The organism is Pseudomonas sp. BN607 (assembly GCF_029871175.1).
Classification (GTDB): Bacteria; Pseudomonadota; Gammaproteobacteria; order Pseudomonadales; family Pseudomonadaceae; genus Aquipseudomonas.
Map to the genome: position 1 here is coordinate 56,549 of NZ_SSOE01000056.1, position 57,349 is coordinate 113,897.

Below are 57,349 nucleotides of genomic sequence, written 5' to 3' on the forward strand. Positions count from 1 at the left end.
GCTCAGCCAAAGGCATTGCGCGGCTGATGCAACGGGCGGGGCGCTCGGGGCACGCGCCTGGGCGGCGCTCGCGAGTCACGCTGGTGCCTACCCACAGCCTGGAACTGGTCGAGGCGGCGGCGGCCCGGCAGGCACTGGCCGCCGGGCACATCGAAGCCCGCTTCTCACCGCGCCTGTGCATGGACGTGCTGGTGCAGCACGTGGTCAGCATGGCCCTGGGCAGTGGCTTTCACCCCGAGCAACTATTGGCCGAAGTGCGCAGCACGTGGGCTTTTGCCGGGTTGCGCGACAGCCAGTGGCAGTGGGCACTGGATTTTGTCTGCCACGGCGGCAGTTCACTTACCGCCTACCCCGACTACCAGCGCGTTGAGCGCCAGGCCGACGGGGTGTATCGAGTGGCCAGCGAACGCCTCGCTCGTCGCCACCGCATGGGCATCGGTACCATCGTCAGCGATGCCAACCTGCAACTGAAATTCTGGAGCAAGGGCGGTGGCGGCAAGACCTTGGGCAGTGTCGAAGAAGCGTTCATCGCCCGCCTGCGGCCCGGCGATACGCTGGTGTTTGCCGGGCGGGTACTGGAACTGGTGCGCGTTGAGAACATGACCGCCTATGTGCGTCGCAGCACCGCGCGCAAGGCTGCGGTAGCCCGTTGGAACGGTGGGCGCATGCCGCTCTCGAGCGAACTGGCCGATGCGCTGGTCGAACAGCTCGACGCGGCTGCCCATGAACGCTTCGACGGCCCGGAGATGCGCGCAGTGCGCCCATTGCTGGCACTGCAGGCGCAATGCTCAGCCTTGCCCACAACCGGGACGCTGTTGGCCGAAACCTTCAAGTCCCGCCAGGGCTGGCACTTGTTCCTGTACCCGTTCGCCGGGCGCATGGCCAACCTGGGCCTGGCCAACCTGATTGCCTGGCGGGTCAGCCGCACCCAGCCACTTTCGGTTTCGATCGCGGTCAATGACTATGGGTTCGAACTGCTCAGCCCGGGGAATGTGGACTGGGCTACGCATCTGCCCCAGGCACTGAGCACCGAGCAGCTGCTGGAGGATGTGCTGGCCAGCCTGAATGCGGGGGAGATGGCGCTACGGCGCTTTCGCGAAATTGCCCAGATTGCTGGGCTGGTGTTTGGCGGATACCCGGCCGCGCAAAAAAGCACCCGGCAGATCCAGGCGTCCAGCGGGCTGTTCTACGAAGTGTTCCGCAAGCATGATGCGGGTAACCTGCTGCTTGGCCAGGCGCGGGATGAGGTATTGAGTGAAGAACTGGAGATTGAACGGTTGCACCGGCAGCTGCTGAAAATGAATGGGTTGCGGTTGGACCTGCAGGCACTGAAGCGGCCAGGGCCGCTGGCGTTCGCCTTGTTGGTGGAGGGAATGCGCGAAACTTTGAGTACCGAAAAACTGGCGGACCGGATTGCGCGGATGGTTGCGGAGCTGGAGCACGCGGCAGGCGCGGGACAATGAACCATCAGGCCATCGAGCACTGCGGCCAGCTTCTATGGCTGCTCCCGGACAAGTCCATTTACTGGCCAGCACAGCGCGCCCTGCTGGTTGCCGATGTGCATATCGGCAAGGCCGCCAGCTATCGCGCGTTGCACCAACCTGTGCCGCGCGGCACTACCGAGGCGAATTTCGCCCGCCTGGACGCCTTGCTGGAGGCCTATGACTGCGAACGACTGATCGTGCTAGGCGACTTTCTGCATGCGCGCACAGCCCGGGCACCCGCAACGCTAGCGCGCCTGTATGCCTGGCGAGAACGGCATCAGGACCTGAAAATCGTGCTAATTCGCGGCAATCATGATCGCAACGCCGGCGATCCGCCTGCTTCGTTGAATATCGAAGTGCAGGACGAACCGTGGATTCTGGGCCCCTTTGCGCTGCAACATGAACCCAAGGCCCACCCGACACACCCGGTACTGGCAGGCCACGTGCACCCGGTCTTCGTCTTGCGCGGCAAGGCCCGTCAACGCCTGCGCCTGCCGTGCTTCCTGATCGATGCGCAGGTCAGCCTGCTACCGGCATTCGGTGAATTCACAGGTGGCTGGGAGGTCACTCCTGCCAGCACCAGCCAGGTTTACCTGGCCGGCGCCGGCCGCGTCTGGCCACTGTAGCGGCGCTCAGGCCACCGGTGCTGGAGGTGGCTCGTCTGGCAAGGTCGGTTCGCCGGGCTCCATGGGGGGAGATTCACCAGGCTCCGCAGGTTGCGGGGTATCGGGATCAGGCTGGTGGGGCACGCCCCCCGCCTGCATCGGCAGCGGGTGCGCCAGTAGTGACCAGGGCAACAACCCGACGTGATTGGGCTGCAGGCCTGCCAGCTTGGCACTGATTGCGGGGTGGAGTTTCATTGGCTGCTCCTGACGTGAGCCGCTACACATCATGCGCAGCAGCATTATCAGGTTGGAGTGCCAAAGGCGCGGGTAATTCCCCGCGCTTGTCGGCTCAGGTACGCGGCAGGGTGACGCCGCGCTGGCCCTGGTATTTGCCACCACGGTCCTTGTACGACACTTCGCATTCTTCGTCGGACTGCAGGAACAGCATCTGTGCCACACCTTCGTTGGCGTAGATCTTCGCCGGCAGCGTGGTGGTGTTGGAGAACTCCAGCGTCACGTGGCCTTCCCACTCGGGCTCGAGCGGGGTGACGTTGACGATGATGCCGCAGCGGGCGTAGGTGCTCTTGCCCAAGCAGATGGTCAGCACGTCACGCGGGATGCGGAAGTACTCGACGGTGCGGGCCAGGGCGAACGAGTTTGGCGGAATGATGCACACGTCACTCTTGATGTCGACAAAGCTGCCGGCATCGAAGTTTTTCGGGTCGACGGTGGCGGAATTGATGTTGGTGAACACCTTGAATTCGTCTGCGCAGCGCACGTCGTAGCCGTAGCTGGAAACGCCGAAGGAGATGACCCGGCTGTCCTGCTCGCCGCGCACCTGGCGCTCGACGAACGGCTCGATCATGCCGTGTTCCTGCGCCATGCGGCGAATCCACTTGTCCGATTTGATGCTCATGGCGGGGGTGTCCTGAAGAGTTGCGTGGTGAAAATCGTGACGCGCATCTTACCGGTCCCGGCGCCCAGGTTAAAGTTCCCTGCCGCATCCCGCGCCGGGCGGGGGTTGTAGCCGCCGTCGATCCGAATTTGCGTAAAGCGCCTTCAGACCATTGGCAGGTTGCGGAAAGTGGGGTAAGGTGACGCCACTGTGCTGCACGTGACACCGAGAATCTCTAGTTTGATGCACGATCCTGATCGGCCCATCGCTGAATTTTCTGCTCTCTTTGCGCTCAGTCCCGGGCAGGGTTTTTCCTGACCGTTATCAAATTGTCCAAGGAGACAGAAAAATGTCCAACCGTCAATCCGGTGTTGTTAAGTGGTTCAACGATGAGAAAGGCTACGGCTTCATCACCCCTCAGTCGGGCGACGACCTGTTCGTGCACTTCAAAGCCATCCAAGCTGACGGCTTCAAAACCCTGAAAGAAGGCCAGGCTGTTACTTTCGTCGCTACCCGCGGCCAGAAAGGCATGCAGGCTGAAGAAGTTCAGATCGCCTAAGTCGATCTCGCTTCCTAGCTTTCAAAAAAACCCGCCTTCTGGCGGGTTTTTTTATGCCTGTGAAAGGCCCTGCATGCAAAGCCGCTCCCATAGCACAAAACATGACTGACTCATTTTGCCGGGCCCCTGTGGGAGCGGGCCCGCGAACACCGGCAAAGCCGGTGCCCAAGCGGCTGGCCAATCTCCCACAGGAAATGCGTCAGTCTTCGGTGATGGTAATGCTCGGCATCGCCGGCGCCGCAGCTTCCTGCAGCACGATCCGCGCCCCCACCTGGCGGGCCAGCTCCTGGTAAACCATGGCGATCTGGCTTTCCGGTTCGGCAACCGCCGTCGGCTTGCCGCTGTCAGCCTGCTCGCGAATCAGCATCGACAATGGCAGCGACGCCAGCAGGTCGACACCATACTGGCTGGCCAGCTTCTCGCCACCACCTTCGCCGAAGAGGTGCTCGGCATGGCCGCAGTTCGAACAAATGTGCACGGCCATGTTTTCGACCACGCCCAGCACCGGGATGTTGACCTTGCGGAACATTTCCACGCCCTTCTTGGCATCCAGCAAGGCCAGGTCCTGCGGCGTGGTCACGATCACCGAACCGGCGACCGGTACCTTCTGCGCCAGGGTCAGCTGGATGTCACCGGTACCTGGCGGCATGTCGATCACCAGGTAATCCAGGTCGTCCCAGGCAGTCTGGGTGACCAACTGCAGCAGCGCGCCCGAAACCATGGGCCCACGCCAGACCATCGGCGTATTGTCGTCAGTGAGGAATGCCATGGACATGACTTCTACACCATGGGCCTTGATCGGCACGAACCACTTTTGCTCACGGATCTGTGGCCGGGTGCCTTCAGCGATACCGAACATCACGCCCTGACTTGGGCCGTAGATGTCGGCATCGAGAATACCCACCCGTGCACCTTCGCGGGCGAGGGCCAAGGCCAGGTTGGCCGCGGTGGTCGACTTGCCCACCCCGCCCTTGCCCGAGGCCACGGCGATAATGTTCTTGACGTTGGCCATGGCCGGCACCTGGGCCTGGGCCTTGTGCGCAGCCACTACGCAGTCGATCGACACCTCGGCGCCGCTGACGCCCTCCAGGTTGCCGATGGCAGTCTGCAGTACCTGCGCCCAGCCGTTCTTGAACAGCCCTGCGGCATACCCCAACTGCAACTGCACGCGGACCTGCCCGCCCTGGATATCGATGGCGCGCACGCAACCGGCGCTGACCGGGTCCTGGTTCAGGTAGGGGTCGGTGTACTGGCGAAGCACGCCTTCGACGGCGGCACGGGTGACGGCACTCATGGAGACTCCCATTGGCAAACTGAATGTAAAACAGGCGCCTATCCTAACCCGTCAATCGTCAGCAGATGCGCTTGCGGGGTGAAATATCTTCGCCAGCCCTTTATAGTGGCCGATCACCCTCATTTTTACCCCGAGCCAGATAAGTAGCCGAGCCACCATGTCCGAGCCACGTCAGATTCTCGTTACCAGCGCCCTGCCCTATGCCAATGGATCGATCCATCTCGGCCATATGCTGGAGTACATCCAGACGGACATGTGGGTGCGCTTCCAGAAACTGCGCGGCAACCAGTGCATCTATGTCTGCGCCGACGACGCCCACGGCTCGGCCATCATGCTGCGCGCCGAAAAGGAAGGCATCACCCCGGAGCAACTGATTGCCAATGTCCAGGCCGAGCATAGCAGCGACTTCGCCGACTTCCTGGTGGACTTCGACAACTTCCACTCCACCCACAGTGAAGAAAACCGCGAGCTGTCCAGCCTGATCTACTCGCGCCTGCGTGATGCCGGCCACATCGCTACCCGTTCGGTGACGCAGTATTTCGACCCGGAAAAGGGCATGTTCCTCGCTGACCGCTTCATCAAGGGCACTTGCCCCAAGTGTGCGGCCGAAGACCAGTACGGCGACAACTGCGAAAAGTGCGGCGCCACCTACGCGCCAACCGAGCTGAAGAACCCCAAGTCGGCGATCTCCGGTGCCACCCCGGTACTGCGCGACTCCCAGCACTTCTTCTTCAAGTTGCCAGACTTCCAGGCCATGCTGCAGCAATGGACCCGTAGCGGCACCCTGCAGGACGCGGTCGCCAACAAGCTGGCCGAATGGCTGGACTCCGGCCTGCAGGAATGGGACATTTCCCGCGATGCACCGTACTTCGGCTTTGAAATCCCGGGCGAGCCAGGCAAGTACTTCTACGTGTGGCTGGATGCACCGATCGGCTACATGGCCAGCTTCAAGAACCTTTGCGCCCGCCGCCCGGAACTGGACTTCGACGCGTTCTGGAATCAAGACTCGAAGGCCGAGCTGTATCACTTCATCGGCAAGGACATCGTCAACTTCCACGCCCTGTTCTGGCCAGCCATGCTCGAAGGCGCCGGCTTCCGCAAGCCGACCGCAGTCAACGTGCACGGCTACCTGACCGTCAACGGCGCCAAGATGTCCAAGTCGCGCGGCACCTTCATCAAGGCCCGCACCTACCTCGATCACCTGCAGCCGGAATACCTGCGCTACTACTACGCAGCCAAGCTGGGTCGCGGCGTCGATGACCTCGACCTGAACCTTGAAGACTTCGTGCAGAAGGTCAACTCCGACCTGGTTGGCAAGGTGGTCAACATCGCCAGCCGCTGCGCCGGCTTCATCCACAAGGGCAACGACGGTGTCATGGTCAGCGGTGATGCTGCCCCTGAGCTGACCGAGGCCTTCCTGGCAGCGGCCCCCTCCATCGCTGAAGCTTACGAAGGCCGCGACTTCGGCCGTGCCATGCGCGAGATCATGGCGCTGGCCGACCGTGCCAACGCGTGGATCGCCGACAAAGCGCCCTGGTCGTTGGCCAAGCAGGAAGGCAAGCAGGATGAAGTGCAGGCCATCTGCGCCCAGGGCATCAACCTGTTCCGCCAGCTGGTGATCTTCCTCAAGCCAGTGTTGCCCCTGCTGGCGGCCGACGCCGAAGCTTTCCTCAACGTGGCCCCGCTGACCTGGAACGACCACTTGTCGCGCCTGGAAAACCACCCGTTGAACCCGTTCAAGGCGCTGATGAGCCGCATCGAGCCGGCCAAGGTGGAAGCCATGGTCGCGGCCAGCAAGGAAGACCTGCTGGCAGCCGAAGCCAAAGCCCCGGCAGGCAACGGCGAGCTGACCAAGGACCCGCTGTCCGCAGAAATCGAGTTCGACACCTTCGCCGCGGTCGACCTGCGCGTAGCGCTGATCGTCAAGGCCGAGGCTGTACCGGGTGCCGACAAACTGCTGCAACTGACCCTGGACATTGGTGACGAGCGCCGCAACGTATTCTCCGGTATCAAGTCGGCTTACCCCGACCCGTCCAAGCTGGAAGGTCGCCTGACCATGATGGTGGCCAACCTCAAACCACGCAAAATGCGCTTTGGCGTATCCGAAGGCATGGTCATGGCGGCGGGCCCTGGCGGCGAAGAAATCTACCTGCTGAGCCCGGACAGCGGCGCCAAGCCAGGGCAGCGCATCAAGTAAGCAACCTTGCCGAGGGCTGCTTCGCAGCCCATCGCAACGCCGGTCCTGCCGGGTGCAAGCGCACACCTGTGGGGGCGGCCTTGTGTTGAGACAGGGCCGCAAAGCGGCCCCAAGGCTTCGGCGCCAATCACCGGACCATCCCCCCCGATTCCCGGCTATCGTTTTCTCATGAGCGATTTCCTCCTGGTCCTGATCAGCGCTGCGCTGGTCAATCACCTGTGCCAACCACCACAGCCCGTTTCCCGGCTGCATCTGCATGTGCACGGCCTGGCCTGCGCCCTGTGCATTGCCCTGGGCGTGATCGGTGCGCAAGTGCTGGTGCGCGGGATACTGGCTCCGCTGCACGCCCTCGACCTTGCACTGTTCCTGCTTCTGCCATGGCTAGCGCTGCTCGCCTGGGGCCTGCCACGGCTGCTGGCCAAGTTGCGCCCGGCCTGGCCCGTTGCGGCGTTGCCAGCGCTGCTGTCGAGCAATGCCGTAGTCCTGGGGCTTGCCCTGCAACAGACCGGCGACAGCAGCCCCTGCCTTGCCGCACTGTTGCAAGGCGTGCTGGCGGGCGCAGGTTTCTGGCTGGCCCTGGCCCTGTTCGCCGACCTGCGCCAACGCACCGAGCACGCCGATATCCCCGGCGTACTGCGCGGCCTGCCCCTTGAATTGATCGGCGCTGGCGTAATGGCCATGGCCTTTTCCGGCTTCAACGGCATGTTCGCTCAATGACTAGCCCACCCGACCCACGACTGCGCGCGACCATGGGCCTGGTTTTGCTGGCCTGTTTGCCCGGCCTGCTGGCGCTGCTGTGGCTGCACGGCTGGGGTATGCTGCTGAACCTGTTGCTGTGTGCCTGCGCCGCACTCTTGAGTGAAGCCGCGCTGCTGAAGCTCCGTGGCCAGCCGTGCACTGCAGCGCTGAATGACGGCAGCGCACTGGTGACTGCCGTATTGCTGGCGGCCGCGCTGCCGACCCTGGCGCCATGGTGGTTGCCGGTAGTAGCCACATGCGTTGCCATCGGCATCGGCAAGCAGGCCTTCGGTGGCGTGGGGCGTAACCTGTACAACCCGGCCATGGTTGGTTATGCCTTCGTGTTGCTGAGCTTCCCGCTGCAGATGAACCACTGGCCTGGGCCAGCACCTGGCCTGGTCGACAGCCTGCAGCAATTGCATGCCGGTGGCGAACAGATCGACGCGTGGGCCCGGCCGACCATTCTCGACGGGCTGCGCCACAATCGCAGCCTCACCATCGAAGAGCTGTTTGCCACCCATCCGGGGTTCGGCGCTATTGGCGGCAGAGGCAGTGAATGGGTGAACCTGGCCTTCCTGCTCGGCGGCCTGTTCCTGCTGCAGCGCAAAGTGATCAGCTGGCATGCGCCACTCGGTCTGCTGGCAGGGCTGTTGGTGTTCAGCCTGCTGGGCTGGAACGGTTCCGGTTCGGACTCCAACGGCTCGCCGTTGCTGCACCTGTTCTCGGGCTCGACCATGCTGGCGGCGTTCTTCATTGCGACCGAGCCGGTGTCCGGCCCCAAGAACGCGTGGGCCAGGCTTGGCTTCGGCCTGGGTGCAGGGCTGCTGATCTACCTGATTCGCACATGGGGCAGCTACCCGGATGGCACGGCGTTCGCCATTTTGCTGATGAACCTGATGTCACCGACGCTCGACCGCCTGGCCATGCGGCATCAGCAGGCCGGCCGATGAAACGCCTGGCACGAGACGCAGGCTTGCTGTTACTGACGTGCGCATTGGCGGTGTCTGCCACCCTGGCCTGGCGGCAGTGGACCAGCCCGGCCATCGCCAATGCCGAGAAGCAGCTGCAAAACCGCCAGCGGCTGGCCGTACTGCCAGCAGGTATTCATGACAACCAGCCTTTGGACAATCCACTGCCCACGCCCGCCGCCCAGCGGCCCAACAGCCGAATCCTGGCGGCTTACCGAGCGACACAGGCGGGTAAGCCAACTGCCATTATCCTGATCACCCAGACCCAGGGCTATGCCGGGCCGATCGTGCTGAGCGTGGCCATTGCCATAAACGGCCGGTTGATCAGCAGCCAGGTGGTTGAACAGCAGGAAACCCCTGGCCTGGGTGCGCGCCTGGGCGACCCGAAGCTGCACTGGCTGGAGCAGTTTGCCAACCGCGATCTGGGCGATCATTGGGCGCTGAAACGGGACCAAGGCGACTTTGACCAGTTGGCGGGCGCAACCGTGACCTCACGCGCAGTCATCACTGCACTGCAGGAGGCGCTTGGCTATTTCGATGAGCAGCGCAGCGTTCTACTGAAGGAAAACGGGCATGAATAGGCTGTATCTACTGGGGGTAAGCCTGGTGCCCCTGCTGGGCGCCACCCGGACCCTGCGCGAAGGCGCCGCCATTGGCTTGTGCGCAATCGTGATGGGCGGCCTGCACCAACTGTTGCTGGCCCCCCTGCGCCAGCGCCTGGCGAATTGCGCCTATGTCGTGGCCAGCCTGCTGCTGCTGGCAGCCTTGGCCAGTTGCCTGCAGATGGCCCTGCGTGCCTGGTCGCTGCCAATGGCACTTGCTCTTGGCTACTATCCACAATTGCTGTGCCTGCTATGCCTGGCCAGCGACCACCTGCTTCCCGAAGAGGGGCGCTGGCGACTGCTTGCCAGCAACCTCGGCGCTGTATTCGCCGTTTGCCTGCTGCTCGGCGCCATTCGCCAATGGCTGGCCGAATTTGCCAACCTGCACCTGGCCACCCTGGCCCCAGGTGCGCTGCTACTGCTCGGACTGCTGCTGGCCTTGTACAATCGTCTGCGTCCGGGCTCCGCCCATTCCCGCCGTCAAGGAAAGCTCTGATTTCATGAATGCCGCCAAACGCCTGGAGATTTTTCGCAGGCTGCACGAAGACAACCCCGACCCAAAGACAGAACTGGCCTACACCACCCCGTTCGAACTGCTGGTAGCGGTGACATTGTCCGCGCAATCCACCGACGTCGGCGTCAACAAGGCCACTGCCCGCCTGTTCCCCGTCGCCAATACCCCCGAGGCCATCTATGCCCTCGGGGTTGAAGGCCTTAGCGAATACATCAAGACCATCGGGCTGTACAACAGCAAGGCCAAGAACGTCATCGAGGCCTGCCGGCTGCTGATCGAGCGCCACGCCAGCCAGGTACCTGAAACCCGCGAAGCCCTGGAGGCGCTGCCCGGTGTTGGCCGCAAGACCGCCAACGTGGTGCTGAACACAGCATTCCGCCAACCGACCATGGCGGTGGACACCCACATATTCCGCGTCAGTAACCGCACAGGTATCGCGCCAGGCAAGACGGTGCTGGAAGTGGAAAAGAAGCTGGTCAAATTCGTACCCAAGGATTACCTGCTCGACGCCCACCACTGGCTCATTCTGCACGGGCGCTATGTATGCCAGGCGCGCAAGCCAAGATGCGGCAGCTGCAGGATCGAAGACCTGTGCGAGTACAAGCACAAAACCTCTGACGATTGAGGCGATAGCTGAAAACCCATCACCACGATTGAAAAAATCTTTTTTACCAGCGTCTGCTTTCTGGTTATAAGGACGGCCAATGGCCCCTTGGCTTGGAGCGACTCATGAGTGCCGATAAAGACGACCTGTCGATCGAAGATGATTTTGTTGCCGCAGACGATGACGCGGAACCGCAGGTGGAAACCGCAAAGACCAACCTGAGCAAGCGCCGTACCATTGACAACATGCTGGAAGAGCGGCGCCTGCAAAAGCAGCTGGCCGATTTCGACTACGATCTGTAGCCCACCGGTGCCCCTGGCAAAGCCTCCTGGCTGGAGGCTTCAAGGCCAGGCGGTCAGTTCAGACCCTGACGTTGTGCCAGCTCGATCAGGTCGACCAGCGAGCGCGCATTGAGCTTCAGCAACAAGCGCGACTTGTAGGTGCTGACCGTCTTGTTGCTGAGGTACATGCTGTCGGCAATTTCCTTGTTCGAACGCCCTCGCGCAAGCTGCTGCAGCACCGTCATTTCACGCGCCGAAAGGCGGTTGACCATGTCGGTCTCGCTGGCCGCCGCCCTGCCACGTGAAGCGTGCATGGCCTGGTTGGGGAAGTAGCTGTAACCCGACAACACCGCCTTGATGGCACTTAGCAGCTCGGTGAGCTCCTGCTGCTTGCACACGTAACCTGCCGCCCCCGCCTGCATGCAGCGCATTGAAAAGTTGCCCGGCGCCTGCGATGTCAAAACCAATACCTTGCTGCCCGGGCTCGATGTCGCCATGCGGGCGATCACCTCCAGGCCATCGAGTTTCGGGATACCGATATCCAGCACCACAATATCCGGCCGGTGTTGCCGTGTCAGCTGCAGCGCAGCCACTCCATTGTCGGTCTCTGCCACGACTTCATACCCATGCCGTTCCATCAGCATGCGTACGGCAAGGCGTATGACCGGATGATCATCCACGATAAGCACTTTATTCATGCGACATCCATTCATTCATTGTTGTTGCTCTGGCATGTCACCATAACCGACGGGACGCCTGCTGGCGCGGCGATTTGCCGAGGAAACACAAGGGCAGAATAAACTCACAACACTTACAGAAATTTCCTACACATCACGACTATGGTTGTAACAAGCAAAGTCCTTATTACCGAAATTCACCGTATTAACCCACGGTTAATAGGCGTCAGCCGAAAACGCGCTGCAGCTTGAAGAAACATTCAATTCGAGCACGGTGAATAACCAACAAAGCATTGCGTGTGGCCATTTACGCCTCACCCGGAAAGCACTCCAGTCTTTAGTTGATCGCGGCCGTCAGGTAAAGATGGACAAAATCGCTGAAGATGCCCCCCATGCCCCAAGCACAACCTGTCGCCCCGCTGACGATCATTGCCATCTTCTCGGGGATCATCGAAGCTTCCGCCCTCGCCACGCTGCCGTTTCTCAGCGAGTCCAGCCAAAATCTCTACACCTGGTTTTTAGTGGGCTTTCCGTTCTTTCTGACGGCACTGTTTTTCCTGACACTGAACTTCAATTCCAAGTCGTTCTACAACTCGCCCGCTGCACGAACGACACACGACAGTACGCCATCACCGAACAGCGAGGCTACAGCCGCAGTGGCCAATGATGCCCCAGAGGTATTGGCGGACGAACCGCTCACCTTCATGTTCTCCGGGCCCGAGGCCCAGCGCATGATGGAGCGGCAACTCCTCCATGCCCTTGCCCAACCGCCTGGACCAACGCGCACCTGGCGCTTTTGCAACCTGGATAAACGTCAATGTGCACAGCTGTCGATCAGTGCACTTGATCGCGATATCGCTCAACACCACTGTTGAACGCACTGGTTTTCCGCAGGCAAAAAAAACCCTGGCATGAGCCAGGGCTTTCGTTGCACAAGCCAGCTATCAGAGCAGCGAACGGCCCTTGTTGGCAGCAATGCGCATGCGCAGGGCGTTGAGCTTGATGAAGCCGGCAGCGTCAGCCTGGTTGTAGGCGCCGCCATCTTCTTCGAAGGTCGCGATGTTGGCATCGAACAGCGAATCGTCCGACTTGCGGCCAACCACGGTCACGTTGCCCTTGTACAGCTTCAGGCGTACCACGCCGTTCACGTTGACCTGCGAAGCGTCGATCATCTGCTGCAGCATCACACGCTCCGGGCTCCACCAGTAGCCGGTGTAGATCAGGCTGGCGTACTTCGGCATCAGCTCGTCTTTCAGGTGAGCGACTTCGCGGTCCAGGGTGATCGACTCGATGGCACGGTGGGCCTTGAGCATGATGGTGCCGCCAGGGGTTTCGTAGCAGCCGCGCGACTTCATGCCGACGTAGCGGTTTTCCACGATGTCCAGGCGGCCGATGCCGTTGGCACCGCCGATGCGGTTCAGGTCGGCCAGGACGGTGGCCGGGGACTTCTCGACGCCGTCGATGGCAACGATGTCACCGTTGCGGTAGGTCAGCTCGAGGTAAGTGGCCTGGTCCGGTGCGTTCTCAGGCGAGACACTCCAGCGCCACATGTCTTCTTCGTGCTCGGTCCAGGTATCTTCCAGGACACCGCCCTCGTAGGAGATGTGCAGCAGGTTGGCGTCCATCGAGTACGGCGACTTCTTCTTGCCGTGACGCTCGATCGGGATGCCGTGCTTCTCGGCGTAGTCCATCAGCTTCTCGCGGGACAGCAGGTCCCACTCGCGCCATGGAGCAATGACCTTCACGCCTGGCTTCAGCGCATACGCGCCCAGCTCGAAACGTACCTGGTCGTTGCCTTTGCCGGTGGCGCCATGGGAAATGGCGTCAGCGCCGGTTTCGTTGGCGATTTCGATCAGGCGCTTGGCGATCAGCGGACGGGCGATGGAAGTACCCAGCAGGTACTCGCCTTCGTAGACGGTGTTGGCGCGGAACATCGGGAACACGAAATCACGCACGAACTCTTCGCGCAGGTCGTCGATGTAGATCTCTTTTACACCCATTGCCTGAGCCTTGGCACGGGCCGGTTCGACCTCTTCGCCCTGACCCAGGTCAGCGGTGAAGGTCACCACTTCGCAGTTGTAGGTATCCTGCAGCCACTTGAGAATCACCGAAGTATCAAGGCCGCCGGAATACGCCAGTACGACCTTTTTTACGTCCGCCATGCCATCACTCCACGGGGTTGTACGGAAAGGGGTCGATTCTAACGGCGTTGCGGATAAATTTACAGTGGGGCGACAGCTTCTGACGACAAAGCGACAAGAACTTTCGCAGGCGCGACGGATATCTTTTGCGGTAGGACCTGGCCGCAGACTGATGGCTTCACGGCACCTTCGCACCGGGCACGGCGGTAGCCGGGTTCGCCGCCGCCGGTGCTGGCGCAGCGACCGGCGCCACTTGCCCTGCCGGCTTTTCCACCGGTTTCTCAACCACCGCCACCCGATCCAGCTCGATATTCACCCGCCGATTCCGCGCTCGATTCGCCGCACTGTTGTTCTTCGCCAGCGGATAACGCTCGCCATGGAAGCGCACGGTAATCTGCTCTTCCGCCACCCCATGGGCCTTCAGGTAGTCGGCCACTGCCAATGCCCGGCGGCGCGACAGGTCGCGGTTGGTCAGGCGGTTACCGCTATTGTCGGAGTGGCCGTTGAGCTCGACATGATTTACCGTCGGGTCGGCTTTCATGTAGTCGAGGATCACGTCCAGCCGAGCCTTGGCCGCCTCATCCAGCTCGATACCGCCCCCCGGGAAACCGACTTGGGTCTGGCGCACCTGATCGTAATTCATCGGCAGCAGCTTGCCGGCACATACCTGGTAGTCGTTGTAAGCCTTGGCGAAGCTGACCGGCAGCACCCGCACTTCCATCGGCCTGCCCGCCTCTGCAGTGTAATTGCGCACCACCGTGCTGCGCCCATCAAGCAAGCCATTGATCAGGCGGCTGGCCTGGCCCTGGGACGAGCTGAACAGCACACCCGTGCGGGCCAGGCGCACATTACCCAGGTTGATATCGCCCCGCCCCGGTTGCCAGGGCGCCGCTGCCGCCAGCAAACTGGCGTTGCCGGCCCCCAGCACGTTGCTGTCCGAGCGCAGCTGGAACACGGGCTGCTCGCCCGCTCGGCGCACGAATTCACCACTGCCAAAACCGTCGATCGGCTGGATCAGGCGACACTCGAACTGGTCACCCTCGACCTTCCAGGCAATGTTCTCCATGCGCGTCTGGAAAGTCAGTGCGCCGGCCGGCAGGCTGGCGAACAGGGTCAAGAGGGCTAGGTAACGCTGGCGCACGGGCGGCTCCACAAATTCTGACGGCTTACCTGCAGGCTATCGGACGCTGTCCGGAAAACTTGATAGCCGTGCTCGCCCCGGGGTTTTCCGGTAGGATTGGGGCTTGAGTTCGACCCGCCTGGAATCCCCAATGTCCGATCGCCTGACCCTCCTGCGCCCCGACGACTGGCACATCCATCTGCGCGATGGTGCCGTCCTGCCCCACACCGTTGGCGATGTGGCGCGTACCTTCGCCCGTGCCATCATCATGCCCAACCTGGTTCCTCCGGTGCGTAATGCCCAGCAGGCCGATGAGTACCGTCAGCGCATTCTGGCTGCCCGCCCGGCTGGCAGCCGCTTCGAGCCGCTGATGGTGCTGTACCTCACCGACCTCACCAGCCCCGAGGACATCCGCGCGGCCAAGGCCAGCGGTTTCGTGTACGCCGCCAAGTTGTACCCGGCCGGCGCCACCACCAACTCCGATTCCGGCGTGACCAGCATCGACAATATCTTCCCGGCCATAGAGGCACTGGCGGAAGTGGGCATGCCGCTGCTGGTGCATGGCGAAGTCACCCGCAGCGAGATCGACGTGTTCGACCGCGAAAAGCGCTTCATCGACGAGCACATGCGCCGTCTGGTCGAGCGCTTCCCGACGCTGAAGGTGGTGTTCGAACACATCACCACCAGCGACGCCGCGCAGTTCGTCACCGAGGCCCCGGCCAACGTCGGCGCGACCATCACCGCCCAGCACCTGCTGTACAACCGCAACCACATGCTGGTTGGCGGCATTCGCCCGCATTTCTACTGCCTGCCGATCCTCAAGCGCAACACCCACCAGGTGGCGCTGCTGGATGCGGCCACCAGCGGTAACCCGAAGTTCTTCCTGGGCACCGACTCGGCTCCACACGCTCGTCACGCCAAGGAGGCCGCCTGCGGCTGTGCCGGTTGCTACACCGCCTACGCGGCCATCGAGATGTACGCCGAAGCGTTCGAGCAGCGTAACGCGCTGGACAAGCTGGAAGGCTTTGCCAGCCTGCACGGCCCGGCCTTCTATGGCCTGCCAGCAAACACCGACACCATTACCCTGGTCCGCGAAGAATGGACTGCCCCGGACAACCTGCCATTTGGCGAGCAGACCATAGTGCCACTGCGCGCCGGTGAAAAACTGCGCTGGCGCCTGCTGGAGGAAAACGCGTGAGCGAAGACCTCTACGAAGACGACCTGGACACCCAGGGCAGCAGCGGTTCGCGCCACCCCATGGCCGAGCGCTTCCGCGGCTACCTGCCGGTAGTGGTGGATGTGGAAACCGGTGGTTTCAACAGCGCTACCGATGCATTGCTGGAAATTGCCGCCGTTACCATCGGCATGGACGAGAAAGGCTTCCTGTTCCCCGAACACACCTACTTCCACCGCGTGGAGCCGTTCGAGGGCGCCAACATCGAGCAAGCGGCGCTGGAGTTCACCGGGATCAAGCTGGACCACCCGCTGCGCATGGCCGTCAGCGAGGAAAGCGCGCTGACCGATATCTTCCGCGGTGTGCGCAAGGCGCTCAAGGCCAATGGCTGCAAGCGGGCGATCCTGGTCGGTCATAACAGCAGCTTCGACCTGGGCTTCCTCAATGCGGCAGTGGCGCGCAATGACCTGAAGCGCAACCCGTTCCACCCGTTCTCCAGCTTCGACACCGCTACCCTCGCCGGCCTGGCATACGGCCAGACCGTGCTGGCGCGGGCCTGCCAGAGCGCCGACATCGACTTCGACGGGCGTGAGGCGCACTCAGCGCGTTACGATACCGAGAAGACGGCCGAGCTGTTCTGCGGCATCGTCAACCGCTGGAAAGAAATGGGCGGCTGGCGCGACTTCAACGACTGAGTCAGGGTTCTGGGGCCGCTTCGTACGCCCCAAAGCCAGGCACAAAAAAACCGGCCACCAGGGCCGGTTTTTTCATGCACGCAGCAATTACAGCTTGCCGGCGTTCTCGCTCAGGTAGGCAGCAACGCCTTCTGGCGAAGCGTTCATGCCTTTGTCGCCTTTTTTCCAGTTGGCAGGGCAGACTTCGCCGTGCTCTTCGTGGAATTGCAGGGCGTCGACCAAGCGCAGCAGCTCGTCCATGTTACGGCCCAGTGGCAGGTCGTTGATGATCTGCGAACGGACAACACCGTTGGTGTCGATCAGGAAGGCGCCACGGAAGGCCACGCCGCCTTCGGACTCTACGTCGTACGCCTTGCAGATTTCGTGGGTCATGTCGGCAGCCAGGGTGTACTTCACCTGGCCGATGCCGCCGTTGTTGACCGGGGTGTTACGCCAGGCGTTGTGGGTGAAGTGCGAGTCGATCGACACGCCGATCACTTCCACGTTGCGCGCCTGGAAGTCAGGGATGCGGTTGTCCAGGGCGATCAGCTCGGACGGGCAGACGAAGGTGAAGTCCAGCGGGTAGAAGAACACCAGGCCGTACTTGCCCTTGATGGCCGAAGCCAGGTTGAAGCTGTCAACGATCTCGCCATTGCCCAGCACGGCCGGAACGGTGAAATCGGGGGCTTTCTTACCAACGAGTACGCTCATTGTAATCTCCTGATGAGGGTGAAAAACCGTTTGCCGGGCCAGACGGGCTTGCCCGACATCCAACAAAGGCCGACCATCATACACGGCTTCTGGTGACAGGCCGAATCCAACGATCAGGCAACCGCCGGTCGCTCAAGCACGGCCCTTTCAGAAAGCCCTTTGACAAGCATTCTCATTAACATTAAGCTCCAACCCATCGACTCAACCAGCGATGGTCAGCCCTTATGTATGTGTGTCTTTGTGTCGGCGTTACCGACGGACAGATCCGCGATGCGATCTATGAAGGATGCTGCAGTTACAAGGAAGTGCGAGCCGCGACCAATGTCGCCAGCCAGTGTGGCAAATGCGCCTGCCTGGCCAAGGAAGTAGTCCGTGAGACCCTGACCGAGCTTCAGGTCAGCCAGGCAGCCCTGCCCTACCCGGTAGAATTTACCGCCGCCTGAAAAGCCAGATTTCAAAGAACCGGACCAAGCGTCCGGTTTTTTTATGCCAAAATTCAATAAGTTAGCGTTCCAACGCGGTTCACAAACATTCTTATTCCTATTAATTTTCACTTATTATTCAACAACTTAGGTTTGACACACCTTAGTATCGGGCTCAGACTTCTCTGTATTGGCACACTTCAACAGGGCAGGAACCCACATGAAAGGCGACGTAAGCGTCATCCAGCATCTCAACAAGATCCTCGGAAACGAGCTGGTCGCGATCAACCAGTACTTCCTGCACGCCCGCATGTATGAAGATTGGGGCCTGAACAAGCTCGGCAAGCACGAGTACAAGGAATCGATCGACGAGATGAAGCACGCTGACAAATTGATCAAGCGTATTCTCTTCCTCGAAGGCATTCCCAACGTACAGGACCTGGGCAAGCTGCTGATCGGTGAGCACACCAAGGAAATGCTCGAGTGCGACCTGAAACTCGAGAAGAAAGGCCTGGCCGATCTCAAGGCAGCGATCGCCCACTGCGAGACTGCTGGCGACTTTGGCTCGCGTGACATGCTCGAAGACATCCTCGAAGCCGAGGAAGAACATATCGACTGGCTGGAAACCCAACTGGGGCTGATCGACAAGATCGGTATCGAGAACTACCTGCAGTCGCAGATGGGCGAAGAGTAAATATCCGCCTCATAAAAAAACCCGCATCACGCGGGTTTTTTTATGCTTGCCGAAAATCAGGCTTCGGAGGCCTTGGCCTTGGCAGCAGCGTCCTTGATCAGGGTCTGCAGCTCGCCGGTCTCGAACATTTCCAGCATGATGTCGCTGCCGCCGACCAGCTCACCGGCTACCCACAGCTGCGGGAAGGTCGGCCAGTTGGCGTACTTTGGCAGGTTGGCGCGGATCTCCGGGTTCTGCAGGATGTCGACGTAGGCGAACTTTTCGCCACAGCCCATCACAGCCTGGGATGCCTTGGCCGAGAACCCGCACTGCGGGGCATTCGGCGAGCCTTTCATGTAAAGCAGAATGGTGTTGTTGGCAATCTGCTCTTTGATCGTATCGATGATATCCATCTAGCACCTCAGCTGAACTTTCCGACGCGGTCGTCGGCACGGTGAGGCATTGTATCGGAAAGCCGACCCGTGTGCTCGGCCTTGCCGTCCCTCAAGCGGCCTCCACCTGCACGGGTACGCCATTGAGTGCAGCGTTACCGGAAACCGGGTCGCGCAGGCGCTCGTCGGTCAGGTCATTGGCACTTACCCCAGGTTGCGCCCGGGCAATCTGCATGTGCACGCCCTGGCGACCATGACCGAAGCCATGGGGCAGGCTGACCACGCCCGGCATCATGTCCTCGCTGGCCTGCACTTCGACTTCCAGGCTGCCGGTGCGTGAGCGGATGCGTACCCGCTGGCCATCCTGAAGGCGCCGCAGCTGCAAGTCTTGAGGGTGCATCAACAACTGATGGCGAGGCTTGCCTTTCACCAGGCGATGGAAGTTGTGCATCCACGAGTTGTTGCTGCGGACGTGGCGCCGACCGATCAGCAGCAGTTCGCCCGGCGCCGGTGGCGCCTGTTGGGCCAGGCGCTGCAAGTCATCCAACAGCACCTGAGGCGCAGCTTCGACAGCCTTGCTGGCGGTTGCCAGACGCCCCGCGAGGCTGGCGCGCAATGGCCCGAGGTCGATGCCATGGGGGTGCTCATCCAGCGTGGCCAACGATAGCTGCCAAGGCGTTGCTTCACCGTAGCGCCCTTTGCGCAGCGCCAGGTCGATCATCTGCGCCGGCGCCCAGGTCGGCTTCAGCTCCAGCCCGGCACGCCTGGCAAACGCCTGAGCCAGGCCGACAAAGATCTCCCAGTCGTGCAGGGCGCCGTCCGGCTTGGCCAGAACCGCCCGGTTGAAGCGGGTGACGTTGCGCACGGCCAGCAAGTTGAACGTGCTGTCGTAGTGGTCGTTTTCTAGCGCCGAGGTAGAGGGCAGGATGAGGTCGGCATGGCGAGTAGTTTCGTTGATGTAGAGGTCGATGCTGAGCATGAACTCAAGCCCCTCTAGCGCCGTATCCAGCTGACGGCCATTGGGCGTTGACAGCACCGGGTTGCCAGCCACCGTCACCAGGGCGCGCACCTGCCCTTCACCTGCAGTGAGCATTTCTTCGGCCAGCGCCGCCACGGGCAGCTCGCCGCCGTATTCGGGCAAACCTGACACGCGGCTCTGCCAAGCGTTGAAATGGCCACCCGAGGTGCTTGCCACCAGGTCGACGGCGGGCTCGGTGCATAGCACTCCGCCCTCACGGTCGAGGTTGCCGGTGACCAGGTTTATCAGTTGCACCAGCCAATGGCACAGCGTGCCGAAGGCCTGGGTCGAGACGCCCATGCGGCCGTAGCACACCGCCCGGTCGGCAGCGGCGAAGTCCCGCGCCAGCTGGCGTATGTCCGCAGCAGCAACGCCGCAGTGTGCGCTCATGGCCTCGGCGCCGAAGGGCGCAATGGCCTCGCGCACTTGCTGCAGGCCGCTGACCGGCAAGTGGGAACCGCGTGCCAGGCCCTCTTCGAACAGGGTGTTGAGCACGCCGCACAGCAAGGCCGCATCACCACCGGGGCGGATAAACAGGTGGCTGTCAGCCATGGCCGCCGTTTCGCTGCGCCGCGGGTCAACCACCACCAGCCGCCCACCCCGTGCACGCAGGGCCTTCAGGCGCTTTTCCACATCGGGCACAGTCATGATGCTGCCATTGGAGGCCAGCGGGTTGCCTCCCAGTATCAACATGAAGTCGGTATGGTCGATGTCCGGGATCGGCAGTAACAGGCCATGGCCATACATCAGGTGGCTGACCAGGTGTTGTGGCAGCTGGTCCACCGAGGTGGCCGAGAAGCGGTTGCGGGTTTTCAGCAGCCCAAGGAAGTAGTTGCTATGGGTCATCAAGCCATAGTTGTGCACGCTAGGGTTACCCTGATACACCGCCACGGCATTGCGCCCGTGGGCTTGCTGGACCGCCCACAACTTGTCGGCGGCCAGGGCGAACGCCTCGTCCCAGCCGATGGCCTGCCAATGCTCGCCAACGCGCTTGTGTGGCTGGCGCAACCGGTCAGGGTCGTACTGGATGTCCTGCAAGGCCACGGCCTTGGGGCAGATGTGGCCACGGCTGAACGGGTCCTGGGGGTCGCCCTTGATCGAGCTGATCAGCGCCCGCCCGTCGCTTTGGTGACTGACTTCGATGTTCAGCCCGCAGATTGCTTCGCACAGGTGACAGGCACGGTGATGCAGGGTCTTGGTCATGGCCGCCTCTGCCTTGTTGTGGTGGAATGTTGCGTGACTGTGACTATGCGCCCAGCCCTTCCCCCCCGCCAGCGTGCTTCGCCGCGTGAATCCACCGACATCAGGCCCACGATTCGCGACAGTGATTTGCCAAATTGCCAGCAAGCCGTGTACAACCTTCTGTAGCAAATAAAGAACAGCACGGGCCAACGGGTGATGACACCCTTTGCAACACCCTTTGAAATCAGGCTGCTGTTTCCCCCCTTGGCTTCAGGCGACATTTACTTATAGTATTGCGCCTTTCCCTATTTCGTCCGCCCCGTGCGGCTTACGCCGCAGGTCACTCCCGTTGTCAAAAAAAACCATACGGTCGACCTGCATACAGTTGCAGATAAGGTAGTCAATCATGAGCGCTAGGCACTTTCTCTCCCTGCTGGACTTCACCACCGACGAATTGCTCGGGGTGATCCGCCGCGGCATCGAGCTGAAGGACCTGCGCAAGCGAGGCGTGCTGTTCGAACCCCTGAAAAACCGCGTGCTGGGCATGATTTTCGAAAAGTCCTCGACCCGTACCCGTGTGTCGTTCGAGGCCGGGATGATCCAGCTCGGCGGCCAGGCCATCTTCCTGTCCCCGCGCGACACCCAACTGGGCCGAGGCGAGCCAATCGGTGACAGCGCCATCGTGCTGTCGAGCATGCTCGATGTGGTGATGATTCGGACCCACGCCCACAGCACCCTGACCGAGTTCGCCGCCAAATCGCGCGTGCCGGTCATCAACGGCCTGTCCGACGAGTCGCACCCGTGCCAGTTGCTGGCCGACATGCAGACCTTCCTCGAGCACCGCGGCTCGATCCAGGGCAAGACCGTGACCTGGATCGGCGATGGCTTCAACATGTGCAACTCCTATATCGAGGCCGCCAGGCAGTTCGATTTCCAGCTGCGCATCGCCTGCCCCGAAGGCTACGAGCCGGATCAGCGCTTCATGGCGCTGGGCGGTGACCGCGTGCAGATCATCCGAGATGCCAAGGCAGCCGTGCGTGACGCACACCTTGTCGTCACCGATGTCTGGACTTCCATGGGGCAGGAGGAGGAAACTGCACGGCGCCTGGCGCACTTCGCGCCTTACCAGGTCACCCGCGAACTGCTCGACCTGGCGGCACCCGATGTCCTCTTCATGCACTGCCTGCCCGCCCACCGTGGCGAGGAAATCAGCCAGGACCTGCTCGACGACCCACGTTCGGTCGCCTGGGACGAGGCTGAAAACCGCCTGCATGCACAGAAGGCGCTTCTCGAATTCCTTGTAGAACCGGCTTACCACCACGCATGAGTCAACCCCTACTGCTCAACCTGCGCAACCTGGCCTGCGGCTACGGCGACCAGCGCATCGTCCAGAACCTCAACCTGCACCTGAATGCAGGCGACATCGGTTGCCTGCTGGGCTCATCCGGTTGTGGCAAGACCACCACCCTGCGTGCGATCGCCGGCTTCGAGCCGGTGCACGACGGCGAGATCCAGCTAGCCGGCGAAGTGATTTCCCGCGCAGGCTTCACCCTGGCCCCGGAAAAGCGCCGCATCGGCATGGTGTTCCAGGACTACGCGCTGTTCCCGCACCTGACCGTGGCGCAGAACATTGCTTTCGGCATTGCCAAGCACCCACGCCAGGCCGCAGTCATCGAAGAAATGCTCGAACTGGTAAAACTGGGTGGCCTCGGCGGGCGTTACCCGCACGAGCTGTCTGGTGGCCAGCAGCAGCGCGTCGCCCTGGCCCGGGCGCTGGCACCAGAGCCGCAGCTGCTGCTGCTCGACGAGCCGTTCTCGAACCTCGACGTGGAACTGCGCCGACGCTTGAGCCATGAAGTGCGTGACATCCTCAAAAGCCGTGGCACCAGCGCCATTCTGGTCACCCATGACCAGGAAGAAGCGTTCGCCGTCAGCGATCAGGTCGGGGTGTTCAAGGAAGGCCGCCTGGAGCAATGGGATACCCCCTACAACCTCTACCATGAGCCGCAAACGCCGTTCGTGGCCAGCTTCATTGGCCAGGGGTACTTCATCCGTGGCCAGATGAGTAGCCATGAAGCGGTCAACACCGAACTGGGTGAGCTGCGCGGCAACCGGGCCTACATCATGGCGCCAGGCAGCTCGGTGGATGTGCTGCTGCGCCCTGACGACATCGTGCATGCAGCAGACAGCCCGTTACGGGCGAGCGTTGTGGGCAAGAGTTTCCTGGGGGCTTCGACCCTGTACCGCCTGCAGCTGCCGACCGGCAGCCAGCTGGAAGCCATTTTCCCCAGCCATAACGACCATCAGCTCGGCGACGATGTAGGGATTGCGGTAAAGGCCGACCACCTGGTGCTGTTCCCGGTGCCAGGTAGCGTTGCAGCGCAGCTGACGCGACAGGAGAACGGGGTTCGTCGGTACAGTTCGGCGACCTGATTCTGCATCACTGGGGCCGCTTTGCGGCCCCAACACGCTCAGCCCCTGCCAATTCCGGCAAACTTGCCTTGGGTATGCTCGGCCAGCACAACGGCCGCCAACTCCACTTCCAGCCCACGCCGTCCAGCACTGACATGGATGGTTGCGAACTGCTGCGCCGAGTCATCGATGAAAGTACGCAGGCGCTTCTTCTGCCCCAGCGGGCTGATTCCACCTACCAGGTAGCCGGTAGCGCGCTGTGCCGCCGCCGGGTCGGCCATCTCGCACTTCTTCACCCCAGCCGCCTGAGCCAAGGCCTTGAGGTCCAGGGTACCTACCACCGGCACCACGGCCACGAGCAACTCACCCTTCTCACTGCTCGCAAGCAAGGTCTTGAATACCTGCTGCGGGTCGAGCCCGAGCTTCTCCGCCGCCTCCAGACCATAGGACGCCGACTTCGGGTCATGTTCATAACTGTGCACACGGTGCTCGGCGCGATGCTTCTTCAGCAGGTCTAGGGCGGGGGTCATGCAGGGGCTCCGGTCTGGGACGGCTCGGCGGCTACTTTAGGACAATTCCCACATCCCAGCCAGCGCACCGCAATCGCGCGCCTCTAGGACGAGGGTTCGTGGCGGATTTTAGCGACCAGTTCGTGACTGGTCGTTCACTTTCGACCTTTGACATCAGCGTTTCTTGTCTATATTTTTTCGTTTCTGAATAAATGGTGCCCTTTTAAGGTGCATTTCCAACATCCGCCCGGGGGTCAATGGGGATCGACCCCGGGCTTTGCTGTCGAGCGCCACGCGCCTCACAACAAAAACAACGAGGTCATACATGACGACTGCACAACGCCAACCCACCCTGTCCAGCCAATGCCTGGCCGAGTTCCTCGGCACCGCCTTGCTGATCTTTTTCGGTACCGGCTGCGTCGCCGCGCTCAAGGTCGCAGGCGCCAGCTTCGGTCTTTGGGAAATCAGTATCATCTGGGGCGTGGGCGTCAGCATGGCCATCTACCTCAGCGCCGGCATCTCTGGCGCGCACCTGAACCCTGCCGTGAGCATCGCCCTCACCCTGTTCGGCGGTTTCGACAAGCGCAAGCTGCCCTTCTACATGCTGGCCCAGGTCTGCGGCGCATTCTGTGGCGCGGCACTGGTCTACACCCTGTACAGCAACTTGTTCTTCGATTTCGAACAAGCCCACGCCATGTTGCGCGGTAGCGAAGCCAGCCTGGAACTGGCCTCGGTGTTCTCCACCTACCCGCACCCGTCGCTGTCCACTGGCCAGGCATTCCTGGTCGAAGTGGTCATCACTGCCATCCTGATGGCAGTGATCATGGCCCTGACCGACGACAACAACGGCCTGCCACGCGGCGCGATGGCGCCCCTGCTGATCGGCCTGCTGATCGCCGTGATCGGCAGTGCCATGGGCCCTCTGACCGGCTTCGCGATGAACCCCGCCCGCGACTTCGGGCCAAAACTCATGACCTTCCTGGCCGGCTGGGGCGAAATCGCCTTCACTGGCGGACGGGACATTCCTTATTTCCTGGTTCCGGTGTTCGCACCGATCCTTGGCGCTTGCCTGGGTGCCGCGACCTATCGCGGCCTGATTGCCCGCAATCTGCCTGTGGTGCCCGCCGCGAACCCTGAGACAAATGACAATCGCCAGGGCGATACTCAAGTCAATTGATGCCGGCAACACGCCCAGCCCTGACCCCAAATTCTTGCAAGGCCTACGACCATGACAGACACCCAGGATAAGAACTACATCATCGCCCTGGACCAGGGCACCACCAGTTCGCGGGCGATCATCTTCGATCGCGACGCCAATGTGGTGGGTACCTCCCAGCGCGAGTTCGCCCAGCACTACCCGCAGGCGGGTTGGGTCGAGCATGACCCGATGGAGATCTTCGCCACGCAAAGCGCGACCATGGTCGAGGCCTTGGCCCAGGCGGGCATCAGCCACGCCCAGGTGGCCGCGCTGGGCATCACCAACCAGCGTGAGACCACCGTGGTGTGGGACAGGGAAACCGGGCGCCCGGTGTACAACGCCATCGTCTGGCAATGCCGCCGCAGCACCGAGATCTGTGCCCAGCTCAAGCGTGACGGCCATGAAGACTACATTCGCGAAACCACCGGCCTGGTCACCGACCCCTACTTCTCCGGCACCAAGCTGAAGTGGATCCTCGACAATGTCGAGGGCGCCCGTGAGCGCGCCGAGCGCGGCGAGCTGCTGTTCGGCACCATCGATACCTGGCTGATCTGGAAGTTCTCCGGTGGCAAGGTGCACGTTACCGACTACACCAACGCCTCCCGCACCTTGATGTTCAACATTCACAGCCTGCAGTGGGATGACAAGTTGCTGGAAATCCTTGGTATCCCGCGCCAGATGCTGCCCGAGGTGCGCCCTTCCTCGGAAGTGTACGGCCACACCAAGAGCGGCATTGCCATCGCCGGTATCGCCGGCGACCAGCAGTCGGCGCTGTTCGGGCAGATGTGCGTGGAACCGGGCCAGGCCAAGAATACCTATGGCACGGGTTGCTTCCTGTTGATGAACACCGGCAGCCAGGCGGTGACATCGTCCCATGGTCTGCTCACCACCATCGCCTGTGGTCCCCGTGGGGAAGTCGCCTATGCACTGGAAGGCGCGGTGTTCAACGGTGGCTCCACCGTGCAATGGCTGCGCGACGAACTGAAGATCGTCAACGACGCCCTCGACACCGAGTACTTCGCCAGCAAGGTCAAGGACAGCAACGGGGTGTACCTGGTGCCAGCCTTCACCGGCTTGGGTGCGCCGTACTGGGACCCGTATGCCCGTGGCGCGTTGTTCGGCCTGACCCGTGGGGTAAAGGTGGACCACATCATTCGCGCAGCGCTGGAGTCGATCGCCTACCAGACCCGCGATGTACTTGACGCCATGCAGCAGGACTGCGGCCAGCGCCTGTCCGAGCTACGCGTGGATGGCGGTGCGGTGGCCAACAACTTCCTCATGCAGTTCCAGGCGGACATCCTCGGCACCTGCGTTGAGCGGCCAAAAATGCGCGAAACCACAGCGCTGGGCGCCGCTTACCTCGCGGGCCTGGCCTGTGGCTTCTGGAGCGGCCTGGATGAGTTGCGCGACAAGGCGATCATCGAGCGCGAGTTCAGTCCGCAGCTTGATGAGCCGCAGAAAGAGAAACTGTATGCCGGCTGGCGGAAAGCCGTGGAACGTACCCGTGACTGGGAAGATCACGAGGTTTGATCGCACTGCGGTCACTGTGGGTGCGGCCTTGTGTGGCGATCCTACAGTGACCGCGCAAGGCCATGGCGTTCGTCCACTGGCCGTAGTCCCCTTCCTACGGCATCATTGCAGAATTTGTCCGGCAGCCCCAAAGGACCGCCCATGAATCTGCCCCCACGCCAACAACAAATCCTCGAACTGGTGCGCGAGCGCGGTTACGTCAGTATCGAAGAAATGGCGCAGCTGTTCGTCGTGACGCCGCAAACCATCCGCCGTGACATCAATCAGCTGGCCGAGCTCAATCTGCTGCGCCGCTACCACGGTGGCGCAGCTTACGATTCAAGTATCGAGAACACCGCCTACGCCATGCGCGCCGACCAGATGCGCGACGAAAAACAACGTATCGCCGAAGCCGTGGCCCGGCAGATTCCCGACCATGCATCGGTGTTCATCAACATCGGCACGACCACCGAATCGATTGCCCGGGCATTGCTCAACCATAGCCACCTGAAGGTCATCACCAACAACTTGCATGTGGCTTCGATCCTTGCCGCCAAGGATGATTTCGAAGTGCTGGTAGCCGGTGGCACGGTGCGTCGAGATGGCGGCGTGGTGGGCCAGGCCAGTGTCGATTTCATCAACCAGTTCAAGGTCGACTTCGCCCTGGTTGGCATCAGCGGTATCGACGAAGATGGCAGCCTGCTTGATTTCGATTACCAGGAAGTTCGCGTGTCGCAGGCGATCATCGCCAATGCCCGACAGGTGATTCTGGCCGCCGACTCCAGCAAGTTCGGGCGCAACGCCATGGTTCGGCTGGGGTCCATCAACCTTGTCGATTGCCTGGTGACCGACCAGGCGCCCACGACGGCACTTACCCAACTGCTCAACGACAACAAGATTCGCCTCGAAGTGGTGTGAACCGCTAGCGGGCCGGCTGGCGGCCCGCCGTTTTCGTAAATGTTCATTTCATTGCCATCCGATCAGTATTTTCTATGAAGACTGACTGGCGACAGGCTTTCTCTTGCGCTAATATTTTCGGAAACGAACATCAATGTTCATATTCGATGTGAACAGCCTCAGGAGGCCTTGCCCGTGTCCCAGCCCGTTTCGTCCCAGCCACCACTCGCCAACTGCTATGACCTCGCCGTGATCGGCGGAGGCATCAATGGCGTGGGCATCGCTGCCGACGCTGCGGGTCGCGGCCTTAAGGTATTCCTCTGCGAAAAGGACGATTTGGCCCAGCACACCTCGTCGGCCAGCAGCAAGCTGATCCACGGTGGCCTGCGCTACCTTGAACACTATGAGTTCCGCTTGGTACGTGAGGCACTGGCCGAGCGTGAAGTGCTGCTGGCCAAGGCTCCGCACATCGTCAAGCCCATGCGCTTTGTGCTGCCCCATCGCCCGCACCTGCGCCCGGCCTGGATGATCCGCGCCGGTCTGTTCCTGTATGACCACCTGGGCAAGCGCAAGCGCCTGGGCGCTTCGCGCAGCCTGCGTTTCGGCCCGGGCTATCCGCTCAAGCCGGCGATCACCCGTGGCTTCGAATATGCCGACTGTGCGGTCGACGACGCCCGCCTGGTAGTACTCAACGCCATGGCAGCCCGTGAGCTAGGCGCCCAGATTCACACCCGCACCCGCTGCTTGCGCGCCGAACGGGTTGATGGCTTGTGGCAGGTTGAACTGCAGCACGCCGATGGAAGCCTTCAGACGATCCAGGCCCGTGCGCTGGTGAACGCAGCAGGCCCCTGGGTGGCCAGCTTCATCAAGGACGACCTCAAGCTCGATGCCCCTTATGGTATCCGTCTGATCCAGGGCAGCCACATCATCGTGCCGCGCCTGTATGAAGGCGAACATGCCTACATTCTGCAGAATGAAGACCAGCGCATCGTCTTCTGCATCCCGTACCTGGACCGCTTCACCCTGATCGGCACCACTGACCGGGAATACAGCGGCGACCCGGCAGCAGTCGCCATTACCGGGCAGGAAACAGATTACCTGTTGAAAGTGGTCAACGAGCACTTCAACCATCAACTGAGCCATGGCGACATCCTGCATACCTACTCCGGCGTTCGTCCGTTGTGCAACGATGAGTCAGACAACCCTTCGGCGGTCACTCGGGACTACACACTCGCCCTTTCCGCAGAGACAGGCCAGGCACCGCTACTGTCAGTATTCGGCGGCAAGCTCACCACCTACCGCAAGCTGGCCGAATCGGCGATGGCTGAGCTCAAGCCCTTCTTTACCCAGATGCGCGGCGCCTGGACTGCCACTGCGCCACTGCCCGGTGCAGAGGGCATGACAACGGTACAGGCGCTGGTCGATGCCGTGCTGGCACGTTTCGGCTGGTTGCCCGTTGACATAGCCAGGCGCTGGGTACTCACCTACGGCAGCCGTGTGTGGCGGCTGCTTGATGGCGTTCACGGGCCCGAGGACCTCGGACAACCGCTCGGGGCTGGGTTGTTCACCCGCGAGGTGGACTATCTGCTGGAGGAGGAATGGGCTGAGCAAGCCGCTGACATCCTCTGGCGTCGCACCAAGCTGGGCCTGTCGCTGAACGCACAAGAGCAGATGGCCCTGGAAGCGTACCTGCAACAAGTCCACAAGCTGCGCGCCGATAGCCGCGCAGCCTGACGGTGAGGGTGAAGCCCTCTTGGTTCATCAAGGGGGCGTACTCGCCCAGCGGTCATAGGCTTCACGCGCCAAACGCGCCAACAAGGCGCGTTCGCTGCGATCGTAATCAGTCCTCAGTGCTTCACAGCGCTGTAGAAACTCGCTTTCGTTGATCACTTGCTCATCGACCTGAGCCTGGACGGCTTCCATGCGCTGATGCAGTGGTTGCACCAGTTCTTCAAATCGCTGAGCATGAAACTCCCGCGCGTATCGCTCCCAGAAAGGCCGCTGTGCCAACGAAGCAATCAGGGCCTCCGCTGACTCGTTCTGCAATACCGTGTCCTGGGCACGCAGCAGATCAGTGGTGGTGACGTTGGCAAAACCCGGAAAATGCATTTCGTCGATCTCGAGAGGCAAGCCCAGCGGATGCGCAAGGCGCTGCCGGTAGAAAAGCCTGACCTCGATCTCATCGATATGGGGCGCCTGCTCCACATGCATGCGTTGTACGTGCAGCGTAGCCAGGCGGTCGACCTCGTCCAATCGATACAAGCCACGGCCCAGGCTTACCAAGCGTGTTTCCATCCTGCTGCCGTGGGCATCCTCGACAGCCCGCAGCACCAGCACACCAAGCTCCATCTGCTCCAGCAGTATCAGCAGACGGTCTTCACAGCTGCGTGGGCCAGATGCCTCGAGAAACAGTTGTTGACGTAACTGCTCGTGCTGTTCGCACGTTTCCAGAATCCGCCAGATACGGCTGCGGTAATGCCCGGGATGCTGTTCAAAATCCTCGCCGTGGACGAAGTCTGCCAGGAAGCGAAACAATCCATCTGATCGAGGTTCTTCAAGCAGCGCTGTCCATACGGCTTGCTGGTGATCACGCTCAGCACCAGCTGTACTGTTGGCCCAGGTATTGAACAGGTCACTGTCGATTGCCCTATGGCGCGCGGACGCCGACCCCCACTGCCCCGGGGTCACCCCTCGGGCCTCATCAAGCAGCACCCCGTCAGCTTCACCAAGAGGATTGTCGTGCAAGGACAACTGCTGCATCTGCAAGCGCAGCTGCTGCAACTCCCGACGCAGTGTGCGGATGTTGTTGTTACGCACGTCCACATGAGCACGAAAGGAAATCCGCTCAGGCAACGCTTGGAGGCCGGCAGAGCGCAAGTTGACCTCACGCAAGTTGCCGAGGCGGGTCAGCACCGGCGCCCTTCCCAGCGGGTTGTGGCTGAGGTCCAGGTACCGCAGGGAGCTCATCCCGGCAAGACGCAGTTCACCGCCCTCGTCCATGATCACCCCGTTACCCCGCAGGTTCAGCTGCCGCAGGCGCGGCATCTGCTCAATGCCGTAAGGGATCGCCGTCAGCCGATTGCCGGACAGGTCGAGCTCAACCAGGTTGGGAAAGCGCCGAAGGAAGTCGCCATCGATTTCACCAAGGCCGAGGTCACTGAGGATCAGCCGTCTTACATGATCAAAGCTCACCCCCTCCGGCAAAGCCGGCAGGCTACCGACCCGTTCGCCGGTGATAATCAGCGCGTAGTCCCCAGCCTCGTCAGTTATCTTGCGCCGCCAGCTTCGCCGTACGGCCGTTGCGACCCGACGGCGGCGTAGCGCGTCGAGCGGGTTACTGGCATCCCTGCGCCATTGGCGCAGGCTCTGCCGCAGGCGCGCCAACTGCCCCGTCAGCTGGCTGTAGTGCTCCCACAGCCCTACTCTTCGCTCCATCAGATCGAGCAGATAGGCCTGCAGCTGCCCGTCCGTCATGGTCGGGAACACTTGGTGAATACCACGCCCCAAGGCACGCCGACTGCCCTCACCTCGCCCACTCAAGGCATAACCGATACGCCCATCCCCGAAACGGGTCGGCGGTCGCAGGCCAACGCCCAGTCGGCGCATGCCACACAGCTCAGCCGCTTGGGTGCGATCACCGGCCGCGGCCTCGATCAGCAACGAGCCCAAGGTGCCTGGACTGGCAGCAGCATTGCCGAGATCGGCTGTCTGCGCCTCGTCCAGGGCAGCCAACAGTGCCGCCAGATAAGGGCCGGATGTGCCTTGACCGGCAGCGCGGTAGCCGTCGCTGTGGCGCACGATGTACCGTACATCGTGCGCAGTCTCGGCGCCGACGCCAGCCAGATATCTTCCACTCGGGCTCCCTTCGCGCAGTTCGATGCGCATGGCGTCCGGCCAGTTCAGCTGACGCTTCAGCAAGCCCAAAGCCAGGCGTTCGGTGTCGGGGTTGACGCAACGCGGCAGATACAAACCCGCACAGGCCCTGTCCAGGCGGCTTTCGCGCAGTGACCAGCGTGCGCGCTCGGCCAATGCCAAAGGGATCCGCTGGGCGCTACTGAGCGTGTCGAGCTGCGCACCGCTGCATTGCTGAAGCAGCTCACGCGTACAACGAACCGACAGGCCCGGGAAAGCGCGCTGCACCATCCGCTCGATGCCATTGGGCTGCACTTGCCTGGCAGCAACGTACTGCGCCAGCTGCGGCGCGCTGAAGTCTTGATGTAATTCATGCGCCTGATAGAGCTCCAGGGCATCGAGCAACCGTGCCGGTGCGCCCATGTGTTCGACGTGCAACCGGCGAATTTGCGCTTCACTCAGCCCTGTAACCTGGAGCAGGTAGTCGCATGCCTCTTCCGGTATTTCTGCCAGAGGGGTACTCAGCCGGCGTACCAGGTTGGCCCGCCCCTCCCAGTATTGGGGCGCTTCGAGTTCATGGCGCCAGCCGCCGGCGCCATTCTGCTCGATCACCGGCCGGTAGGCACCGGGACGACCAGGGTGCTGGATCCTGGAGCGACCATCCTGCGGATCCTCCTTCACCCGATAGCATCCCTCATCGAGGTGCCATAACCATTCCTGAGCGCCGACGCCCCGCACAGGCTGCGCGTCGTAACCCGGCAGATCCGTGGCCATGAGCTTGACCTTGCCGGCGGAGTTGCACACGGGTGCCAAGTCATCCACGAAGGCCAGACGCTCAAGGGCGCGCACGGCAATCTTGCTGCCAGCAGCGATCATCCCACCGACCACGACGTTTTCGGCAACATTGAAAAGGTGGTTCATCGCCCCTTCGCGATCACCGATGCGCCAATCTTCGTACCCTTCGTAAACTTCGTCAGCAATCTGAACCGCGTTTGCCACCAACAGCACTTCGCCAAGCACCGGCACGAAGGCCCCCGCCACGTTCAGCAAATTCATACCCAGCTCTCTGTAGCCCTGCATGCGCGCTTCGCGGTCTTCGTCATCTTCGACATCGGTGGGCACGGCGAGCACTTTGGCGTCATCCCTGATCTTGGCGAGGTATTGCCGGCGCAGCAGTACAAACGGCGTGTCAGTGACCGGTGCGGAACGGGCGTCAAGTTCCACGTCGGCGGCCTGTGCTTGTGCGACCCGTTCGTTCAACACCCGATAGAAATTGATCCGCTCACGCTCGCTAATGAAGCGTGCGAAAAAGCGACGATATGCCGGCTCCCGGAAGCGCTTTCCAAGGTACTTGTCGAGTGCATCCCAGCTGGCATGACGGGAGACGGGCTGACGAGGGTCATCGGGGATCCAGAGCACCACCGACTCCACTGGGCCATCAGCTGAAGAGCCCAATTCCAGCGCCAGCACGCCTTGAACTGGGCGGCCCAAGAGGTACAACTGTCGGGGAACTACACTGCCGACCAGCGCGGGCACCACTGGCTTTTCGGCGACCTGTGGCAACAGGAAAAAATACGTGCGCTCGTCAATTTCCTGTTTGAACGCAGCGATCCGCATCGCCACCTCGAAATTGGCCTTGAAACTCGCCTCCAACAGCCGGTGCAGGCGGGAAACAGCCTCACCTGGCGCATCCTGCGGGCCATCTTCGGGCTGTAAATGATGCTTGAGCAACGCCTGGTACTTGCCGCCGGCGTCGACCTCGCGACACGCAGAGGCGAATGCTTGAAAGCTCATCGACAGCCGCTTGCCGTTGCCATCGACCAGTTCACCTTTGAGCATCAGACCGGGGCGTGTTTCCTTGCGATGGTAGTTATGCAGCGCCGCCTCCAGCAATGAGCGCCTGGAGCGGCGAACATAGGTGGGCCGCAGCAGGGCAGGCGAAGCGCTGGGCAGCAACAGCCGCTGCGACACCCGCACCTTCCAGCCAGTCACGTCCGGCTTGCTGAAGCCGCTCTTGCGCAGCTTCGTCTTGAGCAGCTGTGCGGCGTAGGCCTGCAAGGAAGGGATGGCCTGGAGGATCGGGCCAAGCCGAGCATTGCAGTTCGCCTGGCGGCGCAGGGCGTTACGCAGCGCATCGAGCCGTTCCGGCTGGGCGTGGTCGACTAACCATCCAGGCAGGTTTTGGGCGATCAGGCTATCGATGGAATCGCTCGGGGACGGGGGCGGTGGCATCTGTGAAATTCTCCAGGCAAAGAGAAGAGCACACTACGTCTGGGCCCTTGCCACGCACTGCATAGTTACCGCAGCCGGTGCCTGAAGGTGTGTCTGCGTACGTTCGGATAACCGAACGCGCAGACGTTATTTATTCGGTATAGCGAACCCCAGAGAGCGCTCGAGACTGTCAAGTGCGAGCAATACAGGGGGTTTGAGGTCGACAGCAGGGCTTGGCACGAGTCATGCTCTACACTTGGTAGCCGAATGCACCCGCTTCTTGTTGTATTCGTTGAACGAAAGAGTCCGCCAACGGCTCCATAAAAAAAACAAACACGTCGAGGAAAATTTGATGCGTATCGTTCGTCAATTGCTGGGCGCCGCCATCGCGGCCGCTGTGATCGCTTCGCCGGCCATGGCCGAAGAACTGACCGGCACCCTGAAGAAGATCAAGGATTCGGGCACAATCACTCTGGGCCACCGCGACTCCTCCATCCCGTTTTCCTACCTGGCCGGCAAGCCCGAGCCCGTGGGTTATTCGCATGACATCCAGCTGGCTGTCGTCGATGCCCTGAAGAAGCAACTGGGCACCGACATCAAGGTCAAGTACAACCTCGTCACCTCCCAGACCCGCATCCCGCTGGTGCAGAACGGCACCGTCGACCTGGAGTGCGGCTCCACCACCAACAACGTCGAGCGCCAGCAGCAAGTTGGCTTCTCGGTCGGTATCTTTGAAGTCGGTACCCGCCTGCTGACCAAGGTCAAGGACGGTCAGCCTGCTTACAAGGACTTCCCGGACCTGGCCGGCAAGAACGTGGTGACCACCGCTGGTACCACCTCCGAGCGCCTGCTCAAGGCGATGAACGCCGACAAGCAGATGAAGATGAACGTGATTTCCGCCAAGGACCACGGTGAAGCGTTCAACATGCTCGAAAGCGGCCGCGCCGTGGCCTTCATGATGGACGACGCCCTGCTCGCCGGCGAAATGGCCAAGGCCCGCAAGCCGGCGGACTGGGTCATCACCGGTACCCCTCAGTCGTACGAAATCTATGGCTGCATGGTGCGCAAGGATGACGCGGCCTTCAAGAAAGCGGTCGATGACGCCATCGTCGGTTACTTCAAGTCGGGCGAAGTCAACAAGAGCTACGACAAGTGGTTCCAGCAGCCGATTCCACCAAAGGGCCTGAACCTCCAGTTCCCGATGAGCGACGAGCTGAAGAAACTGATCGCCGAGCCGACCGACAAGGCGGCGGACGAGAAGAAGTCCTGATCCCCGGTTAATAGTGGCCTGGTGCGCATCCGCACACGATTCAACCGACAGGCCACGCATTAGTGTCTACCCTTTCATCCGAGGGCGCCCAGCGCCCCCGGATGCTCGAAGGTGCCCGTGAAACAACCGTCTGAGGGGAAATCCCGATGAATTACAACTGGGACTGGGGCGTGTTCTTCAAGTCCACCGGCGTCGGCAGCGAGACCTATCTGGACTGGTACGTCACCGGTCTGGGCTGGACGATCGCCATCGCCATTTCCGCCTGGATCATTGCCTTGCTGCTGGGGTCGGTGCTGGGCGTCATGCGTACCGTGCCCAACCGTCTGGTATCGGGTATCGCCACCGCCTACGTGGAGCTGTTCCGCAACGTGCCGCTGCTGGTGCAGCTGTTCATCTGGTACTTCCTGGTGCCGGACCTGCTGCCCGAAGGGCTGCAGGAATGGTTCAAGCAGGACCTCAACCCGACCACCTCGGCACTGATCAGCGTGGTCATCTGCCTGGGCCTGTTCACCGCCGCCCGCGTGTGCGAGCAGGTGCGCACCGGCATCCAGGCCCTGCCACGCGGCCAGGAAGCCGCCGCCCGGGCCATGGGCTTCAGCCTGCCGCAGATCTACACCAACGTGCTGTTGCCGCAAGCCTACCGGATCATCATTCCGCCGCTCACTTCGGAATTCCTGAACGTGTTCAAGAACTCTTCGGTAGCGTCGCTGATCGGCTTGATGGAACTGCTCGCCCAGACCAAGCAGACCGCCGAGTTCTCCGCGAACCTGTTCGAGGCCTTCACCCTGGCCACGCTGATCTACTTCACCCTGAACATGGGCCTGATGCTGCTGATGCGCATGGTCGAGAAGAAAGTCGCCGTGCCTGGCCTGATCTCCGTGGGGGGCAAGTAAATGGAAATGGACTTCAGCGAAATCATCCCTGCCCTGCCGGCGCTGTGGGAAGGCATGCTCATGACCCTGCAACTGATGGTCATGGGCGTGGTAGGCGGTATCGTGCTGGGCACCCTCCTGGCCCTGATGCGCCTGTCATCGAACAAGCTGCTGTCGCGCGTGGCCGGTGCCTACGTCAACTACTTCCGCTCGATCCCGCTGCTGCTGGTCATCACCTGGTTCTACCTGGCGGTGCCGTTCGTGCTGCGCTGGATCACCGGCGAGGACACCCCGGTGGGTGCCTTCACCTCGTGCGTGGTGGCGTTCATGATGTTCGAGGCCGCGTACTTCTGCGAAATCGTCCGCGCGGGCGTGCAGTCGATCTCCAAGGGCCAGATGGGCGCCGCACAAGCCCTGGGCATGACCTACGGCCAGACCATGCGCCTGATCATCCTGCCCCAGGCCTTCCGCAAGATGACCCCGCTGCTGCTGCTGCAGAGCATCATCCTGTTCCAGGACACCTCGCTGGTGTACACAGTGGGCCTGGTGGACTTCCTCAACTCGGCACGCTCCAACGGCGACATCATCGGGCGCTCCCATGAGTTCCTGATCTTCGCCGGTGTCGTGTACTTCATCATCAGCTTCTCCGCTTCGTGGCTGGTCAAGCGCCTGCAAAAAAGGATCACCGTATGATTTCCATCAAGAACGTCAACAAGTGGTACGGCGACTTCCAGGTGCTCACCGACTGCACCACCGAAGTGAAGAAGGGTGAGGTGGTAGTGGTCTGCGGTCCGTCGGGCTCGGGCAAATCCACCTTGATCAAATGCGTCAACGCGCTGGAGCCGTTCCAGAAGGGTGACATTGTGGTTGATGGCACCTCGATCGCCGACCCGAAGACCAACCTGCCCAAGCTGCGCTCGCGGGTCGGCATGGTGTTTCAGCACTTCGAGCTGTTTCCACACCTGACGATCACCGAAAACCTGACCATCGCCCAGCGCAAGGTGCTGGGCCGCAGCGAGGCGGAAGCGACCAAGAAGGGCCTGGCCCTGCTCGACCGCGTCGGCCTAAGCGCCCACGCCAAGAAGCATCCTGGTCAGTTGTCAGGCGGCCAGCAGCAGCGCGTGGCTATCGCCCGGGCCCTGTCGATGGACCCAATCGTCATGCTGTTCGACGAACCAACCTCGGCGCTGGACCCGGAAATGGTCAACGAAGTACTCGACGTGATGGTCGAACTGGCCCATGAAGGCATGACCATGATGTGCGTGACCCACGAAATGGGCTTCGCCCGCAAAGTGGCCAACCGCGTGATCTTCATGGACAAGGGCAATATCATCGAGGACTGCCAGAAGGAAGCGTTCTTCGGCGACCCGAGCGCCCGCCACGAACGTACCCAGCACTTCCTTAGCAAGATCCTGCAACACTGATTTTGCATCACTGGATCGGTCGGCGCCGCTGCCCTTCGGGCAGCAGGCGCTGGTCGTGACAAGGCCACTGTGATGAAATGCGACCCTTCGCTTCTTCTCCCTGCCAAGCCTGCCGTGAAATCCCGCCTGCTCCGCCAATTGCTATTGCCACCACTGGTCATCCTGCTGATGGTCGGTCTTGGGGTGGCTGGCTACCTGATCAGCGAAAACAACGGCATCCGCACCCTCAGCGAAAACGGCGAACGCCAGCTGGAGCTGCACGCGCGCACGGTGGAAAGCGAGATCAGCAAGTACACCTACCTGCCGAGCCTGCTGGAGCTGGAAGACAGCGTCTCGCACCTGCTTACCGACCCGGACGGCGGCTCGCGCCAGACGGTCAACGAATACCTTGAGGGCCTGAACCGGCGCAGCCGCAGCCGGGCCATCTTCGTCCTCGATACCAATGGCCGGGTCCAGGCCACCAGCAACTGGCGCGATGCCGATTCGTTCCTGGGTGAGGACCTGTCGTTCCGCGCGTACTTCCAGACGGCCGTGCGCGGTGAACCCGGGCGTTTCTACGGCATTGGCAGCACCACTGGCGAAGCCGGCTACTACCTTGCCCATGGCCTGGAAGAACACGGCAAGATCATTGGCGTGGCAGTGATCAAGGTGCGCCTGGACACGCTTGAAGAGCGCTGGCAGCGTGCGCGCCTGGAGGCGTTCGTCAGTGACGAGAATGGCATCATCATTCTTTCCAGCGACCCGGCCCGGCGCCTGAAGTCGGTGCGCCCGTTGACCCCGCAAATCAAGGAGCGCCTGGCGCGCAGCCTGCAATACTACTGGTGGCCACTGAACGAGCTGCAGCCTCTGGGCCGGGAAACCCTGGCCGATGGCGTGGAAAAACTGACCTTCCCGGCCAACAGCGAAACGGCCCAGGGCAAACCCCATGAAGTTGCCTACCTGGCACAGACGCGGCGGCTGGCCGATACACCGTGGCACTTCACCCTGCTGACCCCGCTGCAGGATTTGCGCCGCGAGTCCATGGTGCAAGGCATTCTGGTGGGGGTGGCTTTCGCCCTGCTGGCTATCCTCGGCATCGCCTGGAACGAGCGGCGCAAGGTCATCGCCACCCGGCTGGCGGCACGCGAGGCGCTGGAAGAAGCCAACAGCCAGCTGGAGCGGCGGATTACCGAACGCACCGCTGACCTGCGCGCCAGCAACGAACGCCTGAAAGGCCAGATTCGCGAGCGCCGGCATGCCGAGCAAACCCTGCGCCACGCCCAGGATGAACTGGTACAGGCCGGCAAACTGGCCGCTATCGGGCAGATGTCCACCAGCATTGCCCATGAGCTGAACCAGCCTCTGGCCGCGCTGCGCACCTTGTCAGGCAATACCGTGCGCTTCCTCGAGCGCGGGGCACTGGAAACCGCCAGCACCAACCTGCGCACGATGAACGACCTGATCGACCGCATGGGCCGCATTACCGCCAGCCTGCGCTCGTTCGCCCGACGCGGCGACGACAGCGGCCAGGCGTCGCTGGCCAAGGCGGTAGAAGCCACGTTGCAGGTACTGGCCAACCGCATCAGCGCCTGCCATTTGCAGTTGCACCCGCAGTTCGACGACCAGCAACTGGCGATCGACCAGACCCGCCTGGAGCAGATTCTGGTCAACCTGATCGGCAACGCCCTCGACGCCATGGCCGCGCAACCGCTGCCCGAGCTGTGGCTCGAGGGCGAATTGCAGGGTGACAAGTACCGTCTGCAAGTACGCGACAATGGCCACGGTATCGACGCCGAGGCACGCAAGCACTTGTTCGAACCTTTCTTCACCACCAAACCGGGCGAACACGGCCTGGGCCTGGGCCTGACCTTGTCGGCGAGCCTCGCTGCCGCCGCCAAGGGCAGCCTCAACGTCGAGCACCCCGCCACTGGCGGCACGGCCTTCGTCCTGGCCCTGCCGCTGGTTTCTCCCCCTACCGAATCGGCAGAGCAACCATGAACCAAGCGCCTCTTACTGTCCTGATCGTCGAAGACGACCCGCATGTGCTGCTCGGCTGCCAACAGGCGTTGGCCCTGGAAGACATCGCCTGCGAAGGCGTGGGCAGCGCCGAACAGGCACTGGAGCGCATCGGCGACGATTTCGCCGGGATTGTCGTGAGCGATATCCGCCTGCCGGGCATCGATGGGCTGGAGCTGCTGAACCGCCTCAAGGCCCGCGACCGGAGCCTGCCGGTGGTACTGATTACCGGCCACGGTGATATCGACATGGCGGTCGGCGCCATGCGCAACGGCGCCTACGACTTCATGGAAAAGCCGTTTTCCCCCGAGCGCCTGGTCGACGTGGTGCGCCGCGCTCTGGAACAACGCGGGCTGTCACGCGAGGTGCTTGCCCTGCGCCGTCAGCTCGCCGAACAGAGCAGCCTGGAGGGGCGCATCATTGGCCGCTCGCCAGCCATGGAGCACCTGCGCGAACTGATCGCCAACGTCGCCGACACCTCGGCCAACGTACTGATTGAAGGCGAGACCGGCACCGGCAAGGAACTGGTCGCCCGCTGCCTGCACGACTTCAGCCGCCGCCATGGGCAGCCATTCGTGGCGCTGAACTGCGGTGGCCTGCCGGAAAACCTGTTCGAGAGCGAGATTTTCGGCCACGAAGCCAATGCCTTCACCGGTGCCGGCAAGCGCCGCATCGGCAAGATCGAACATGCCAATGGCGGCACGCTGTTCCTCGATGAAGTGGAAAGCATGCCGATCAACCTGCAGATCAAGCTGCTGCGCGTGCTACAGGAGCGCACCCTGGAGCGCCTGGGCTCGAACCAGAGCATCCCGGTGGACTGCCGGGTCATCGCCGCGACCAAAGCCGACCTCGACAGCATGGGCCAGAGCGGCCAGTTCCGCAGCGACCTGTATTACCGGCTGAACGTGGTAACCCTGGAGCTGCCGCCACTGCGCGAGCGCCGCGAAGATATCCTGCAACTGTTCGAACATTTCCTGCAGCAGTCGGCCCTGCGCTTCGACCGCGAAACACCGACGCTGGACAGCCAGACCCTTTCACGCCTGATGGCCCATGACTGGCCAGGCAACGTGCGTGAATTGCGCAACGTCGCCGAGCGCCATGCCCTCGGCCTGCCAGCCTTCAAGAAAGGCCCCAGCGGAAGCGCCAGCCAGGGTCTGGGCTTTGCCGAAGCGGTAGAAGCGTTTGAGCGCAACCTGCTCAGCGATGCCCTGCAACGCACCGGCGGCAACCTGAGCCAGGCCAGCCAGGAGCTGGGCATGGCCAAGACCACGCTGTTCGACAAAGTGAAAAAATACGGCCTCGGCTGACCTCAACCCCAACTGGAAAGACAACGTGGACCTGGTATTCAAAGCCGCCCTTGGCGCTGGCGTAGTCGTGCTGCTGGCAGTGCTGTCGAAGACACGCAACTATTACATCGCCGGGCTGGTACCGCTGTTCCCCACCTTCGCCCTGATCGCCCACTACATCGTCGGCAAGGGGCGCAGCATCGCCGACCTGAAGACCACCATCCTGTTTGGCATGTGGTCGATCATTCCGTACTTCGTGTACCTGGCGACCCTGTATGTGCTGGTCGACCGCATGCGCCTCGAGGCGTCGCTGGCGCTGGCCACGGTGGCGTGGCTGATGGCAGCGATCGTGCTGGTGACTGTGTGGGTACGGATGCACTGAGCGAAATCGCCGCGGGCTTCAGAGCCCTGCGATGTGCGTGACCTCTTGCCTGTGCGCCTGCAAATAAGGCAACACGGCCCCCAGCAACGGCGCCTTGAACTGCTCCTGGAAGCGGTGCGCCAGCCCCGGGATCAGGCGCAGCTGGCTGCCCTGGATATGCGCCGCCAGGTGCACGCCATGCATCACCGGCAACAACGGGTCGGCCGTACCGTGCACCACCAGGGTCGGTACCCGCAGTTGATTGAGCAACGCAACGCGGCTTGGCTCGGCCAGTATCGCCATGATCTGGCGCTTGGCCCCGTCCGGATTGAATGCGCGGTCGTATGCCACTGCCGCCTGTTGCAACAACACTGCGCGGTCGTCCCGCACCTCGGGGCTGCCCAATGCCGCCAGCAGGTCAGCCTGTTGCTCGATAGCCACCTCACGGTTCGGCGCGCTTCGCCGGGCCAGCAACTGCACCAGCGCCGGGTCCGGAGCCGGCAACCCCGCCGCCCCTGAGCTGGACATGACCAGTGTCAGGCTGCGCACGCGCTCGGGCGCCATCGCCGCCAGGTGCTGGGCAATCATGCCGCCCATGCTCACGCCCAGCACATGAAACTGGCGCACACCCAATGCATCCATCAGGCGCAAGCCGTCATCGGCCATATCGGTCAGGGTATAGGGTGCTGCCACGGGCAAGCCCAGCTTGTAGCGCAGCAGCTCGACCGTGAGGTTGGCCGACGGCGGCATCTGGTTCCAGCGCGACAGGCCGACATCGCGGTTGTCATAGCGGATCACTCGAAAACCTTGCTGGCACAACGCTTCGACCACATCGTCCGGCCAATGGATAAGCTGCCCGCCCAGGCCCATCACCAGCAGCAAGGCCGGGTCGCGCGGCGCGCCGACGCTCTGGTACACCAGGCTGACGGCACCGAGTTCGGCACGCTGCACCGGCACATGGGCGTCACAGCGCTGTTCGGCAAAACTTGCCGGCACACTCAACAGGAAGAACAGAAAAAGCCAAAAAGCCCGCATGAAAGAAACACCAGAATGCAGATCCCCAGTAGAGCGCGAGTCTGATGAATTCTGTTCGGGCGCGCTGCCACAGTTCGGTGACATTTTCATGACTGCCGCCAGACGGTGCGGCCGATAGTCCAGTCGACAGCAGCGCCAACATGAGGGAAACTCAACTCATCCCCTGTTTACTCATATTTGAGCCCCGGAGTCAGCCGTGCTGGAGATCCGCCACCTGAAAACCCTTCATGCCCTGCGCGAGGCCGACAGCCTGGTGGAGGCCGCCGAGCGCCTGCACCTGACCCAGTCGGCGCTGTCGCACCAGTTCAAGGAGCTGGAAGAGCGCCTGGGCCTGCCGCTGTTCGTGCGCAAGACCAAGCCGATCCGCTTTACCAGCGCCGGGCTGCGCCTGCTGCAACTGGCCGATGCCACCCTGCCGCTGCTGCGCGGCGCCGAGCGCGACATTGCGCGCCTGGCCGGCGGCACTGCCGGGCGCCTGCACATGGCCATCGAATGCCACAGTTGCTTCCAATGGCTGATGCCGACCATCGACCAGTTCCGCGATGCCTGGCCAGAAGTGGAGTTGGACCTGGCGTCCGGCTTTGCCTTTGCCCCGCTGCCGGCACTGGCCCGCGGCGACCTGGACCTGGTGGTGACTTCCGACCCGCTGGACCTGGCTGGCATCACGTATGTCCCGCTGTTCACTTACGAGGCGATGCTGGCGGTCGCCAACCAGCACCCGTTGGCCAGCAAGCCCTACGTGGTGCCGCAGGACCTGCTTGACCAGACGCTGATCACCTACCCGGTGGAGCGTGACCGCCTGGATATCTTCACCCGGTTCCTGGAGCCGGCCGACATCGAGCCGGCCGCCGTGCGCACGTCGGAACTGACGGTAATGATGATGCAACTGGTGGCCAGCGGCCGGGGCGTATGCGGCATGCCGCACTGGGCGCTGCACGAATACAGCTCGCGTGGCTATGTGAAGGGCAAGCGCCTGGGGGAGAAAGGGCTGTTCGCCACGCTTTATGCTGCCGTGCGCACCGACATGCTCGATGCGCCGTACATGCGCGACTTCCTGCTGACCGCCAAAGACACCTCGTTCGCCACCCTGGACGGCGTCAGCGCGGTACGCTGATTGCCTGGCGATACAGCGGCAGGATAAGGTCGCGGGTCAGCGGTGCCAGCTGCATCGCTGGCGCCTGGTCGGCAGCCAGCCATACCACCTCTTCGATCTCCGCAGCCGGGACTACCGCAGCCGCGCTGTCGACACGAAACAGTTCGGCTTGTACCTCAAAGCCCGGTTCGTTGGCGGCCGGGGCGCTGAACTGGCCAAGGTGCACTGCCTGGGCCGGGTCGATGTGCAAGCCCAGTTCCTCGTGCAGTTCGCGCACAAGTGCCTGGACCGGTGTTTCGCCGGCATCGATCTTGCCGCCGGGCTGCATGAAGGCTTCGGTGCCGCGTTTGCGTACCAGCAGGGTGCGGCCCTGCGGGTCGATCAGCAGGGCGGCGGCGATGCGGATGGTGTTAGCCATGGGCTGGGCTCGGTGAAAAATTGGCTGGGGAGGATCCCATGGGGTCATTGCCCTGACAAGACCGCTGTTTGCTGTGCCTTACCTTTCGCCAGCACAGGCTTTTAGCGGGCCTGCCAGACGAACGGCCCCTTGCCAAAGGGACCACGCCCCTCCATAACCAACTCATGAACCTGCCCGCCAAACACCACCCGGTGCTCGAGCTGTTCCACCCCGCCGTAAGCACTTGGTTCCGCCGCCACTTCGCCACGGTCACCGCTGCCCAGGCCCAGGCCTGGCCGTTGATCCATGCCGGCCAGTCGATGCTGCTGGCCGCCCCAACCGGTTCGGGCAAAACCCTCAGCGCGTTCCTCGCGGTGCTCGACGAACTGTTCCGCCAAGGCCTGGAGCAGCAGGCCGAGCTACCCGCGCGCACCCAGGTGATCTACGTTTCACCGCTGAAGGCGCTGTCCAACGACATCCGCCTGAACCTGCAGGCCCCACTCGAAGGCATCAGCCAGGCCTTCGCAGACCAAGGCCTGAGCGCCCCACGCATCACCACCGCCGTGCGCACCGGCGACACCCCGCAGAAAGAACGTGCCGCCATGCGCAAGCAGGCCCCGCACATTCTGGTGACCACCCCGGAATCGCTGTATGTACTGATGGGCTCGGCCTCTGGCCGCGAAGGCCTGCGCAGCGTACACACCGTGATCGTCGACGAAATCCATGCCTTGGCCGGCAACAAGCGCGGCTGCCACCTGGCGCTCACCCTGGAGCGCCTGCAAGCACTGTGCGACCGGCCGCTACGGCGTATCGGCCTGTCCGCCACGCAACGCCCGGTCGAGCGGGTTGCGCAGTTCCTGGTCGGCAGCGGGCGCCCCTGCGCCATCGTCGATGTGGGCCATGCGCGCCAGCGCGACCTGGCCATCGAAGTACCCCCGGTACCCTTGGGCGCAGTGATGGCCACCGATGTCTGGGGCCTGGTCTACGACCGCCTGGCCACCCTGGCCCGTGAACATCGCACCACCTTGGTATTCGTCAACACCCGGCGCCTGGCTGAGCGCATAACCCGACACCTCAGCGACCGCCTGGGCCAAACGGCAGTGGCCGCGCACCATGGCAGCCTGTCCAAGGAGCTGCGTCTGGATGCCGAGCAGCGACTGAAGCGCGGCCAGCTGCAAGTGCTGGTGGCCACCGCATCACTGGAACTGGGCATCGACATCGGCGACGTCGACCTGGTTTGCCAGATCGCCTCTCCGGGCTCGATTGCCGCATTCCTGCAAAGAGTGGGTCGCGCGGGCCACCAGGTCGATGGCATACCCAAGGGACGCTTGTTCCCCACCTCACGCGATGACCTGATCGAATGTGTGGCGCTGCTCGACTGCGTGCGCCGGGGCGAACTGGAGGAGCTGCACATCCCCCGGGCACCGCTGGACGTACTGGCCCAGCAAATCGTTGCCGAAGCCAGCAACCAAGCGTGGCACGAGCAGGCCCTGTTCGACTGCCTGCGCCAAGCCACCCCCTACGCCGAACTCGACCTGCACCACTACGAGGCGCTGCTGCGCATGCTGGCCGAGGGCTACAACGGCCGCCAGGGCGTACGCAGTGCCTACCTGCACCGCGATGCGGTGAGCGGCACCCTGCGTGGCCGCCGAGGCAGCCAGCTGACCGCACTGACCAGCGGCGGCACTATCCCCGACAATGCCGACTACAGCGTGTTGCTGGAACCGCAGGCGTTGAACATCGGCAGCGTCAACGAAGACTTTGCAGTGGAGAGCATCGCTGGCGATATCTTCCAGCTGGGCAATGCTTCGTATCGCATCGTGCGCGTCGAGCCGGGCCGGGTACGCGTGGAAGATGCCCATGGCCTGCCGCCCACCATCCCATTCTGGCTGGGCGAAGCACCGGGGCGCAGTGATGAGCTGTCGGCCGCCGTGGCGCGGCTGCAAGCCTGTATCGACCGCCAGCTGACGCAGGCCTGCGGTGACGTCGCCGAGGTGCTGGCGTGGTTGCAAGGCACGTTCGAACTGGGCGAAGACAGCGCCGCCCAGTTACTTGACTACCTGGCTCGCACCCGCGAAGTGCTCGGCGCCCTGCCCTCGCAGGACACGCTGGTGATGGAGCGTTTTTTCGACGAATCCGGTGGCACCCAGCTGATCATCCATTCGCCCTATGGCAGCCGCATCAACCGCGCCTGGGGCCTGGCCCTGCGCAAACGCTTCTGCCGCACCTTCAACTTTGAGTTGCAGGCGGCCGCCAGCGAGGACGCCATCGTGTTGTCGCTGTCGACCAGCCATAGCTTCGAGCTCGATGAAGTATGGCGCTACCTGAACAGCCGCAGCGCCGAGCCAATCCTCATCCAGGCAGTGCTGGACGCGCCGCTGTTTGGCGTGCGCTGGCGCTGGAACGCCGGTGTGGCCATGGCCCTGCCGCGCTTTGTAGGTGGACGCAAGGTGGCGCCACAAATACAGCGAATGAAGAGCGAAGACCTGGTAGCAGCCGTGTTTCCCGACCAGATCGCCTGCCTGGAAAATATCGTAGGCGAACGGCAAATCCCCGATCACCCACTGGTCGAGCAAACCCTCGACGACTGCCTGCACGAGGCGATGGACAGCGAAGGCTGGCTGGCACTGTTGCGGCGCATGGAAAGCGGTGCGGTGCGCCTGCTGTGCCGCGACCTGCCCGCCCCTTCGCCACTGGCTGCGGCGATTCTGAACGCCCGGCCATATGCGTTTCTCGACGATGCGCCGCTGGAAGAGCGGCGTACCCAGGCGGTGCTGAACCGGCGCTGGAGCGAGGTGCAAAGCGGCGACGACCTCGGCGCGCTGGACGTCGATGCCATCGCCGCCGTCACGGCCGAGGCCTGGCCGCAGCCGGGCAACCCCGACGAAATGCACGAAGCCCTGATGGGCCTGGGCGCCATCAGCCAGGCAGAGGTCGAGGCCAACCCCGGCTGGGATCTGCTGCTAAGGCAACTGGCCAAGGCCGGGCGGGCCATGCGCCTGGCCGATGAAAAACTCTGGTTGGCCCGTGAGCGCCTGAACCTGATGCTGGCACTTTACCCAGCAGCGCGTCTGGAGCCGGTGCTGGAACTACTCCCCGGCTTCGATCTGGTCATCGACCCCGATACTGCCCTGAGCGAACTGCTGCGTGCCCGCCTGAGTGGCTGCGGCCCGCAGACCCAAGCCCAGATTGCGGCCCCGTTGGGCCTGGCCGCAGTAAAAATCGAACAGGCCCTGGCCCTGCTGGAAGCCGAAGGTTATGTGCTGCGCGGGCATGTCAGCCCTGGTGCCGACGAACTGCAATGGTGCGAGCGCCATTTGCTGGCGCGCATCCACCGCTACACGGTGAAGCGCCTGCGCCGCGAGATTGAACCGGTCAGTCTGCAGGACTTCATGCGCTTTCTGTTCGACTGGCAGCACCTGGCGCCTGAAGAGCGCCTTCGTGGGCCACAAGCAGTGACCGAAGTGCTGGGCCAGTTGCAGGGTTTCCCCAGTGCGGCGGGGGCCTGGGAGGCCGAGTTGCTGCCGGCGCGTATCAAAGACTACAGCCCGCAGTGGCTGGATGATGCCTGCCGCAGTGGGCAGTTCGCCTGGAGCCGGCTGGCCACCACCGTGTCGAGCAATACCTTGTCGAGCACCCCGCTGGTGCTGCTTGCGCGTGAGCATCTGAGCCTGTGGCGCAGCCTTGCGCCTGCACCCTCCCTGGAACGCCTGGGGCCGCGTGCGCAACGCGTGCACGACGTGCTGCGAACACAGGGCGCGTTGTTCTTTGACGAACTGACACAGGATGCACACCTGCTCCCCAGCGAACTGGAAATAGCGTTGCAGGAACTGGTCGGTGCTGGCCTTGTGGGCGCCGACAGTTTCACTGGCTTGCGCAGCCTGATTACCCCGGCGGCGAAGCGCGCGTCACGCAACAGCCGACGCGGTCATGCGCCGTTGTCCAGCAGCATGTCCCATGCCGGGCGCTGGGCATTGCTGCGCATTGGCACTGTGGACGACAGCCAGCGCCTTGAGCACATCGCCCACACCCTGCTACGGCGTTATGGCGTGGTTTGCTGGCGGCTGCTGGAGCGCGAGAGTGATGTGCTGCCGCCTTGGCGTGAACTGCTGCGCTGCTATCACCGGCTGGAGGCGCGTGGCGAAATCCGGGGCGGGCGCTTCATTGCCGGGCTGGCCGGTGAACAGTTCGCCTTGCCGGAAGCCGTGGGTTTGCTGCGGCAAGTGCGGCGGCGGGAAGTGGACGGCACGCTGCTGGTGGTGAGCGCCAGTGACCCGCTGAACCTGATCGGGTCGTTGCTGCCGGGGGCGAAGGTGCCGGCGGTAAGTGGCAATCGCCTGCTGTTTCGCGATGGGGTGCCGGTGGCGGTGCGGGTGGCGGGGCGCTACGCGTACCTGGTCGAGGCACCAGCACCAGAGCAGGAGCGCTGGCGGCAGAAGCTGCTACGCAGCCCCGGGTAAAGCCGTTCGTGCTGGGTATGCGCCCCGGCCAGGCAAATCGCGCTCGACTCGAGAATGATTTTCGCTACCCCGATTTTAATTTGCAGGGCCCGGCAACTTGGCTATGGTCGGGGTTTGCCTCCAGGCCCTGAGCCTGACCGCGCCATCGCAAGGACCCCGTATGAGCCTGTCACTTCTCAGCCGCTACGCCTTCTTCGCCGCCTGTGTTCTGTTCACCCTGGCGAGCCTGCCCTTCACCCACCACGAGTGGCTATGGCCGTTTACCCTGACCACCGGAATCCTCAGCCTGATAGGCCTGTTCGACCTGGTGCAGCAGCGCCACGCGGTACGCCGCAACTACCCGATCCTGGGCAACATCCGCTACCTGGTCGAGGCCATTCGCCCGGAAATCCGCCAGTACCTGCTGGAGTCAGACAGCGACGCCCTGCCGTTTTCCCGCGCGCAGCGCTCGCTGGTGTATGCCCGGGCCAAGAACGAAGCCTCGGACAAACCGTTCGGCACCCTGATCGACGTGTACGAGTCGGGCTTCGAGTTCATCGGCCACTCCATGCGCCCGGCGCCCCTGGCCGACCCATCCAGCTTCCGTATTGTCGTCGGCGGGCCACAGTGCAGCCAGCCGTATTCAGCGTCGATCTTCAATATCTCGGCAATGAGCTTCGGCTCGCTCAGCGCCAATGCCATCCGCGCGCTGAACCAAGGCGCAAAGCTGGGCAATTTCCACCATGACACCGGCGAGGGCAGCATCAGCCCGTACCACCGCGAACACGGTGGTGACCTGGTCTGGGAACTGGGCAGCGGCTACTTCGGTTGCCGCACGCCAGACGGGCGCTTCGACCCCGAGCGCTTCGCCGCCCAGGCGCGCACCCCGCAGGTACGCATGATCGAGATCAAGATGAGCCAGGGCGCCAAGCCCGGCCATGGCGGCATCCTGCCCAAACACAAGGTCACCCGGGAAATTGCCGAAACCCGTGGCGTGCTGATGGGCGAAGACTGCATCTCGCCATCACGCCACAGCGCCTTCTCCACCCCCATCGAGATGATGCAGTTCATTGCCCAGCTGCGTGAGCTGTCTGGCGGCAAGCCGGTGGGCTTCAAGTTCTGCCTGGGCCATCCGTGGGAGTTCATGGGCATCGCCAAGGCCATGCTGGAAACCGGCATCCTGCCAGATTTCATCGTCGTCGATGGCAAGGAAGGCGGCACCGGTGCGGCGCCTGTGGAGTTCACTGACCATATCGGCGTGCCGCTGCGTGAAGGCCTGCTGTTCGTGCACAACACCCTGGTCGGGCTGAACCTGCGGGACAAGATCAAGCTGGGCGCCAGCGGCAAGATCGTCAGCGCGTTCGACATCGCCAGCGTGCTGGCCATTGGTGCCGACTGGGCCAACTCGGCGCGCGGCTTCATGTTCGCCATCGGCTGTATCCAGTCGCAGAGCTGCCACACCAACAAGTGCCCGACCGGCGTAGCCACGCAAGACCCGTTGCGCCAGCGTGCGCTGGTGGTGCCGGACAAGGCACAACGGGTGTTGAACTTCCACCACAACACCTTGCGGGCCCTGGCAGAAATGCTTGCCGCCGCGGGCCTGGAGCACCCGGCACAACTGGAGGCCAAGCACTTGGTGCGGCGCATCTCGGCGACCGAGATCAAGCTGTTCTCGCAGATGCATGTGTTCTTGAAACCGGGTGAGTTGCTGACCGGCGAAGTGAATGGCCAGTTCTATTCACGAATGTGGCAACTGGCGCGGGCGGACAGCTTTGAGCCGCACAGTGAGGTGGCGGCCTGACAGGGCGCCGGGGCCGCGAAACGGCCCCGGCTATTTCACATCAGGAAGCGCTACTGGCCACTCCCTGCACCTCTTTCGGCGCCAGGCGGAAGGTGTAATACAGCACCGTCAACAGCACCAGGAAGGCCGGGCCGATATACAGCGCCACCCGGGTATCCTCGAAGTAGGCCATCAGGCCAACCACCAGCACCAGGAAGGCCAGGGCCAGGTACGAGCTCAGCGGCCACAGCCACATGCGGTACTTCAGCCCCTTGCGCTCGGCAACGGTGAGGCTGGCACGGAATTTCAACTGCGCCAGCAGGATCATCACCCAGGTCCAGATCGCACCGAAGGTGGCGATCGAAGTTACCCAGACGAACACCTTCTCGGGCACCAGGTAGTTGGCCAGCACGCCCAGCAGCAGCGCGCCGATCGACAGCAGCAGCGCATTGCGTGGGACGCCGTTCTTCGAGGTACGGGCGAAGGCCGCTGGCGCCTGGCCGTTCTGCGCCAGGCTGTAGAGCATGCGCCCGGTGCTGAAGATACCGCCGTTGCACGACGACAGTGCCGCAGTGATGACCACGAAGTTGATGATGCCGGCAGCGGTCTTGATGCCGAGGCGCTCGAATGTCATGACGAACGGGCTGCCTTGGCTGCCGATTTCGTTCCACGGGTAGATCGACAGGATCACGAACAGCGCACCCACGTAGAACAGCAGGATGCGCCAGAACACCGAGCCGATTGCCTGCGGAATGGTCTTTTGAGGGTTGCGCGCTTCACCTGCGGTCAGGCCGATCATTTCCACGCCCAGATAGGCGAACATCACCATCTGCAGCGACATCAGTACCCCGGTCACGCCATTGGGCATGAAGCCGCCGTTGCTCCACAGGTTGGAGATCCCCACTGCCACACCGTCATTGCCAAAGCCGAAAGCAATGATGCCGATGCCGCCGAGGACCATGGCGATGATGGTGACGATCTTGATCAGGGCGAACCAGAACTCGAATTCACCGAAGGCCTTCACCGCCACCAGGTTGACCGCCCCCATGCTGCCAAGCGCCGCCAAGGCCCAGATCCAGCGTGGTACGTCGGGGAACCAGATGCCCATGTAGATGGCCACCGCAGTGATTTCGGCAACGCAGGTAACCAGCCACAGGAACCAGTAGTTCCAACCGGTGAGGAAACCCGCCAGCGGGCCGAGGTAGTCCTGGGCATAACGGCTGAACGAGCCGGCGACTGGGTTGTGCACGGCCATTTCGCCAAGGGCGCGCATGATCACCAGAATGGCCAGGCCGCCGATGATGTAGGACAGCATGATGGCAGGGCCGGCCATTTCAATGGCCTTGGCCGAACCCAGGAAAAGACCGACACCGATACAGGCGCCCAGCGCCATCAGACGAATGTGCCGTTCGCCCAGTTCGCGCTTGAGCGGGCCGCCTTCAGTGGCATGGCCGTGGGCAGGGTGGTTGCCGACTGGCATAGCAATACAACCTCATTTTGTTATTGGATTGACCTTCGTGCAGCAGCGGCCCTGCCGATAGGCGTGGCGTTGGCTTGCCAGGCCTGCCTTGTGGGCCGGCCCGTGTGCCGGGCTAGAGCGCTCGGCAAGGCGAAGGGGGCCAGCAGTATAGGAAGACCGTTGCAGGGATTTTCGCTGTATATACAGGAATAATCAGCGAGTTCTCCGGGCCCGCGGCACCATAGCAACATCCACGCATGAAGGAACCCACACCAAAGCCGCATAGCCCTACACCACGTTTCTTCACTTCCGACAAATTTTTCACCCTACCCGCTCAACGTCTAAGCTTCAGGCAAGCAAGACGAAAACACCTGGCCGGATAGAAGACTATGGGCGCACTGTGGCAATCGGAACCAAGCAGAACGGAAGCACCCGAGATACCTCCGGCCGAGACGCCACAACCGAAGTCCCCTCGTCAACGTCGGCTGTGGTGGCGGCTGATCCTCCTTATCCTGCTGGTCGCACTGGTGGCCGTCGGCTTCGCTGCCTATGACGAGTTCCGCACCTCGGAGCTGCAATCGCGCGAATTCAGCAAACTGGCCGGCACCCTGACCTATTCGCTGCAACCTGGCCCCAGCGATGCCATCGTCTACCCCGGGGACGGGCCTTTCGACAAGCGCCTGGGCTACAGCGCCCTGGGCGAATTCCTGCCGCGCTTGCTTAAACGCGACTACCTCATAAGCGAGCAGGTGAAGTTCTCGCCGGCGTTGATGAACTACGTCGATCATGGGCTGTTCGCGCCCTATATCGAAAAAATCCAGGCCGGCCTCTCGATTACCGACTGCCGCGGCGACATGCTTTACCAGTACAACTACCCGCAGCACCTGTACCCGGACTTTGCGGCAATCCCGCCGGTGATGGTCAACAGCCTGCTGTTCATCGAGAACCGCGACCTGCTCGATACCAAAGACCCACGCAACAACCCGGCCGTGGACTGGCCGCGCTTTGCCAAGGCCGCCTACAGCCAGATAGCCAAGTACCTGGCGCTGCCCGGGCAGTCAGCCGGCGGCAGCACGCTGGCCACGCAGCTGGAAAAGTATCGCCACTCACCGGACGGCCTGACCGTGTCGGGCGCCGAGAAAATCCGCCAGATGATTTCTGCCAGCGTGCGGGCCTATCAGGGCGGCCCCGACACCACTGAGGCGCGCCAGCGTATCGTGCGTGACTACCTCAACAGCGTGCCGCTGTCGGCCGTGCCTGGGCATGGTGAAGTGCATGGCATGGCCGAGGGCCTGCGGGTGTGGTACGGCGCCGACTTCGACCAGGTCAACCAGGCCCTGACCTCCACCGCCAGCGACCCGCAAAGCATGGCCGCACGCGGCCTGGCCCTGCGCCAGGTGCTGTCGCTGATGATTGCCCAACGCCGCCCCTCACACTACTTGTCCAAGGGCCGGGTCGAGCTGGCCGAACTGACCGACGCGCACATCCGCGTGCTCGCCGCCAACAAGGTCATCGAGCAACCGCTGGCCGACGCCGCACTGGCCAGCAAGGCGGTGTACCGCGACTGGGTCGCACAGCCGACCATCGTGCCGATCGTCACCAACAAAGGCATCAGCCTGGCGCGAAACCGCCTGGCAGCCATGCTCAACCGCCCACTGTACGACCTGGACCGACTCGACGTGTCGGCCACCAGTACGTTACAGGCCGACCTGCAATTGCAGGTCAGCCAGTACCTGAAAAACCTGGCAGATCCGGCCTTCGCAGCGCAGATCGGCCTGATCGGCGAACGCCTGCTCACCGCCAAGACGACCGACCAGGTGAGCTACAGCTTCACCCTGTTCGAACGCACCGCCGACGGCTCGCGGGTGCGCGTGCAGACTGACAGCACCAACCAGCCCTTCGACATCAACGAAGGCAGCAAGCTGGAACTGGGCTCGACCGCCAAGCTGCGGGTACTTACCACTTACCTGGAGATCATCGCTGAACTGCATGACAAGTACGCCGGCAAGCCGGCCGCCGAACTGAAGAAAGTCGAGGTCGCCGAGCTTGACCGCATCACCCAGTGGTCGCTGGAATGGCTGACGCAGAACAGCAAGAACCAAAGCCTGGATGCCATGCTGGATGCCGCGCTGGAACGCAAGTACTCGGCCAACACCGGCGAGGCGTTCTTCACGGGCGGCGGCATGCACGTGTTCAACAACTTCCGCAAGGAAGACAACAGCCGCAACCCGACCCTCAAGGACGCCTTGCGTGAGTCGATCAACCTGCCGTTCATCCGCCTGATGCGCGACCTGGTGCGCTACGTGACCTACCAGCAGCCGTACAACCGTGTGCCGCTGCTGAAGGATGACGCCGACCCACGCCGCCAGGAATACCTGGCCCGATTCGCCGACAAGGAAGGCACCAACTACCTGATGCGTTTCTGGAAGAAATACCAGCGCAAAACTTCCCAGCAACGCCTGGATACCTTCCTCGACAGCATGCGCGTGACGCCGCAGCGGCTGGCGGCAGTGCACCGGTACCTGTTCCCGGAGGCGGGCCAGGAAACCTTCAATGCCTTCGTCCGTGCCCATATCAAGGGTGACAAGATTGCCCTGGGCAAACTGACCGACGGCCGCCTGTCGGAGATGTACGAGGCCTACGGTCCGGGCAAGTACGACTTGCCCGACCAGGGCTACATCGCCAAGGTCCACCCGCTGGACCTGTGGCTGCTCGGCTACCTGCTGAAGAACCCGAGTTCGACCCTGAGCGAAATGGTCAACGCCAGCCGTTTCGAGCGCCAGGAGGTGTATGGCTGGCTGTTCAAGAGCCGCCACCAGGGCGCCCGTGACAGCCGCATCCGCACCATGGTCGAGATCGAAGCGTTCCTCGACATCCACCAGCGCTGGAAGCGAGTAGGCTACCCGTTCGACCACCTGGTGCCTTCGCTGGCTACCGCCATCGGCAGTTCCGGCGACCGCCCCGCCGCCCTCTCCGAACTGGTCGGGATCATTCAGAACGACGGCGTCCGCCTGCCGACCCTGCGTATCGATACCCTGCACTTTGCTGCCAACACCCCCTACGAAACCAAGCTCATCACCGACCCGGACCGGGGCGTACGGATTCTGCCGGTGGAAGTGGCGCGGGCGCTCAAGGGGGCCATGTCGCAAGTGGTCGATGCCGGTACCGCGCGGCGTATTTCTGGCAGCTTCAAATTGCAGGACGGCACGCCTCTGGTAATGGGTGGCAAGACCGGTACTGGTGACAACCGCATCGAAAGCTTTGGTGCTGGCGGGCGCCTGATCGGCTCGCGTTCGCTCAACCGTACCGCAACGTTCGTGTTCTTCCTCGGCGACAACCACTTCGGCACGCTGACCGCGTTCGTCCCGGGGCGCTCGGCGGAAGCGTTCAAATTCACCTCGGCGCTACCGGTACAGGTGCTCAAGGGGATGGCGCCGATCCTGATGCCGTACTTGCAGCCGGGCAACCCGAATGAGTGCAAGCCGCCAGAAGTGGCGCTTACCCCGGCAACGGCAAAAGGGGTTACATCGAATAACTAGATGATAATCATCGGCAATTGAGGGCTAGTCTTTAGATATATCTTGAGTAATATCTTACGATATATCGCAAAGACGGAGCCCCATCCCCCATGCGCGAACACACACACCATGATCCCTTCGAGCGGCGCCCCGGCCGTGGCGAGCGTGGCCCCCGCGTTTTCGCGCCCGGTGACCTCAAGCTGCTGATGCTGGACCTGCTCGCCGATCAGCCTGGCCACGGCTACGACCTGATCCGCCAGATCGAAAACCTGTTCGACGGCAGCTACAGCCCCAGCCCCGGGGTGATCTACCCGACGTTGAATTTTCTTGAAGAAGCCGAACTGATCAGCGGCCAGGTGCAGGGCAGCAAGCGCCTGTATGCCATCACCGATGCTGGCCGCAGAGCCCTGGGTGAGCAGGCCGTGGCGCTGGACGGCGTGCGCATGCGCATCGAAGTCAGCAAGCGTGCCCTGCGCGGCCACGACCGCCCGCCAGAAATCCATGAAGCGGTCGGCAACCTGCGCCACGCACTGCACATGCACAGCGGCCGCTGGACCCCTGAAGAAATCGAACGGGTTCGCGACCTGCTCAACCATACCGCCAAGGCCATCGCCTCCGGGCCGGCAGAACCTGTCATGGAGAATGCCCATGAGTGACACCATTCACCGCGTCAACCACGAGATCCGCCAGCGTCGCCTGCACGTGCTGCGGGTCACCGACCTGACCCCGCGCATGCGCCGCGTCACCTTGGGTGGCGCCGAACTGCAAGGCTTCACCAGCCTGGGCAGCGACGACCACATCAAGCTGTTGTTCGCTGAGACGCCGGAGCAGCAGCAGGCCATCGAAGCCCGTAACCTGGGCAAGGATGGTGGCACCCGGCCAACCATGCGCGAATACACGCCACGGCGCATCGACCTGGTGGCCAATGAACTGGACATCGACTTCGTGTTGCACGGCGACGGCCCGGCTTCTACATGGGCCGCGCAGGCCGCGCCCGGGCAAACCCTGAACATTGCGGGGCCGCGGGCTTCACTGGTGGTGCCGGATATCTTCGACAGCTACCTGCTGATCGGTGATGAAACGGCCATTCCGGCGATTGGCCGGCGCCTGGAAGAACTGCCGGCAGGTCGCCAGGTGCTGGCGGTGATCCAGATCGAAGACGAGCAGGAGCGCCAGCCACTGCCGAGCATGGCGCAGGTCGAAGTGATCTGGGTGCGTAGGCAGCAGGAAGATCTGCTCGCACTGGTGAAGAAACTGACCTTGCCCCAAGGCCGGTTGTATGGCTGGGTGGCGCTGGAAAAAGCCCTGACCCGCCAGGCCAAGGCACTGCTGCTGGAGAAGGGCGTGCCTGAGGATGCGCTGAAGGCTGCAGCCTACTGGCGTGCCGACGGGACTGCGGAAGACGAGTGATCCGGGTGCCGTCCCAGGCCTATCGCCGGCACGCCTGCCCTCACAGTAATCGTACAGCCCTAGAAGGCTGTTGGGGGCTGGCTTGCCGGCGATAGGGCCTGTGCAGGCTAAGCCAATCTGCTCAAACCCCGCCACTTGTCCAGCCCCAGCAACACCAACCCTATCCCCCAGAAGCCTGCCAGCACCCCGATGGCATTGAGCAACACCTGCCCATACCCCAAGTTCGCCACATCAATGAACGGGTAGGCATACATGCCGATCTCACTCCCCCGCCACAACGCATAGCCAAAGTACACCGCCGGGTACAGCGCCCACAGCGCCAGGTGCCATAGGCGCAGCCTGCCCTTGGGTACCTCGCACCACCAGTACAAGGCGTACAGCAGTGGCATGACGTCGTGCAGCAACTCGTCAGCCAGCCATTGCCAACCCTGTGGTTGCCACAAATGGCGCAGCAACACGCTATAGGCAAGCGCCACCAGGACGATGCTGGTGGCCACCGCAGAGCTCACCGGCGGCGACAGGAAAAAACGCTTGGCCCGACCTTCCCGGCCAAACGCCGCATAACTAAGTACCGTCGCCACCAAGGTGTTGGTCAGCACGGTGAAGTAACCGAACACATTGATCAGGCCGCCGACAAGACTGGCCTGCTCCTGCCATCGCGCTATCAGCACCAAGTACACCTGCACGGCCAGGCCGAACCAGCCCAGCACGGCCATGCTGGTCAACCAGGGACGGCGTGGCATGTCAGGCCTGGCGCTGCAGTTTCACGTACAGCTGCTCCACCTTTTCCCGCGCCCATGGCGTTTTGCGCAGAAAAGTCAGGCTCGACTTGATGGTCGGGTTGCTCTTGAAACAGCGCACGTCTATGCGCTCGGCCAGGCCCTGCCATTGGTAGTGCGCCACCAGCTCGGTGAGGATCTGTTCAAGGGTCTTGCCGTGCAGCGCGTTGTGTTGGGCCGTGCTCATGCTGTACTCCGTAGGAAAGATGCGCACCTTACACGAGTGTAGTGGCGGGTGGGATCAGTCATGACGACAGAAAAATCGCTGGCCATGGGCAAAACCTATGTGCTGAAATAGTTATGTTATGTTGTAACACTATAAAAGCCTCTGCCAAGGAACGCCCCATCCCCATGCTGTACTCACCGCTTCGCCTCTCTCCTCTCGCCGTTGCGCTCTGGCTGGCCTCATCGCCAAGCCAGGCCGTAGAGCTCGAACCCCAGGTCATCACCGCCAACCCGCTGGGCAACAGCCAACTGGCGGCTCCCAGCACCGTGCTCGAAGGCGACAACCTGCTGCAACAGCAGCACGGCAGCCTTGGTGAAACCCTGAACAAGCAGCCCGGTGTCGCCTCTACCTGGTTCGGCCCTGGCGCCAGCCGACCGGTCATTCGCGGCCTGGACGGCGACCGCATCCGCATTCTGCGCAACGGCGTCGGCGCCCTGGATGCCTCGTCGCTGTCCTACGACCACGCCGTACCCCTGGACCCGGTGACGGTCG

At 62.6% G+C, this 57,349-nt stretch carries 51 protein-coding genes (2 of these 51 cut by a window edge); 35 read left to right on the plus strand and 16 right to left on the minus strand.

What is annotated here, in order from left to right:
• Window positions 1-1,463, plus strand: partial view of a ligase-associated DNA damage response DEXH box helicase gene (locus E8E68_RS14190; RefSeq protein ID WP_280342346.1) — the 3' portion only. The gene continues 991 nt to the left of window position 1, outside the view; only the last 1,463 of its 2,454 coding nucleotides appear in the window; its start codon lies beyond the left edge, outside the window; its stop codon occupies window positions 1,461-1,463.
• On the plus strand, window positions 1,460-2,110 hold the full coding sequence (gene pdeM / locus E8E68_RS14195; protein ID WP_266028760.1) for a ligase-associated DNA damage response endonuclease PdeM: 651 nt from the start codon (window positions 1,460-1,462) through the stop codon (window positions 2,108-2,110). Before E8E68_RS14190 ends, pdeM begins: the two co-directional genes overlap by 4 nt.
• Before the next feature lie 6 nt (window positions 2,111-2,116).
• Here the strand turns inward: pdeM and E8E68_RS14200 are convergent, their stop codons facing one another.
• Both E8E68_RS14200 and dcd read right to left on the minus strand, forming a co-directional pair.
• Window positions 2,117-2,344: a hypothetical protein gene (locus tag E8E68_RS14200; protein WP_110742812.1), complete on the minus strand. Its 228-nt coding sequence runs from the start codon at window positions 2,342-2,344 to the stop codon at window positions 2,117-2,119.
• Between the two features lie 94 nt (window positions 2,345-2,438).
• A complete protein-coding gene (dcd, locus tag E8E68_RS14205) occupies window positions 2,439-3,005 on the minus strand; it encodes a dCTP deaminase (RefSeq protein ID WP_003258001.1) in 567 nt (188 codons plus the stop codon).
• A gap of 328 nt (window positions 3,006-3,333) precedes the next feature.
• Here dcd and E8E68_RS14210 point away from each other — a divergent pair, with 328 nt between their 5' ends.
• A complete protein-coding gene (locus E8E68_RS14210; protein WP_003254922.1) occupies window positions 3,334-3,543 on the plus strand; it encodes a cold-shock protein in 210 nt (69 codons plus the stop codon).
• Between the two features lie 199 nt (window positions 3,544-3,742).
• Here E8E68_RS14210 and apbC read toward each other — a convergent pair whose 3' ends face one another.
• A complete protein-coding gene (apbC, locus tag E8E68_RS14215; protein WP_110742810.1) occupies window positions 3,743-4,837 on the minus strand; it encodes an iron-sulfur cluster carrier protein ApbC in 1,095 nt (364 codons plus the stop codon).
• Between the two features lie 157 nt (window positions 4,838-4,994).
• Here apbC and metG point away from each other — a divergent pair, with 157 nt between their 5' ends.
• From metG to E8E68_RS14250, 7 genes are all read left to right on the plus strand, one after another.
• Window positions 4,995-7,034, plus strand: a complete 2,040-nt coding sequence (gene metG, locus E8E68_RS14220) for a methionine--tRNA ligase (RefSeq protein ID WP_266028761.1) — start codon at window positions 4,995-4,997, stop codon at window positions 7,032-7,034.
• Window positions 7,035-7,202: 168 nt separating this feature from the next.
• Window positions 7,203-7,751 (plus strand): Rnf-Nqr domain containing protein, encoded by a 549-nt coding sequence (locus tag E8E68_RS14225; RefSeq protein ID WP_280342352.1) that lies wholly within the window; start codon window positions 7,203-7,205, stop codon window positions 7,749-7,751.
• Window positions 7,748-8,722, plus strand: coding sequence for an RnfABCDGE type electron transport complex subunit D (locus E8E68_RS14230; protein WP_280342355.1), 975 nt, complete (start codon window positions 7,748-7,750; stop codon window positions 8,720-8,722). Before E8E68_RS14225 ends, E8E68_RS14230 begins: the two co-directional genes overlap by 4 nt.
• Window positions 8,719-9,321: an RnfABCDGE type electron transport complex subunit G gene (locus E8E68_RS14235; protein WP_266028765.1), complete on the plus strand. Its 603-nt coding sequence runs from the start codon at window positions 8,719-8,721 to the stop codon at window positions 9,319-9,321. Before E8E68_RS14230 ends, E8E68_RS14235 begins: the two co-directional genes overlap by 4 nt.
• A complete protein-coding gene (locus E8E68_RS14240) occupies window positions 9,314-9,838 on the plus strand; it encodes an Rnf-Nqr domain containing protein (protein ID WP_266028766.1) in 525 nt (174 codons plus the stop codon). Before E8E68_RS14235 ends, E8E68_RS14240 begins: the two co-directional genes overlap by 8 nt.
• A 4-nt stretch (window positions 9,839-9,842) precedes the next feature.
• Window positions 9,843-10,481, plus strand: coding sequence for an endonuclease III (nth, locus tag E8E68_RS14245; protein ID WP_266028767.1), 639 nt, complete (start codon window positions 9,843-9,845; stop codon window positions 10,479-10,481).
• 104 nt (window positions 10,482-10,585) lie between these two features.
• Window positions 10,586-10,762: a hypothetical protein gene (locus tag E8E68_RS14250; protein WP_177410695.1), complete on the plus strand. Its 177-nt coding sequence runs from the start codon at window positions 10,586-10,588 to the stop codon at window positions 10,760-10,762.
• A gap of 53 nt (window positions 10,763-10,815) precedes the next feature.
• Here E8E68_RS14250 and E8E68_RS14255 read toward each other — a convergent pair whose 3' ends face one another.
• Window positions 10,816-11,439: a response regulator transcription factor gene (locus E8E68_RS14255; RefSeq protein WP_266028768.1), complete on the minus strand. Its 624-nt coding sequence runs from the start codon at window positions 11,437-11,439 to the stop codon at window positions 10,816-10,818.
• A 371-nt stretch (window positions 11,440-11,810) separates the two neighbouring features.
• Here E8E68_RS14255 and E8E68_RS14260 point away from each other — a divergent pair, with 371 nt between their 5' ends.
• A complete protein-coding gene (locus tag E8E68_RS14260; RefSeq protein WP_266028769.1) occupies window positions 11,811-12,293 on the plus strand; it encodes a hypothetical protein in 483 nt (160 codons plus the stop codon).
• A 69-nt stretch (window positions 12,294-12,362) separates the two neighbouring features.
• On the opposite strand, the gene E8E68_RS14265 is transcribed toward E8E68_RS14260, so the two are convergent.
• A complete protein-coding gene (locus E8E68_RS14265) occupies window positions 12,363-13,580 on the minus strand; it encodes an argininosuccinate synthase (RefSeq protein ID WP_110742796.1) in 1,218 nt (405 codons plus the stop codon).
• A 157-nt stretch (window positions 13,581-13,737) separates the two neighbouring features.
• A complete protein-coding gene (locus E8E68_RS14270) occupies window positions 13,738-14,700 on the minus strand; it encodes an OmpA family protein (protein ID WP_110742795.1) in 963 nt (320 codons plus the stop codon).
• A gap of 130 nt (window positions 14,701-14,830) precedes the next feature.
• Here E8E68_RS14270 and pyrC point away from each other — a divergent pair, with 130 nt between their 5' ends.
• Both pyrC and rnt read left to right on the plus strand, forming a co-directional pair.
• Window positions 14,831-15,877: a dihydroorotase gene (gene pyrC, locus E8E68_RS14275; RefSeq protein WP_280342365.1), complete on the plus strand. Its 1,047-nt coding sequence runs from the start codon at window positions 14,831-14,833 to the stop codon at window positions 15,875-15,877.
• Complete coding sequence (gene rnt / locus E8E68_RS14280) at window positions 15,874-16,548, plus strand: ribonuclease T (protein ID WP_110742791.1); 675 nt, start codon at window positions 15,874-15,876, stop codon at window positions 16,546-16,548. Before pyrC ends, rnt begins: the two co-directional genes overlap by 4 nt.
• 87 nt (window positions 16,549-16,635) lie before the next feature.
• Here the strand turns inward: rnt and E8E68_RS14285 are convergent, their stop codons facing one another.
• Window positions 16,636-17,238, minus strand: coding sequence for a peroxiredoxin (locus E8E68_RS14285; RefSeq protein WP_012273884.1), 603 nt, complete (start codon window positions 17,236-17,238; stop codon window positions 16,636-16,638).
• A gap of 224 nt (window positions 17,239-17,462) precedes the next feature.
• Between E8E68_RS14285 and E8E68_RS14290 the strand changes: the two genes are divergently transcribed.
• Complete coding sequence (locus E8E68_RS14290) at window positions 17,463-17,681, plus strand: bacterioferritin-associated ferredoxin (RefSeq protein ID WP_016488781.1); 219 nt, start codon at window positions 17,463-17,465, stop codon at window positions 17,679-17,681.
• 199 nt (window positions 17,682-17,880) lie between these two features.
• Entirely contained in the window at window positions 17,881-18,354 is a 474-nt protein-coding gene (gene bfr / locus E8E68_RS14295) for a bacterioferritin (RefSeq protein ID WP_110742790.1), read from the plus strand.
• A 56-nt stretch (window positions 18,355-18,410) separates the two neighbouring features.
• On the opposite strand, the gene grxD is transcribed toward bfr, so the two are convergent.
• Entirely contained in the window at window positions 18,411-18,746 is a 336-nt protein-coding gene (gene grxD, locus E8E68_RS14300) for a Grx4 family monothiol glutaredoxin (protein WP_266028772.1), read from the minus strand.
• Window positions 18,747-18,837: 91 nt separating this feature from the next.
• The gene (locus E8E68_RS14305) at window positions 18,838-20,946 is read right to left on the minus strand and encodes a molybdopterin oxidoreductase family protein (RefSeq protein WP_266028773.1); all 2,109 of its coding nucleotides are present in this window, start codon (window positions 20,944-20,946) and stop codon (window positions 18,838-18,840) included.
• Between the two features lie 385 nt (window positions 20,947-21,331).
• Between E8E68_RS14305 and argF the strand changes: the two genes are divergently transcribed.
• Both argF and E8E68_RS14315 read left to right on the plus strand, forming a co-directional pair.
• Window positions 21,332-22,252: an ornithine carbamoyltransferase gene (gene argF / locus E8E68_RS14310; RefSeq protein WP_266028774.1), complete on the plus strand. Its 921-nt coding sequence runs from the start codon at window positions 21,332-21,334 to the stop codon at window positions 22,250-22,252.
• A complete protein-coding gene (locus E8E68_RS14315) occupies window positions 22,249-23,358 on the plus strand; it encodes an ABC transporter ATP-binding protein (RefSeq protein WP_110742784.1) in 1,110 nt (369 codons plus the stop codon). Before argF ends, E8E68_RS14315 begins: the two co-directional genes overlap by 4 nt.
• Window positions 23,359-23,396: 38 nt before the next feature.
• On the opposite strand, the gene ybaK is transcribed toward E8E68_RS14315, so the two are convergent.
• Entirely contained in the window at window positions 23,397-23,867 is a 471-nt protein-coding gene (gene ybaK / locus E8E68_RS14320) for a Cys-tRNA(Pro) deacylase (protein WP_266028776.1), read from the minus strand.
• A gap of 304 nt (window positions 23,868-24,171) precedes the next feature.
• On the opposite strand from ybaK, the gene E8E68_RS14325 reads away from it, so the two are divergent.
• From E8E68_RS14325 to glpD, 4 genes are all read left to right on the plus strand, one after another.
• Window positions 24,172-25,023, plus strand: a complete 852-nt coding sequence (locus E8E68_RS14325) for an MIP/aquaporin family protein (protein ID WP_266028777.1) — start codon at window positions 24,172-24,174, stop codon at window positions 25,021-25,023.
• 51 nt (window positions 25,024-25,074) lie between these two features.
• Window positions 25,075-26,574, plus strand: a complete 1,500-nt coding sequence (gene glpK / locus E8E68_RS14330) for a glycerol kinase GlpK (protein WP_266028778.1) — start codon at window positions 25,075-25,077, stop codon at window positions 26,572-26,574.
• A 141-nt stretch (window positions 26,575-26,715) separates the two neighbouring features.
• On the plus strand, window positions 26,716-27,471 hold the full coding sequence (gene glpR / locus E8E68_RS14335; RefSeq protein ID WP_266028779.1) for a DNA-binding transcriptional repressor GlpR: 756 nt from the start codon (window positions 26,716-26,718) through the stop codon (window positions 27,469-27,471).
• Between the two features lie 174 nt (window positions 27,472-27,645).
• Window positions 27,646-29,184, plus strand: a complete 1,539-nt coding sequence (gene glpD / locus E8E68_RS14340) for a glycerol-3-phosphate dehydrogenase (RefSeq protein WP_266028780.1) — start codon at window positions 27,646-27,648, stop codon at window positions 29,182-29,184.
• A 27-nt stretch (window positions 29,185-29,211) separates the two neighbouring features.
• Here the strand turns inward: glpD and E8E68_RS14345 are convergent, their stop codons facing one another.
• Window positions 29,212-33,534 (minus strand): NEL-type E3 ubiquitin ligase domain-containing protein, encoded by a 4,323-nt coding sequence (locus E8E68_RS14345; RefSeq protein ID WP_280342375.1) that lies wholly within the window; start codon window positions 33,532-33,534, stop codon window positions 29,212-29,214.
• A gap of 331 nt (window positions 33,535-33,865) precedes the next feature.
• Between E8E68_RS14345 and E8E68_RS14350 the strand changes: the two genes are divergently transcribed.
• From E8E68_RS14350 to E8E68_RS14380, 7 genes are all read left to right on the plus strand, one after another.
• Entirely contained in the window at window positions 33,866-34,783 is a 918-nt protein-coding gene (locus E8E68_RS14350) for a glutamate/aspartate ABC transporter substrate-binding protein (protein WP_110742774.1), read from the plus strand.
• Window positions 34,784-34,929: 146 nt separating this feature from the next.
• Window positions 34,930-35,676 (plus strand): amino acid ABC transporter permease, encoded by a 747-nt coding sequence (locus E8E68_RS14355; RefSeq protein ID WP_110742772.1) that lies wholly within the window; start codon window positions 34,930-34,932, stop codon window positions 35,674-35,676.
• Window positions 35,677-36,348 (plus strand): ABC transporter permease subunit, encoded by a 672-nt coding sequence (locus E8E68_RS14360; RefSeq protein WP_280342380.1) that lies wholly within the window; start codon window positions 35,677-35,679, stop codon window positions 36,346-36,348.
• Complete coding sequence (locus tag E8E68_RS14365) at window positions 36,345-37,079, plus strand: amino acid ABC transporter ATP-binding protein (protein WP_110742768.1); 735 nt, start codon at window positions 36,345-36,347, stop codon at window positions 37,077-37,079. The genes E8E68_RS14360 and E8E68_RS14365 overlap by 4 nt, the downstream gene beginning before the upstream one ends.
• 72 nt (window positions 37,080-37,151) lie before the next feature.
• Window positions 37,152-39,056, plus strand: a complete 1,905-nt coding sequence (locus tag E8E68_RS14370) for an ATP-binding protein (protein ID WP_266028784.1) — start codon at window positions 37,152-37,154, stop codon at window positions 39,054-39,056.
• A complete protein-coding gene (locus tag E8E68_RS14375; protein WP_266028785.1) occupies window positions 39,053-40,381 on the plus strand; it encodes a sigma-54 dependent transcriptional regulator in 1,329 nt (442 codons plus the stop codon). Before E8E68_RS14370 ends, E8E68_RS14375 begins: the two co-directional genes overlap by 4 nt.
• 25 nt (window positions 40,382-40,406) lie before the next feature.
• Entirely contained in the window at window positions 40,407-40,742 is a 336-nt protein-coding gene (locus E8E68_RS14380) for a GlpM family protein (RefSeq protein ID WP_280342384.1), read from the plus strand.
• 18 nt (window positions 40,743-40,760) lie between these two features.
• Here E8E68_RS14380 and E8E68_RS14385 read toward each other — a convergent pair whose 3' ends face one another.
• The gene (locus tag E8E68_RS14385; RefSeq protein ID WP_280342387.1) at window positions 40,761-41,756 is read right to left on the minus strand and encodes an alpha/beta hydrolase; all 996 of its coding nucleotides are present in this window, start codon (window positions 41,754-41,756) and stop codon (window positions 40,761-40,763) included.
• 196 nt (window positions 41,757-41,952) lie between these two features.
• Between E8E68_RS14385 and metR the strand changes: the two genes are divergently transcribed.
• Entirely contained in the window at window positions 41,953-42,870 is a 918-nt protein-coding gene (metR, locus tag E8E68_RS14390; RefSeq protein WP_110742758.1) for a transcriptional regulator MetR, read from the plus strand.
• Here metR and E8E68_RS14395 read toward each other — a convergent pair.
• Window positions 42,854-43,267 (minus strand): NUDIX domain-containing protein, encoded by a 414-nt coding sequence (locus E8E68_RS14395; RefSeq protein ID WP_280342390.1) that lies wholly within the window; start codon window positions 43,265-43,267, stop codon window positions 42,854-42,856. The genes metR and E8E68_RS14395 overlap by 17 nt on opposite strands.
• Window positions 43,268-43,431: 164 nt before the next feature.
• Here E8E68_RS14395 and E8E68_RS14400 point away from each other — a divergent pair, with 164 nt between their 5' ends.
• Both E8E68_RS14400 and E8E68_RS14405 read left to right on the plus strand, forming a co-directional pair.
• Window positions 43,432-47,706, plus strand: a complete 4,275-nt coding sequence (locus tag E8E68_RS14400; protein ID WP_280342392.1) for a DEAD/DEAH box helicase — start codon at window positions 43,432-43,434, stop codon at window positions 47,704-47,706.
• A gap of 160 nt (window positions 47,707-47,866) precedes the next feature.
• Complete coding sequence (locus E8E68_RS14405) at window positions 47,867-49,486, plus strand: FMN-binding glutamate synthase family protein (protein ID WP_280342395.1); 1,620 nt, start codon at window positions 47,867-47,869, stop codon at window positions 49,484-49,486.
• Between the two features lie 40 nt (window positions 49,487-49,526).
• Here E8E68_RS14405 and E8E68_RS14410 read toward each other — a convergent pair whose 3' ends face one another.
• The gene (locus tag E8E68_RS14410; protein WP_110742752.1) at window positions 49,527-50,945 is read right to left on the minus strand and encodes an amino acid permease; all 1,419 of its coding nucleotides are present in this window, start codon (window positions 50,943-50,945) and stop codon (window positions 49,527-49,529) included.
• A gap of 368 nt (window positions 50,946-51,313) precedes the next feature.
• Here E8E68_RS14410 and E8E68_RS14415 point away from each other — a divergent pair, with 368 nt between their 5' ends.
• The 3 genes from E8E68_RS14415 to E8E68_RS14425 all read left to right on the plus strand — a co-directional run bounded on the left by E8E68_RS14415 (window position 51,314) and on the right by E8E68_RS14425 (window position 55,852).
• Complete coding sequence (locus E8E68_RS14415) at window positions 51,314-54,463, plus strand: transglycosylase domain-containing protein (protein WP_266028790.1); 3,150 nt, start codon at window positions 51,314-51,316, stop codon at window positions 54,461-54,463.
• A gap of 89 nt (window positions 54,464-54,552) precedes the next feature.
• Window positions 54,553-55,098: a PadR family transcriptional regulator gene (locus tag E8E68_RS14420; RefSeq protein ID WP_280342400.1), complete on the plus strand. Its 546-nt coding sequence runs from the start codon at window positions 54,553-54,555 to the stop codon at window positions 55,096-55,098.
• Window positions 55,091-55,852 carry a siderophore-interacting protein gene (locus tag E8E68_RS14425; RefSeq protein WP_266028792.1) on the plus strand — a complete coding sequence of 254 codons (762 nt, stop codon included), beginning with the start codon at window positions 55,091-55,093 and terminating at the stop codon, window positions 55,850-55,852. The genes E8E68_RS14420 and E8E68_RS14425 overlap by 8 nt, the downstream gene beginning before the upstream one ends.
• A gap of 107 nt (window positions 55,853-55,959) precedes the next feature.
• Here E8E68_RS14425 and E8E68_RS14430 read toward each other — a convergent pair whose 3' ends face one another.
• Window positions 55,960-56,595 carry a Pr6Pr family membrane protein gene (locus E8E68_RS14430; protein ID WP_110742744.1) on the minus strand — a complete coding sequence of 212 codons (636 nt, stop codon included), beginning with the start codon at window positions 56,593-56,595 and terminating at the stop codon, window positions 55,960-55,962.
• A 1-nt stretch (window position 56,596) separates the two neighbouring features.
• Window positions 56,597-56,818, minus strand: a complete 222-nt coding sequence (locus E8E68_RS14435; protein ID WP_003252112.1) for a VF530 family protein — start codon at window positions 56,816-56,818, stop codon at window positions 56,597-56,599.
• A 164-nt stretch (window positions 56,819-56,982) separates the two neighbouring features.
• Between E8E68_RS14435 and E8E68_RS14440 the strand changes: the two genes are divergently transcribed.
• A protein-coding gene (locus tag E8E68_RS14440; protein WP_280342407.1) for a TonB-dependent receptor crosses the window boundary here: on the plus strand, window positions 56,983-57,349 show its 5' portion. 1,673 nt of this gene lie beyond the right edge of the window; the window shows 367 of its 2,040 coding nt (coding positions 1-367); it begins with the start codon at window positions 56,983-56,985; its stop codon lies beyond the right edge, outside the window.

Coding starts and splice junctions, on each gene's coding strand:
- grxD (WP_266028772.1), bottom strand. CDS start 18,746: ATGGATATCATCGATACGATCAAAGAGCAGATTGCCAACAACACCATT.
- E8E68_RS14370 (WP_266028784.1), top strand. CDS start 37,152: ATGAAATGCGACCCTTCGCTTCTTCTCCCTGCCAAGCCTGCCGTGAAA.
- E8E68_RS14435 (WP_003252112.1), bottom strand. CDS start 56,818: ATGAGCACGGCCCAACACAACGCGCTGCACGGCAAGACCCTTGAACAG.
- E8E68_RS14400 (WP_280342392.1), top strand. CDS start 43,432: ATGAACCTGCCCGCCAAACACCACCCGGTGCTCGAGCTGTTCCACCCC.
- E8E68_RS14430 (WP_110742744.1), bottom strand. CDS start 56,595: ATGCCACGCCGTCCCTGGTTGACCAGCATGGCCGTGCTGGGCTGGTTC.
- E8E68_RS14305 (WP_266028773.1), bottom strand. CDS start 20,946: ATGACCAAGACCCTGCATCACCGTGCCTGTCACCTGTGCGAAGCAATC.
- E8E68_RS14420 (WP_280342400.1), top strand. CDS start 54,553: ATGCGCGAACACACACACCATGATCCCTTCGAGCGGCGCCCCGGCCGT.
- E8E68_RS14360 (WP_280342380.1), top strand. CDS start 35,677: ATGGAAATGGACTTCAGCGAAATCATCCCTGCCCTGCCGGCGCTGTGG.
- E8E68_RS14325 (WP_266028777.1), top strand. CDS start 24,172: ATGACGACTGCACAACGCCAACCCACCCTGTCCAGCCAATGCCTGGCC.
- E8E68_RS14255 (WP_266028768.1), bottom strand. CDS start 11,439: ATGAATAAAGTGCTTATCGTGGATGATCATCCGGTCATACGCCTTGCC.
- E8E68_RS14375 (WP_266028785.1), top strand. CDS start 39,053: ATGAACCAAGCGCCTCTTACTGTCCTGATCGTCGAAGACGACCCGCAT.
- argF (WP_266028774.1), top strand. CDS start 21,332: ATGAGCGCTAGGCACTTTCTCTCCCTGCTGGACTTCACCACCGACGAA.
- E8E68_RS14250 (WP_177410695.1), top strand. CDS start 10,586: ATGAGTGCCGATAAAGACGACCTGTCGATCGAAGATGATTTTGTTGCC.
- E8E68_RS14415 (WP_266028790.1), top strand. CDS start 51,314: ATGGGCGCACTGTGGCAATCGGAACCAAGCAGAACGGAAGCACCCGAG.
- bfr (WP_110742790.1), top strand. CDS start 17,881: ATGAAAGGCGACGTAAGCGTCATCCAGCATCTCAACAAGATCCTCGGA.
- apbC (WP_110742810.1), bottom strand. CDS start 4,837: ATGAGTGCCGTCACCCGTGCCGCCGTCGAAGGCGTGCTTCGCCAGTAC.
- E8E68_RS14365 (WP_110742768.1), top strand. CDS start 36,345: ATGATTTCCATCAAGAACGTCAACAAGTGGTACGGCGACTTCCAGGTG.
- pyrC (WP_280342365.1), top strand. CDS start 14,831: ATGTCCGATCGCCTGACCCTCCTGCGCCCCGACGACTGGCACATCCAT.
- E8E68_RS14200 (WP_110742812.1), bottom strand. CDS start 2,344: ATGAAACTCCACCCCGCAATCAGTGCCAAGCTGGCAGGCCTGCAGCCC.
- pdeM (WP_266028760.1), top strand. CDS start 1,460: ATGAACCATCAGGCCATCGAGCACTGCGGCCAGCTTCTATGGCTGCTC.
- E8E68_RS14355 (WP_110742772.1), top strand. CDS start 34,930: ATGAATTACAACTGGGACTGGGGCGTGTTCTTCAAGTCCACCGGCGTC.
- glpK (WP_266028778.1), top strand. CDS start 25,075: ATGACAGACACCCAGGATAAGAACTACATCATCGCCCTGGACCAGGGC.
- E8E68_RS14405 (WP_280342395.1), top strand. CDS start 47,867: ATGAGCCTGTCACTTCTCAGCCGCTACGCCTTCTTCGCCGCCTGTGTT.
- glpR (WP_266028779.1), top strand. CDS start 26,716: ATGAATCTGCCCCCACGCCAACAACAAATCCTCGAACTGGTGCGCGAG.
- E8E68_RS14350 (WP_110742774.1), top strand. CDS start 33,866: ATGCGTATCGTTCGTCAATTGCTGGGCGCCGCCATCGCGGCCGCTGTG.
- E8E68_RS14285 (WP_012273884.1), bottom strand. CDS start 17,238: ATGAGCGTACTCGTTGGTAAGAAAGCCCCCGATTTCACCGTTCCGGCC.
- E8E68_RS14385 (WP_280342387.1), bottom strand. CDS start 41,756: ATGCGGGCTTTTTGGCTTTTTCTGTTCTTCCTGTTGAGTGTGCCGGCA.
- nth (WP_266028767.1), top strand. CDS start 9,843: ATGAATGCCGCCAAACGCCTGGAGATTTTTCGCAGGCTGCACGAAGAC.
- E8E68_RS14265 (WP_110742796.1), bottom strand. CDS start 13,580: ATGGCGGACGTAAAAAAGGTCGTACTGGCGTATTCCGGCGGCCTTGAT.
- metG (WP_266028761.1), top strand. CDS start 4,995: ATGTCCGAGCCACGTCAGATTCTCGTTACCAGCGCCCTGCCCTATGCC.
- E8E68_RS14225 (WP_280342352.1), top strand. CDS start 7,203: ATGAGCGATTTCCTCCTGGTCCTGATCAGCGCTGCGCTGGTCAATCAC.
- E8E68_RS14235 (WP_266028765.1), top strand. CDS start 8,719: ATGAAACGCCTGGCACGAGACGCAGGCTTGCTGTTACTGACGTGCGCA.
- E8E68_RS14410 (WP_110742752.1), bottom strand. CDS start 50,945: ATGCCAGTCGGCAACCACCCTGCCCACGGCCATGCCACTGAAGGCGGC.
- E8E68_RS14260 (WP_266028769.1), top strand. CDS start 11,811: ATGCCCCAAGCACAACCTGTCGCCCCGCTGACGATCATTGCCATCTTC.
- E8E68_RS14210 (WP_003254922.1), top strand. CDS start 3,334: ATGTCCAACCGTCAATCCGGTGTTGTTAAGTGGTTCAACGATGAGAAA.
- ybaK (WP_266028776.1), bottom strand. CDS start 23,867: ATGACCCCCGCCCTAGACCTGCTGAAGAAGCATCGCGCCGAGCACCGT.
- E8E68_RS14425 (WP_266028792.1), top strand. CDS start 55,091: ATGAGTGACACCATTCACCGCGTCAACCACGAGATCCGCCAGCGTCGC.
- E8E68_RS14345 (WP_280342375.1), bottom strand. CDS start 33,534: ATGCCACCGCCCCCGTCCCCGAGCGATTCCATCGATAGCCTGATCGCC.
- E8E68_RS14230 (WP_280342355.1), top strand. CDS start 7,748: ATGACTAGCCCACCCGACCCACGACTGCGCGCGACCATGGGCCTGGTT.
- dcd (WP_003258001.1), bottom strand. CDS start 3,005: ATGAGCATCAAATCGGACAAGTGGATTCGCCGCATGGCGCAGGAACAC.
- E8E68_RS14315 (WP_110742784.1), top strand. CDS start 22,249: ATGAGTCAACCCCTACTGCTCAACCTGCGCAACCTGGCCTGCGGCTAC.
- E8E68_RS14240 (WP_266028766.1), top strand. CDS start 9,314: ATGAATAGGCTGTATCTACTGGGGGTAAGCCTGGTGCCCCTGCTGGGC.
- E8E68_RS14290 (WP_016488781.1), top strand. CDS start 17,463: ATGTATGTGTGTCTTTGTGTCGGCGTTACCGACGGACAGATCCGCGAT.
- E8E68_RS14395 (WP_280342390.1), bottom strand. CDS start 43,267: ATGGCTAACACCATCCGCATCGCCGCCGCCCTGCTGATCGACCCGCAG.